The sequence below is a fragment of the Kribbella orskensis genome (assembly GCF_004342085.1).
GTDB lineage: Bacteria > Actinomycetota > Actinomycetes > Propionibacteriales > Kribbellaceae > Kribbella > Kribbella orskensis.
In genome coordinates, this window is sequence record NZ_SLWM01000024.1 from 1 (window position 1) to 57,671 (window position 57,671).

Genomic DNA, 57,671 nt, shown 5'->3' on the forward strand with positions numbered 1-57,671 from the left:
CAACTTCACCAACTACCGGCTACGCATCCTGCTCGCCGCCGACGGCACCCGGCCCTATCGACGAACACCGAACCACGCCTGATTCCGAAGAGCCCCATACACGGCGAAGCAGAATCTCGGCAGGGGCGGAATATTACGCTTCCCGAGCGATTGTTCGCGCCTGGACGTAACGGAGCACCCCGCCATCCCGATGTGCTCGTCGAAGCGAGGGGGAAATAGCCATGGGTCTGATCGATCGGCTGCGTGGCCGGGCAGCCGGCCAGGGGGCAATGCAAGCGGCAACCACTCCACAGGTACAGGTCCTCGGAGGTGACGACGATCTCGAAGTGGTTGGCGAGAGTAACTACCAATCTGCCCTCTGGGCCATTTGTGGCGAGCGCTTGGGAGAAAGGGTGCGGTACACGATCACCGCTGTGCTCGTTCCGGAACCGGAGAACGCCTACGACCCGAATGCAATAGCGGTTCTGATAGCGGGGCAGATTGTCGGGTACCTGGATCGTCAGACCGCTGGTCTGTACATCCGGTCGCTTCATGAGCAGATGGCCTCGCGCGGTGCTTACGTCGGGCTGAAGGGTGTCATCGTCGGGGGCGGTCATCGCAACGACGGACCCGGGCGGCTCGGCGTGTGGCTGGAGCATGACCCGCGCGACTTCGGCGTACAACGCACCCCTCCAGTCCCAGGTAACCGGCCCCAGCCCGGGACCGGAGCGATGCGCACCGGCTTCAGCGAGGCCTGGCTGACTGATGCCGAGGACAATTCCTACGATCTTTCCTGGTTCAACGAGTTGCCGGATGGGGATCGGTCCGCGATCGCCATGCTGCGTGACCTGCTGGCAACCGATCCGGATCCGATCGACCGGCACTTCCAGTACGCCGAACTCGAGGCACGGCTTTACCGCTGCCGAGACGTCTACGACTCGGCGCTCGACGAGTTCGATGATGCCTGCAGACGTCACGATGCCGAGATGGAGACGATCTGTCAGGCGTTCAACGCGAAATGGGGCAAGGTGCCGCGGCTCGAGACCTACCGCCAGATGGCGATTCGCCAGCAGAAGAAGAAGGACTGGGACGCGTGCCTGTGGTGGGCCGAGCGTGGCCTCGCCTTGTACGGGAATGCCGCAGCGCGTGAGGACGCCGTCGAGGATCTCCTCAAGCGCCGCAATCGCGCACGCCAAAAGCTCGAGTCGCAGCGCTGACCCGCATGGCGCAAAATGAATCCATGGACAGCAGTCCGTCTGATGGTGCGCCGGACGGCAGCGTCGGCCGAGTGCAGGGTTTGCAGGACTCGACGCCGCTCCTGTGGCATGTCGCGGTAGAGGATGGCGCTTACCTGCAACTGGACGACGTCGTCGTCACGTCCAGAGCCGTGCCCGGCCGCGGTTTGGTCACCACGTCAGGCATCGTGACCGAGGTTCGCGCCCGCCACGAAGGTGTCAGCTTCGGCAGCGATGTGTTCCTGGTCTCCGACGGGGTAATGCCTGCCGAGGTGCAGGAGGTTGCTGAGGTGGCATCCACTCGAGTTGAGCCCGAGTACTACGTCCCTCCGCGGCCAGGGGAGGTCGTACGTCGAGCCTCAGGAAAGGAACGCGACCAGGCGTTGTACTTCGACCGCATGGACCGAATGGTGGCGGTCGGCACCAGCCGTGACGGGGAGACGGTCTTCGTCAACATGGATTTTGTCGACGGAACCCGTGGAGCTCACATCTCCATCAGCGGAATCTCTGGCGTTGCGACCAAGACATCCTTCGCGCTGTTCCTCTTGCACTCGATGTTCCGTGGCGGAGCAATGCGCGAGTCGCACAACTCTAAAGCATTGATCTTTTCCGTCAAGGGTGAGGACCTGCTGTTTCTCGACCAGCGCAATGTGCGGTTGACTGGCCCGGTCGGAGATGATTTGCGCCTGGCATATGACCGCCTCGGGCTACCGGCCGAGCCGTTCGCATCGACTGCGTTCTACGCCCCGCCGACTCCGGGGGATCGGACCGGGCGACCGCACGTCGCCGGGCGGACCAGCGGGGTGACTTCGTTCTGGTGGACGCTCCAAGAATTCTGTGCCCGACAACTACTGCCCTATGTGTTCGCCGACGCCGAGGACGACCGGCAGCAGTACACGATGGTCGTGCACAACGTGGCCGGTCGCCTTTCGCGAGATGCCCAACCGGCGGGTGAAGACGGCGCCGTGGTGGTCGACGGAGTCACCTGCCGCACCTATGGCGACCTGGTCGACAGGCTCAATGATCTACTCACTGATGATGCGACCATGTCGCAGTGGGCGGGTAATGCCATCGGAATCGGGACGATCAACGCGTTCCTGCGGCGGTTGCGGTCAAGCCAGCGCGCTCTGAGCAACCTGATCCGGGGCGATCTTCCCGACCCGTCCGGGACATCGGGCCTCGCCGGCGCGGTCCGCGGCCGCGAGATCACAACCGATGGGCAGCAGGTCACCGTCATCGACCTGCACAATCTGCCGGAGAGGGCGCAGCGATTCGTTGTCGGCGTCGTCCTGGCGGCCGAAACAGCCCGCAAAGAAGTCGCCGGTCCTGGCAGCCTTCTGTTCACGATGATCGACGAGTTGAACAAGTACGCTCCGCGCGAGGGGGCCAGCCCGATCAAGGACGTGCTCCTCGACATCGCCGAGCGCGGCCGGTCTCTGGGCATCATCCTCATCGGGGCGCAGCAGACAGCCAGCGAAGTGGAACGCCGGATCATCGCGAACTCGTCCATTCGGGTCGTTGGGCGCCTTGATGCGGCGGAAGCGTCCCGACCGGAGTATGGGTTCCTCCCTGCGGCGCAGCGGCAGCGTGCCACGATCGCAAAGCCAGGAACCATGTTCGTCTCCCAGCCGGAGATCCCTGTCCCACTGGCGGTCGACTTTCCGTTTCCGGCTTGGGCCACGCGCAGTGGTGAGGTCGATCCCAGCAGCCCGTCCCAGGCGGCGCCCGGCGAGATGCTGTCTCGCGTGCCGTTCGCCGACGACGACCCACCACCGTTCTGAACCGTCGCGTACGGCAAATACTTGCACCACTCACCCTTGGTCTGGAGCACCATCGTGAAGTTCCTTCACACGTCCGACTGGCACATTGGCAAATCACTGAAGGGACGAAGCCGTCTCGAGGAACAGGAAGCGGTCCTGAAAGAGATCGTTGCCCTTGCAAGCGAGCACGAGGTCGACGCCGTCCTGATCGCCGGCGATCTGTACGACGCTTCCGCGCCGAGCGCCGACGCACAGCGCATCCTCATCAAGACGCTGCTCGGCCTGGCGGACACCGGCGCTCAGGTCATCGCCATGGCCGGAAACCACGACTCGGCCGGGATGATTGATGCCTACCGACCACTGGCCGGGCACGCAGGTATCACCCTGGTCGGACAGCCTCGCCCCGCCGCCCGGGGCGGTGTCGTCACGGTCACGGCCGCAAGCACCGGAGAAACACTCAATGTAGCCGTGCTCCCCTTCCTCTCGCAAAGGTGGGCCGTCCGCGCGTCGGAGATGCTCACCCAGACGCCCGCAGAGGCTGCTGGGAACTACGATCAGCAGATCCGCGAGTTGGTCGCTCACCTCAAGACTGGATTCACCTCGGACGCTGTGAACGTCGTGATGGCGCATCTAACCGTCTCCGGAGGCGTGCTCGGTGGCGGCGAGCGGGCCGCGCAGACGATCTTCGAGTACTGGGTGCCGGCTGCCGCGTTCGGATCGGAGCCGCACTACGTCGCACTCGGTCACCTGCACCGTCGGCAGAGTCTGCGCGCCGGCTGCCCTGTCCACTACAGCGGATCCCCGATCTGCGTTGACTTCGGTGAGGAGGACAACAGTCCGGTGGTGGTTCTCGTCGAGGCGACACCGACCACCCCTGCCCGGACCACCGACCTGCCGCTCGAGTCCGGGCGTCGGCTGCGGACAGTACGCGGCACGGTCGCGGAGCTCGCGGACCAGGCTGCGCAGGTCGGCGACGCGTACCTGCGCGTGTACGTCAATGAGCCGACCCGAGCAGGGCTGCGTGAAGAGGTCCTCGACGCGCTGCCGAACGCCCTGGAAATCCGCATCGTTCCTCAGCACGTATCGACCACCGCTGGCCGATCCACTGTTGCCGCCGATCGCACACCTGGCGAGCTGTTCGCCGCCTATTGCAGTGAGCGGGATGTCGACGACGCTCGGGTCCGGGCTCTCTTCGATGAGCTGCACGACGCGCTCACAAGCTCCGACGCCCCACCGGACGTGAGCGACACGACGACGGGCGTCGGCGCGGGCTCTGCCGGGGTAGGTGCCTGATGCGCCCTGTACGACTGGACCTCGACGGATTCGCGACTTTCCGGACCAACGCCTCCATCGACTTCACCGACGTGGAGTACTTCGCTCTGGTAGGGGCGACCGGCGCAGGCAAATCGACTGTCATCGACGCGATCACGTTCGCCCTCTACGGCACGGTGCCACGCTGGAACGATCAGCGGTTGGTCGCTCCAGCGCTCGCACCAACCGCGACCCGTGCCGTCGTCCGGCTCGTCTTCGACGCGGAAGGACAGCGCTATGCCGTCGCCCGGGAGGCCCGGCGGAGCGGCGGAAAGACTTCTCGGGTCACCATGCACGCATCCCGCCTCGAACGTCTGCACGATCTCTCCGATCTCGATGGCGACAGCGAGGTCCTGGCTGCCGACTCCGAGGTGACTGCCGCGGTCGAACGTTTACTCGGTCTGAACTACCAGCACTTCACGACCTGTGTCGCCTTGCCCCAAGGCCGGTTCGCCGAGTTCTTGCACGCCAAAGCGAGTGATCGGCAAGAGATCCTGTCGAGTTTGCTTGGATACCAGCTGTACGACGACATCCACACCCGTGCCAACAGTCTTGCTCGCGATCACCGAGCGACCGTGAAGGCTCTTGACACTGCCCTTGCCGGATACGCAGACGCAACTGCTGACGCGGTCCGCGACCAGATAGCGCGCGCGGACCGCCTGAACAGCCTGCAGATCTGGGTAAATGAGACCGGTATGCCTGCATTGGATTCCGCAGCTGGCGCGGTCGAGGTAGCTCGGAGTGAGCTACGCGAGTTGACGACCCAGCAGACCGCGCTCGGCTCGGTCCTGGTACCGGCGAACGTGTCCACGCTCGACGCGCAGCTGACCGCTGCCACCGCGGAACTGGAGATGTCGGAAACAGCCCTTGGCGAGGCCGAGGGCGCCGACTCGAGTGCCGCAACCGCGGTGTCAGCGTTCCGGCCGCGATTCGAACTGCTGACATTGCAGCGGCAATGGGCCGACCTGGCGGAAGCCGACGCGGCGCTGCCCGGCCTGATCACAAACCTCAAGGAAGCGGAGGGGACACTCGCGAGCGCACAGGCTGCGATGACGGCCATCGAGGAAGCGACTGAGCTGCTGCGCGGAGACGCTGACAAAGCAGCAGCTGCAGCGACCCGCGCAACCGAGAAGGTCGCGGATTGCGAGCATCACCTCGCGGTACTCGCCGGTGTCACGCCACCTGACACGATCGCCGATCTTGCCAGCACTCTTGCAGACTTCGACCGTCGCCGAAACGCCGTTGACCTCGAGATCGAACAGGCTGATGAGGAATACAACCGCACCCGCTCGGCTGTCGACGCCCAGGCCAGCGATACCGTGCTGGCGGCAGGACTGCAGGCATCGAGCACGGTCGTGAGCATGCTAAGAGCCGATCTCGACAGCGAAGCTGACCGGCGCAGCCTCGCCGATGCCGTGACAGATGCGGCTGCGGCGCTCACGAATGTCCGAATTGCTGAGCAGCAGGCCGTGGAAGCCCTCGATGCGGCGCGTCGTGCCGATGCCGCCGGCGAGTTGCGGTCGCACCTTCAGGTTGGCGAAGCCTGCCCAGTCTGCCGTCAGTCGGTCACTGACGTGCCGGATGTCGCGGTCACTGGAGACGTCGCCGATCACGAGAAGGGCCTGGTTGCAGCCCGAGAGAAGGCCAAAGCAGCAGACCGCAATCATGCTGTTTTGGATGGTCGGCTGCAGACCGCAGTGGCTACCCGAACCGCGCACCTTGCGCACGTCGAGGCCGCACGGAACGAGATGAGCAATGCGTTGGCCAGGCTTCAGATGCTTCCTGCAGAGAGCGACCTGAAGACCCAGGTTACCGCCGAGACGAACAGTCAGACAGTTGCCCAAATAGCAGACGCAGCCGAGGACGCTCACGCTGCACTCACGTCCGCCGCCGAGGTACGCCGTACCCTCGTCAAGGTCGTCGAACAGGCGGACGCACGCCGAGTCGCCGGATCCGATGCTCGCCGAGCGCTGAACCGAGAGGCAGCAGCGATCGATGCCAACAGACGTGCCGCGACTACTGCTCTGCACACTGCCCGGGATCTGGTCAGCGCGCGTGGCGCGCCAGCGGTCGATGCATCCGACCTCGCCAGCGCTTGGACCATGTTGACGACTTGGGCTGAAGACGAACACAAGGAGATGTCTACGAGGCTGCCATCGCTCCGCTCAACGGCCAAGGACGCCTGCGATGCAGCGGCCCAATTGAAGACCAGACACGAAAGCAGTACCACGGAACTCAACCGGCTGCGATCGCTGGCGAGCGACGCATTGCAGAATGTGGCCCGAAGCAAACATAGCTGCGAAGAAACCGCTGCTCGGCAGGAGAAGCTCCGAGAAGCGATTGCCGGCCAGCCGGAAGCGCGCACTGTCGCGGAGCTGCTCACTCAGCTCGACTCGCTGGAGCAAGTTGCGACAGACGCTCGGGCACAGCTTGAGGCGGCGCGCGATCGTCGCAGCTCGGCACAGGTTGCCATCAAGAGGGTCAGCGCCGGCGTCGACGGCAGCCGTGACGAGCTGGCCGCTATACGCGACCCGCTGACCCGCTACGGCGCACCCATGCTGAGCACAGGAAGTTTGGCCACCGCTTGGGGGGAGCTGGCTGACTGGGCAGCCGACACCGCCGAACGCCTCGTCAGCGTTGTCGAAACATCAGAAGAAGCAGTCGACCTGCGCGCGACCGCATACCAGGCTGCCGCTACAGCATTGATGGCCGCGCTGACCAGAAACGAACTGGCTGCTCCCGCGGCTAACACACCGCTCAGCGAGCTGCGAAATGCCACCGTCAGGATCGCGGTCGGCGCGGCAGCTGAAGCGAAGTCTGACGCCGATCACGCTGCGGACCGCCTCGCAGAACGTGAAAAGCTTGAGAGGCGGCGAAGTGCCGCAGTCGAGGAAGCGCAGATCGCCGGTCTGCTCGCACAACTGCTCCGCTCGGATGGATTCCGGGCCTGGCTTTTGGACGGTGCGTTGGCGTCTCTCGTTGCCGACGCCTCTGCCATCCTGTTCGAGATGTCATCCGGACAGTTCGAGTTGCGGATCTACAGTAAAGATCTCGAGGTGATCGACCACAACGACGCAGACTCGGCCCGCCCGGTCAGGACCCTGTCTGGCGGGGAGACGTTCCAGGCCTCGCTCGCCCTTGCTCTTGCCTTGAGCCGGCAGGTTGCGACCCTCTCCGCATCCGGCAGCGCGAAGCTGGAATCGATCTTCCTGGACGAAGGATTCGGCACGCTCGACGACACCAGTTTGGAGGTCGTCGCGGACACGCTGGAAACGCTAGTGTCCTCCGGCGAACGGATGGTCGGCGTCATTACCCACGTACGCGCACTTGCGGAGCGCGTGCCGGTTCAGTTCCAGGTCACCCGGACCGGGTCCACGTCGAGCATCACCCGTGTCGGCCTGTGAGTACTCCAGTGGGTACTCCTTACGGTGACCTGATGCGGTTCTCCGTCGACGCATGGGATGTCGGCTACGGCAGCGCACTGAACCTCGACGATGCTGACCTTCCGGCGTCCGCCGCCCAGGTCAACACAAATGTCGAGGTACCCGAGAGCAGGTGGGCACCCATCGCGCCTGCCGACGGTCTGACCGAACCGTCAGCAGTACTGTTCGTGGACGGCGTACGCCGGATCGACGCTCGCGTGTGGATTGACGACCTGATCGATCCGTTCGATGCGTTCGATGACCCGGCGGCATCGACGGCATCGATGGCTGTCTGCGCGTCATACGCCGCCGGTGTCGTTTGCTGCTGCGGTCGCGCCGGCCGGCGGCAGGCGCACCTCTTGGCGGCCAACGTACGCCGTGGTCTTTTCACTATCGCGCCGCACGCACGGGACATCGCCACTCGGAGTGGTTCCTATCAAGCGAGGCGGAGTGTGCCTTCGGACAGTGTCCCGCTGACGATGGTGCTGTCAAATGCGCTGCAGAAGGCCCTCGCCGGGCTCGAGGTTGACACCGCAGGTCAAGCCCGCACCGCACTCGCCCGTGCTCACGAGACTGCGGGCAGGTCGTTAGTTGTCGAAGAACTGGATGACTACCTGCTTGTCATTGACGGCCCGCTGCGTTACCACGGGCACCTGAAACGAGCGCTGGGATTCATCAAGACCCATCGCGCCGAGTACCTGCCCAGTGCCTTGAACGGCATCGTCGCCGCCCTTGACCCCGGCGAGCGCAGTCCGGTGTTCTTGATGGGCACCAGCTGGGAGCGCTATGCCTGGTACCTCCGCTTGCCCTCTGTGCCGGATGTACAGGGCGCGCCGTGGGCTGGAGTTGTCCGATGTGAGGCAACGACAGAGCTCTCGGAAACAGATGTCATCGCACTTGCGAATCTCAGTCAGACCGTACTGTGCCGCTACGCCTCCGTAACTTATAAGGACTCCCGAGCGCCACAGAACCTGGTTCCGATTGCCGGCTTGGAAGGCGCGCTTCGACATCGACTCGGAGACGCCAGAATCATGTATCGAGCACTCAGACAGGCCGCCACTCATGGCTGAGCAAGCCTGCTGAGGATCGTCCTTGTTCTGCGACGCATCGACGACCCGCCATGGTGAGCGTGCTCGTCGGCCGCGCCGCGGCGCCTCCCGAACGACTCGTGCTGCGGAAGCCGTGGTGCGCGAAGGTCGGGCATTCCGGTGGAACTAGCGGCGCATCGCCATTCGGCCAGCCTGACTGCGCTCCGGCCCGACGGCAGATGCAACGCCGGTGGTCGGTGGTGATGGTCGACGAGTTCCAGGACACTGATCCGGTGCAATGGAAGGTGATCGACGCCGCGTTCAACGGGCACAGCACCCTGGTCCTGATCGGCGACCCCCAACAGGCCATCTATGCGTTCCGCGGCGGGGACATCGCGACGTACCTCGCGGCCGCGGCCACCGCCGGGCAACGCCGCACCCTCGACACCAACTGGCGTAGTGACCAGCCGCTGGTCGACTGTCTCCAGGTGCCGCGGCGGTCTTCGGGCTACGTCCGACCCGGATCCGCTTCCAGGTGCCAGCAGCGGAGAATGCCGCCAGCTACCACCTCGAGGTAGCGGCGCCAGCCGGCGTACAGATCGTCGAGGCGTGTCTCCTGGCGGGTCGACCGAACGATCCGCGTCGGCACGTTTCCGCCGATCACGTCGTCGGCCACTCTCCGACTGTTGGACTGCACGCGGTCGAGATCCCGAACGGATCACTGTGCCGCGCCCAGGTCGAGCTGGGAATCCCCACCCGGGGGTTGGCTCTCGACGATGCTGGTGTCGTGTTGGCTGACCTTCGCCGTCCTTTTGTCGGTCGCGGTCCACCAACTCCCGGCAGCGTTCGGCTGGACGCCGGACCAGGTGACCAACGTCGTCCTGCTAATAGTGAGCATCTCGGCCGGCGTGGCGACGCTGGTCGCCCAAAGGGATTTCGGCGGCGTCGGCGCCAGGCTGGTCGCGAGGTTGCGTGCCATTGGCGTGATCGCGACTGCGCTCCCGATCCTCGGCGCCGCACTGCTGACCTACAGGAACCTCGACGTGACCGCAGACGCGCGGGTAACCGCTGCCCGATCGCCGATCTTTCGTGATTGCAGGCTGCTCTCTGCTTTCCGCCATGCTCATTTCTGCTGCATGGGTGCAGAGCTGGCGAGCCGAGCGGCGCAAGAAACAGCGGTCGCCGTGGGACATGGCCGACGAGGAAGTTCAGCCGGCTATCGACGACTACCTCGAGGCACTGCAACAGTACCGATTCGATACGCCCGCCGTCGGGATTCGGTCGGCCGAGGGGTGGCATGAGCGGTATGACTGGGACGATAACAAGCAACGAGCGGCAGTAGCCGCACTCCAGTCGTCGACCTCACTGACCTGCGCTGACCTCGACACCGTCTGCGCACTCCACACCGGCTGTGCCACGCAGCGCGCGGGCACCAGCCGCTGACGCACCAGAGCAGGCAGCGGGTTAGCCGGTCCGACTCCCCGGCCTCGGCCAGACTCTCACGCTTGTCTGGCCAGATCATGCCCCGATCAATATGCCGCGCCCCCCCCAACCCATCGCAGCTCCTCGACCTTCTGCCACCGTCCATAGATGGCGCAGCGGGTGTACCGCGGACTTGCAGGATCGTGACCGCAGTCAGGTGCTGCCACCGGTCATCTTTCGATGCTGGTTCTGCCGACGAGCAAGAGCCGACGGCGTGGCACACCCCGCGATTCAACATGTCCGCGATCGCCCTCTTGCCTCAGCTCTGTAGATAGACCTCAGAGATCCGCCGGACAACCTCGGCCGCTAACTCATCAATCACCAACACTCGCGGCCGCTGCCCATCGCCACCCCAACCCCGATTGCTGCAGATGCTGACGCTCAGGCGTCGCCAGCACTCGTGGTCGCATCGCCGTTGATCGAGGTAACCGGAGCCCGCGAGAAACCTTCGTATCGAGGATAGTGGGGAAGCCGCGATGCGACCGTACGGCAAACCAGGGTAGGGCTGCTTCGCAGACCCCGTGGTAAGCGCGGCCTGCCCGAGTCTCCATACTGACAAAATCCCTGTCCGGTCGTTGCCACAGAATTCCTATTGCCAATCTGTTCCACGAAGGTTCACACTCGGAGTAACAAGTTGTGAAAGCGCGACTCGCTTTCTCTAAGCACTGGATGAACAAACGGATGATTTTCTGCGATTACCTGGCGCGTGTGGTGGACGGGGGAATCGATGAGTCAACAGTCTGGAATTTGGAGGCCACGGAAACGGATCTGGATCCAGCACGTCGTGGTCGAAGCCGATAAGCTTCAGGTTCGGTTGGATGCGGCGAAGGTTGGTGGCCTGACTCCTTGGCAGGAAGCCATTTCCCAGGGAGTCGCCCATCACATCTCCAAGGCGCGTGCGGCGGCTCTTCGCGAGGATCCGATTCCCGGCGGGTGGGCGAACTGGTGGCGGGGCACGCTGGTCGAGGCGGCCTACCAGAACCTGCGCGCCGCGCGGTCGGGCCTGATTCCCAGGACCAAATCCTGGCCTATGCCCTGGTCTTCGGATTCGCTCAACAGGCACTAACTCGGGTGCTCGACAAGCAAGCACTGAGCCTGCAGGAGGAATTACAAGGCGACATGATCGCCGATGCATCCCGGCAAACCCCTGGACCGCAGCCGGCGCCGAGCGATCTGGACGAACACGCCCGACTGCTCACGGAGAATGCCGGTGGTCGCAAGCCCACTTGAGGAGATCACGCGAAACTGCGGCGCACACAAGCACCCAAGGACGCGTTGACCGATCTGATCCGACGATCTGCCGATCCCCTAGCAGGGATTCACCACGCAGGTGGTGCTCGGCTGCATCCCCGACCTAGTGGAGGCCAGAAAATGCGCGAGGATTCATCCCACGGATCGGGAAAGGCCAGGCTCCTCACCTTCGGGGTGCTGCTGCTGGTAGCAGCAGTCGCGGCTGCCGTCCTGAGCTGGGCGGCAAGCAGCCGACCGGCGGGCAACACACTGCGCTACGAAGCAGCCAAGACCGCGTTGCAGATCCTTGCCGTTGTCGTGATCGGCGGCTTCGCGACCCTGGCAACCTTCACCTACCAGAGCACTCGTACACAGGAGATGCAGCGGCTCGCCAGACAGGAAGAGCGACGCCATCGCCTCGAAGACCTCGCGGCCGACAAACGTGATCGTCAAGACGACGCTCTTCGGACGTTGCTGCAGGACACGCTAGTTTCCTACAACGCCACCAAGAAGCTGCGCAGGAAGCTGAGAGCCGTCATCGAGGAGAGGTTCACAATCGAGGCCTACGACAAGTACATGTTCGAGCTCATAGACAGACAGTTGGAGTTTGAGCAGTTTGCACGATTGTGCCCTCTAATCGACGACAATCGGCTGCAAAATCCACTAATTGGAGAACCGACACACCTTCTCGACCCGCGTCCCGAATGTGAATCTCTGGAATATAGCTACCGCAAGATCGAAAGGTATTTGAATAGAATCATCAGGGAATACGAGAAGAGCCGCGCCAAGGTCGCCTCTACACCTGCTGGAATCCCCATATCGAATCTTTCGAAGCTCTCGGCCTTCCTCGGGTCTCGCTTCCCTCGCGTCGCCTCCCGTCACATGGACAAAATCGTCGTCATACTGCATACGGCAGTGCTGCAGCCGCCGCACCTGACACCAGAGCCTCCGACGGTCCGACGTGAACGACCGCGCCAACCTCGTCCGGACACCCCGGTAGTCTCGTCAGGGTGACGGACGCTCGCCAGTGCCGCATTCAGAATCTGTGTGGGCAACACCGAAGGCGATTCCTCGTTCGTCATTTTTAGCGCAATGACAATTTCCATGTCGAGCGTCTGCAAGATGGCCTCCTCGGCGCTTAGACGTTCACGCCGCGCCTCTGCAGTAGCTCGCTGGAAACTCCAAGCAGTCGTGGCAAGCCCAGCGATCACCCCAAGTGCAGCCCTCCCAGACTGGCGATCACGTTCGCATAATCCACAACTTTCACCTCTGTTCTCGGCCTCGACTTCTAATCTGCCAAACACCTGCTCGATATTCTCGTCCGACCGTATCTGCCCGAGCACGCTCGGCGTCCGCAGCTTGCTCGGTTGACAGATTGGTTCCAGCGGCCGCGGCGCGGCGTCGTTGCTACGGCGACTCGGTCGACAGCTTGATGCCCCGTTCGCGTCAGTCGATCGTGGTAGCTGGGGCGTTCTCGGGCTCGGACGACGGGGCATTGTGCGACTCTCTCGAGTTTCGGCTCGTCCGATGCTCGAGCAACGTCAGGGTCTGCTTAAGCGTCGATCGTGGAGCGCGTCCGATTGTCGCTGCCGTTCAGTTGAGCATCCCGCTGGGAGTCAGGCCGGACCGGTGGACTGACGAGACAGGCCAGTGCGCCATCAGGATCGGCACCTACTTCACGGTGAAGCAGGCGTCGGTATGTCTCGTAACTGCGCCGGGCTTCGATCTGATTGCCCTCTGCCAGGTGACTCTCGATCAGTACGCGTTGGGCGCTTTCCCTCAGCGGATCTGCGCCTACGGCAACCATCGCGGCTTCGACGGCCTCGGCGCAGCGCCCCGCCAAGACGAGTTGCCGGCTCTGTGCCTCAAGTGCATGCAGCAACCGCTGCCGCATGCGTTCACGCTCAAGCAAAGCCCAGTCGTCGTACCAGCCGGGTAGGAGCTCCAGAGCGTCCGCCCCCCATGGCTTCACCGCGAGATCCGCCTGCACCGCACAACCGTCGATGAGACGCGCGGCCCACTCGCCTACCACATCCATGTCGATCACGAGCTGGTTCTCGATTGCGAGAGTGAATTTATCAGCGTCGAGCAGTGCCATCCCGGTGCCGTTCAGCCGCCAAAGGGCGGAACGCAGATTCCCCGAGGCACGCGCATCATCACAATCAGGCCAGAGTTCGCCTGCCGCGTGTCGCCGGTCGACCGGGCAGCGATGCAACGCGACGAAAACGAGCAAGCGTTTACTTCCCTCTGGGACCTCCATCCGGCGGTGCCCGATGGTGACGAATGGCTCCCCGAAAAGGTGCAGCACAGGCGGGGTCCCTCTGACGGCGATTCTCATGAGCGAGCTAACGAAGTCCACTAGCATCGGCATTCTCCCCACCCCCGGACGTCTTTCGACGGTATGCACGCCAGCGTCACCGACGTGTCACGCGAGCATCCGATCCTCATTCTTCGACTGCTCGCGATCATCCTCAGTCAGGCCTACCATGGCCGACCGCGCAGAGTCATCGGGAATCCGCAAATGTGGTCATGAATTCGCGGATTATCCTGATCGCTCCTTCGATATCGGTCGTGTGACTCACGCTCTCGGCCGAAACCTGCTCGATGTCTGAACTCGTCTGGATGGTGATCAGGAGTCCGTCGCTGCGATGTTCGAGGCGGACCAAGCAGAGGCCGGCACCGCGACGGTAGCCGGCAATGTCGACCAGTTTCACCGCCGCTTCCCTCCGCCTGCACCCGATCCCTTGCCGCCAGAGCCGACCGATGACGAGCTGCGGGACCTGCGCACGCTCGGCGGTGACCCAGGCCAGATAGCGATGTAGATGGAGTCTTTCGCGCCGACTGCCGTGCGAACGGAGCTCTCGATGGGTGGCTCTTGCCCCAAGAGGAGCAGACTGGCGCGGACCGCGCCGAGCGAGCGGCGGTCCACCGACCTGACTAACGCGACAACGGTCAGGACAGCACTCGCCGACGAGCCGGTCGAGTCCAGCACGAACTTAACAACGTCCGCTTGGACCGCTGCCGAAGGTGGCGCCCACCCATCCAGGGGGTATCTCGCAGTCCCGAGCTTCGTGACAACGTTCGGGGCCTTGCCGGTCATGAGCTCATCCACCGCAGTCGTGTAAGCCGTCTGGTCGTCGACTACGAACCCGACGATCGGAACGTCGTCATACTTCGGTTCCGCCAGGATGCAGACCTGTTCCCGGCGGCGCCGGAAGGCCACCCACTTTTGATTGGTGCTCAAGGTGCTTGTCATCTGGGTAGGAACGTCCGCAACGGGCACGAGGATATCGACCCGCGGATGCTTGTCCAGCCGGATGCGGTCGAGGTGCTGCGCTTCCTCGACCGCGTGCGCGACGAAGTCTGGTCTGCAGGCACAGAGATGCAATGGGTAATTGTTTGGGAATAGTGCCTTGACCTGCGGCTCGATCGGCGTGCCGGGAACGCACGGCAGATATCCGGCGGGTGGCAACTCGTGGATGCCCATCAGCTCGAAGCTCTTGCTTGCTGCGCTCGCACCGCCGGACGGTTTGAGTGGCCCGACCAACTCTTTGGCCTCGGCGGACGGGATCTCCGTGTCCCGTTGCAGCGCACGCTCAACCTTGTCCAGTGCCTTGAGGTAGTCGGCAGGCGCCAACGCAGCGCCCGATCGCCAGTACCTGAGCAGCATGTTCTCGAACTGCAAGATCTGGGCGATGAAGACGTCCCATGGGCGCATACCCAGCCGCTGCTGCCAGCCACGATGCGACTGTGTGTCGATCCTGTCCCGCCGCGCGATCCACGGATCAACCTCCCACGTCGCTGGTGTCCGCAGCAGCAGGCCGATCGCGACCGGCTCACTTGAGTTCGCGACCGCGCCATCCGACTCCGCTGTCGGACTCGTCCCCCAGTCACTCTCGATAAGCCGTGCGTCTGCAGGTTTGTCGCCCTCAGATGTGGTCAACCACGGAAGCGGGCTCTTCCAGGGATAGCGTCCGGAACGACGTTCTTTCTCGAACCAGGCAGCTGCCACATGGGACCGAAAGGTTCGGTGGGCCGGGATGCCAGTGTCCTCGAGTTGCACGTCCGTGATGCGGACCGTGACACCTTCGGCCACATACGGCCGAGTAGTGCCCACGCCGTCCGCGCACGGGTCGCCGCAAAGCTCGCCGTACACATTCTCGTCCCCAAAGGAAGACGGCGAGAGCAGAACCTCGATCACACGAATGTCCCCCGTCCCCGCATCGCTGCCGGTCAGGTCTTGCTGAACCGTCGACGTGAGGAGGAGCGGCCGACCGTCCGCTGCGATGGCGAGGCCTGGCGACACGGTGACGATCGAGTCCTTGACCGTGATGGCATACCCATGCACCACGCCGGAGCCGCCGGCTTGGCCTACGGCGCAGCTCAGTGATCGTGCGTAGGCCTGGATCGCATCAAGGTGCTCGGCCCGGAGGAACAGCCCGTCGAACGGGTTGAGTCGGGTCATTCCGACAGTGGTCGGCGTCGGAGTCATCCCCTGCGCCGCAGGGACTGCTGGCACGGCTTTTTCCGCATTGCTGGTCATATGAGTGCCCCCTACTGTCCCGTGGCCGCGGATCTGGTGCTCGCGACGTTCTGGGTCCAGACGGCGTCTCGGCCTTCGACGCCGACCGGCCGGCCGTCGTCGAATCCTGCCAATGGCGTCGCCAAGGCGTCAGAGCCGGCGATCGGCGTTGGACCGGTGCCACAGATCAGCACGCGCACGACGTCATAGCGTGGCTCGCGGTTCATCCGCACCGTGACGTACTCAGGGTCCGCCTTGCCGTAATCGATTGTCCCGATGTCCTCGACCACCCAGCCGTGCTTAGACAACGACGACACCCGCACAGGCTGGTAGCGCATGTCCAGAGAGCTGGGTTCCAGCTCTGAGGTCACCCGGAAGGTCAGCTGCATGTTGTTCTCCTGCCACTTCAGCGAATCCCGGACCACCCTCGGTCCACTGGCCCGGTCGTCGTGGGGATCGTCTCCGATCAGGCCGGGCGCCAGGGCACACAGGAGATCTTGGATGGTGCTCGTCGGTATCAGGGTGCAGCGCCTGCTCACAGAGATAGCGGCCTGGATGGTGGCGGTCGAGCCGGTGCCGATGACCTTCAGCTTGATCTGCGCGAGTGGCACCGCGGCGTCTTCCTCGCTGCTCGGGAACTGGTCTGCGCTGTCGACCGCCTTCTGCAGGTCGACGGCGTCCAGTGAGGCGAGCTTTTGGAACGCCAACAGAAGGGCAGCCGGACGCGCGTCGAGTGGATATTGCCCTACGCTCTTGCGTTCCCTCGCGGCCTCCATGCCTGGGGCATCGTCCTTGCCGACGGCATCGAGTCCGAGCAGGACGCGCACCCGGTGATAGGTCGGCAGTTCGCATGGCAATTTGCAGGCACCGTCCCGCAGTTCGAGCCGAACTGTCTCGACTATCAGTGAGTCTTCTGTGCGCTTTCGCGACAGGTCGCACGGGTCTGCGAGCGTCGGAGCGGGATTGGTCGTGCAGGTGTCGAAGACCGCCACCAAGCAGAAGTCCTGCTCGGTCCCGCCGTCGCAACCAGTGGAACTGCTCTGCTGACCTGACGCCGTCGCCGACGTTCCGGCGGCCGCTGCCTGGGTGCCCGAGGGCGGTTTCCACAGCGTGTTTGCGACATCCTCACCTTTTTCAGCCCAGGTGACATACCACTCGTGGAGGTTCAGGCACATTGGACCGTCCATCAGCAACTCCCGGCCGCGTCCGTCGACTGCCATTCCGGGCATCACCCGCAGCTCGTTGCCAACGGTCGTGACGTCGTATCCTCGGACCACTCCCTGGCCGTGCAACCACCCGTTGTGGAGCATCTGTTTGCCTCGGGGGTTGCCCATCAGGGTCCGGAAGTCCTCGACGCCGAGCAACATCCCGTAGGACACCCGGAGCGCGTGTGCGGGATTTACTGGCAAATCCTCGTGACCGCACGAGTGGGTTCCAGCCGACGTTTCGTGGACAACGTTCATGTCATCTCCCGACCGTGCGGTAACTCGAACTGCCTAAGGTGACCGGTTCGCCCGGGAAGGGGCGCGTCGCCTTGGCGTACTCGCGACTCAGCGCCTTCACCAGATGCCGCTGGCGAATGGGTCCGCCGGCTTTCGCGGCCAGGAAGGCACCGCCGATGGCCGCGTTGCGGATCCAGCCGCCGGGGATCGGGTAGATCCGTGCGAGGGCCTCGACGTCCACGTCGTCGGCGCGCGCGGGGGGCAGCGGCAGGTGCAGCCGCCACAGGTCGGCCCGCCCGTCCTCGTCCGGTAGGGCGAACTCGACCACGTAGTCCATCCGGCGCAGGAACGCGGCGTCAATGTTCTGGCGCAGGTTGGTCGCCAGGACGGCAAGTCCGGCGAACCGGTCCAGCCGTTGCAGCAGGTAGGCGGTCTCGAGGTTGGCGTACCTGTCGTGGGCGTCGGAGATCTCGGTGCGTGTACCGAATAGAGCGTCGGCCTCGTCAAGCAGCAGAACGGCCTGGGTCCGCTCCGCCGCGTCGAATACGGCTGAGAGGTTCTTCTCGGTCTCGCCGATCCATTTGGACACCACACGGGACACGTCGACGACGAGCAGGTCCGTCCCGACCGCGGTCGCGACCACCTCGGCCGCCAGCGACTTGCCCGTCCCGGGCGGCCCGGTGAACATCAGCCGTACGCCACGATCGGCCCTAGCGTCCTCGAGGAGTCCCCAGTCGTCCAGCACGACAGGCCCGAGGTCGAGACGAGCGACCGCGTCATGCAGCTGGGCAGCCGGCTCATCGGGGAGGACGAGCCGCTCCCACGGAACGACCGGAGTTGCAAGGTCAACGCCGGACGGCAGCGCGACACCTGCCCGACCGCGGATGGCGTTCGAGACATCGTCGATACCCGCTGAGCCGCCTGGCAGACGTTGTCGGCTCAGCACGTCGGCCGCCACTTCCGCGGTCGCCGCCGGATCGAGCGGGTGGCGCGCGGCGAGGACCGCCGCCTGATCGGCGAGGGCCGGGAGCGACGAGCGCCAGGCGCTGCGATGGTCGTCGGACCGGATCGGTCCCAGTGGCACAGTTAGCACCGGTCGGCGGCCGGTCAGCCAGGCCGACCCGGGCGCCGCGCAGACGAGCAAGGGGCCGGGCACACCGTCGAGGCCAAGCACCGGCACCGGTCGGCCGTCGTCCGGCGGGACGAGGACCAGCACGGGTACGGCGCCCCTCGCGGCCGCATGCGCGACCAGCAATGTCACCGCGGCGCGATCGCCGCCTCCGACCCGCCCGGCGACAACCGGCAGGTGACAGGCCGCGGCGAGTGCCGCGCATCGGCTCATCGCGACACTGTCGTCAGCGGGTAGCACCAGGGTGCGCGCGTCCAGTGAGCGAAGCGCGTCCACCGCACCTACCGAGGCCGGCCGCTCGATCCATTGCTCCAGGCCGGCCGGCGTCTCGTTCACCGCCACTCGTTCGATCGCGGCCGGCCAGGCGTCGTACCCGTGCAACGCGTCCCACAACCGCACGGCTGGAGCGATGCCTCGCTCAAGGAACGTGCCGGCCCCCCTCAGCTCGACCAAGCCAAGGCCGAGCAGTCGGCCGTCGGTGGCGAGCAGGTGCCGCACCACGGTGCGCTCCTTCCCGGGTGCGCCGACCAGCAGCGCGGCGAGACCCACGGTCGGCTGGGGTTCACCGAGCGGATGCATGGATCGGAAGGTGCTCGCCAGGCCTTCGTGCTCCTCGGGCAGTCCGGCGATCATCAGCAGGTCGAGCTCTTCCGGCGTCAGGCCGTAACGATGCACCAGCTGATCGATCGGGGCGGGTTCGCTGAGGTCGGCTGGACGGCCGTCGAGAGCGGTGTTCGCCCAGCCCCTGAGGAACTCCGCGGCCTGCACAGCACCCGATTCCTCGCTGCACATGCCTTCGAGCAGCGCCGCCACCCGCAGCGCTAGAGCCGCGGAACGCGCGGACAGGTCGAGACTGGTCGACTCAGACATAGCTGAACCTCACCGCCGCCCCCAACCACGGTACCCAACCGGGGTCGAGATCGAGGCCGGCTCGCCGGACGTCGATGTCCACCTCGTCGAGCCGAAGCCGCAACTCGATCCAGCCCGGCTCGTACCTGACCTGCGCGTGACGGCGGGCGATCCCGGCGACGACCTCGGGTGCGTCCTGGCCGTCCCGTCCCATTAGGTCCGCGGTCACCGCGGCCCACTGCGCTGCGATGGTGGCCAGCCCCGCGGCCTGCTCGCCGGTCACCGGCTCCTCAATGCACCACGGCGACCGCGCACCCGGATCGACGGCCGCGAACGCCGCGACGGCAGGGTCATCGACCGTGACAGTCAGGAGTTGCTGCGCGATCCCTTGCAACGCCCAGCGCAGCGAGCGGCGGGCGAACAGCGGGTCGTCGATGACGACAGTCGGGATGCCGGTCCGATCGGCCGTCGCCAACAGGAACAGCAGCCCACCCCACCCCGTCGTGTATGCCGTCGGCGGGGCCTCGTCGCGGCTCGACGCCACATCCGCCGCGGGTGAGTTGTCACGTCCCGCGGCCGACTGGCCGGATCGTGCCCCAACACGTTCCGGCACGATAGGACAGGCCGGCGCGCCGTCACGGGTCGTGCTGGAAACACCCGCTGGCGTCTCCTCACCGCGCGGCTCGGCACGGCCGATCGGCGCACCGTCACGGCTTGTCCCGGAAACACCCGCCCGTGTCTCCTCACGGCTCGGCACGACATCTATGGCTGACGCCACCTGCTCCGCACCATCCGCTGCTCCGGAGAGACCGGCCGCTGCATCGGGGGTCAGATCGGCCGAGCGCACCTGGGGACCCTCAGGTGGCACCGTGCCGTCAGGATCCGTCGCCTCCGTTGCCGACCGCCAGTCAGGTCGTTCGTCGGCAGGCGTGCTCGTTCGATCAAGCAGTTGCGCGACGGCGGCCACGACGGCCGCCGAGTCCCGCCTGCAGACGACCGATGCGTCAGCTTCGAGCGCGACCAGGATCGCCCACGCCGCGACGGTCTCGGGCCCCGGTCGCAGCCTGGAGCGCGTCGCCGACTCGGCGATCGATGAGGCGGCTACGAGTGTCCGCGCGAGTTCGGCGTCCGACCCGCGCTGCCGACCCCCAGGCGCAAGGATCGCGGCCGCGGGACCAGTCGATGCGCCTGCTGCACTGAGTGCCATCGAAGCGACAGCTGACCATCCGGACGGTCCGAGGACACGGTGCAGCCCCGGAAGGCCGGTACGCCGTACCGCCGTAATGACGACGCCGAGCGCGTCGGTGGGGTGCCGGCGAAGGGCAGCCACGATCGCCGCACCCGGAAACCGGTCGGCTGCGGGGTCCATCGGCCCGAGCAGGCCGATCCGGGACCACGCCCACGAGCGTTGCGACCTACCAGCGGCCAGGCACTGGATCAGATCGACGAGGCCCGCTCGCTGGTCGTCGTAGTGGACGACGTCATCGGATGCTGACCCCAGCGCCCGGAGCAGCGCCTGCGTGAGGGCGGCGGCCCAGGCTCGTTCGAGGGCGCCGTCGGGTCGCCGCAGATCGAGCTCGACCGGTACGTCGAGGCGCCGGACACACCAGGTCCCGCGCGGTAGCGACACGTCGCGGAGGTGACTGTCGAGACCGTGGTCGGCGACGGCCCGGATGATCCGGTTCATCCGGCTGCCGTCGGCCGCGCCCGGCAGCCGGCTCGTGACAGATAGCCGGCGGATCGTCAGTTCAGGGGCGGTCATCCGACTCGCATCCCATCCGTTTCGGAGTCCACGCCGAGGCGCGAGCCGACGACCGGGACTCCGACGATCCCATCGCCGCCGACGGCCATCTGTCCCACCAGCGCCGGACCCCAGCCGGCGCCCGGGCCGACGACCGACGTTAGGCTGACATGGAGGCGGCGGCCGACCCGCATGCCGAAGCCGAGCTCGCAGAGCTCGTACGTTGTGTGGGCCGGGCGGTGGATGTCCAGGACGTGGGTCACTACCTGGAGCTGTTCGCTGGTCAGGTCGGCCGGGATCAGCACGCTGAACCGGTGCGCGGCGGCGTCGTACCCGTTGTCGCCCGGTATTCTGCCACCGAGAACGAGATCACCGACGACGCCGCCGCCAGTTCGCATCCCGCTCCCCAGTGCTGCAGGCGACACTTCACCGGGCCTGGCGCCGAGGTAGCCGCCGGGGATGCCGCGCAGTTGCCACTGCTCCACGATCACTGGCGGATAACCGAGGTAGATCTCCAGGAGCCGCGTCAGCGAGTGCCGCGTACCGCGTCGCTTGAACAGCGCGTAGGCCTCGGCGATGAGCGTCCTCCGCGCCGGCTCCGGCCAGCGCCGGTCCAGCACCAGGCCGGCGAAGCTCGCGAGCCAGCCGAGCGCCTCCTGCGGAGTCGCGGCGGGGTCGACCAGCAGGTGACGGAGCGCGGACTTCTCGTCGAGCTCGTGCAGCAGCCCCTCGGTCGGCGCGAGGTAGCGCTGTAGGAACGCGGCCGACTGATCGTCCCGGGACCATGCCTTCGGGAGGTGGTCGAGAAGGCGGTGGCCTGGCCTCTCCACCCGCAGCGCGCGGATTGTCGGTGTGGCAACAGCCGTGCCGGTGAGATCCAGCGCAATCCACAGGTAGCGGCCGCGGGCGGCGAACACTGGGACCTCGTACGTCTCGAATCCGTCGTCCGCCGCGATCTGCGTCCACCCGTGCTCGCGGCCGGTGGACCGCCGGTACAGCGGTCGGCCGTCACCGGCCGCTGCCAGTGCGCTCTCCGAAACCATCGGCGGAGTCAGGTCGGGGCGGCGAATGCTGCCGCTCGCGCGTTCGGCCGGGAGCCACTCGACCGGGTCCGGTACGTCGTCCTCGTCGCCGCTGACGAACCGCAGCCGTACGTCGGTGTTCGCAGGCAGGCAAGCGTCGATGAATACGCGGCCCCAGCCAGCACGGTAGGTACCGCTGTCCAGCCTGTAGGTCGTCACTGTGCCCGAGGTCCGGTGGCGGGCTGCGGAACCGCCGACGCAGGCGAACCCGTCCTCGGTGGTGAACGCGACGGCTCCGTCAGGTGCGATCTGTACCGCACCACCGTCATACCCGTCAGCGGCAATGGGCTCGAGCTCGACCCGGTTGCCACCGGACGTCCGGAACCGAAGGAACGGCTGGTCCGGTTGCCGGGCGACGATGAGCAGCCCGCCCGTGGCGGTGCCGATGTCCGTCGCGTCGGGAATGTCCAGCGAGTCCGTCCCGTCGACCGTCGCGACAATCGACTGGCGCCCCTGTGGGTCCTGCCAGAGCACCAGTACGTCGCCCTCATCGGTGACAATCAGCCGGGTCGCCTCGAGATTGGTGTGGCACCGTGGACGGCGCAACTGCGGGCCGGGCAAGGGACCGCGCCGTCCCTGGATGACGACCAGACCGGCTGGATTTGCGAGCAAGACCAGGACCCGGCAGCAGTCTGCGGCGAGGTCGACCGGCCGACGCGAGAGCTGGCCGCGCTGGCGAACTGGGACACGACGCAGGAACCTTCGCGACCACAGGTCGATGACGGCGACGGTACCTGCGTGAGGCTCGGCGACGTACAAGCGTTGGGCGCGGTCGACCGCGAGCGCTCGCGGCTCGCGGAACGGGCCGGGGCACGGCTCGTCGCCACCCGACCCCTGGCCCTCGCGCAGAACGTCGACGCGACCGTCGAGCGGACGAGACCGGTAGGCACGGCACCAGCGGTCGAACGCCAGCCCGCCCGGAGACAGCGGACCGTCCTCACCTGAGGGACTGTCAAACCAGCTCAGCTGTACGCCGCCCCCCGGGACCAGCGCGGTCCTGTCGTGACTGCAGCGGGCCCACTGGTCAGGGTCTGCCAACAGGCTGATGCCCCGGTCGGTGTCCATCAGCACACCACCCGCGGCAGCGGTACTTGCACGGTTCCGGCGGGCGTCGACGGCGGTAGCGGCTGATAGTCCTGGCCAGCGTCCAGCGGCGTCCCTTCGACTACCGTGACCTCGGTGACCTCTGGCACCTGCCAGCGCCGCAACTGCACCAGCGGCACCTTCGTGAGCACGTCGCCGTCGACGGTCGCGAGTTGTAGACCCGCGAGGTAGTCCACACCCTCGACTTGGACTGCGACCGCCTCGAGCTCGGCGGCTCGCACGATCCGGCCGAGCGGCCAGCCGGTGCCGTCGGGGCCGTACGGCGGGACCGGTGCGAGGAACTGCCGCAGGATGAGTTCGACCCATCGCCGGACCGCGTCGACCTGGTACCCGGCGCGGACCACGACGCCCGCGGCGACCGCGATTCGACGGTATTCGGGCGGGAGAACGTACAGCTCCGTCGTCACCAGCCGCCGCTGATCGAGATGCCGGGCGACGCGGCGCAGCAGCGATCGGTCCGGCAGCGGGGCACCCGGATTGCGCAAATCCTGGTCGGGGAACACGACGACGCTCACCACGCCGGCCGCGTTGTCGGTCGGATTGTCCGGGTGCAGGAACGGCAGGGTCTCCGCCCGGTGTACGCCGGTGACCTGCGACGCCAGTTCCCGGAAGTCGTCGGGCGTGACCGCACGGTCCCTGCGGTGCACCTCCGCGGGGATCCGGTCGAGCGTGTCGCCGAGCGCCTCCGTGTCTCTTCCACCCCAGGCCGGAAGAGGGTTGGTGAGCTTGACGCCCGCGATACCGACTAGCTTGTTGACGCTCCCGGCGGGCACGTTGCCGGCGACGCCTCCGCCGTACCGGTACGATCGGACCCGGATCCGCTCCCCGATCTGCGGGACACGAGCCTGCGGACCACCTGGCCCGAAGCGAACCTGCCCCGCCGCCAGGTCGACGGCGTACACACGCTCGGTCGGGTGCTCGCCGGTGAAGCGGTCGACCTCCGTCCACTCCCGCCACCGACCGGCTTCCTCGACGTCCAGTTCGATGGTTCCGGGCAGCACGGGTGGATACTGAAGCTCCACCGCCTGGTCGGCCTCGCCGGTGCCGACACCGAGCAGCTCGGGTTGTGCCGTCCTCGCCTGGATCGCCAGGACGGCGTTGGCCCCGACCCAGCGGACGCGGCCGATCACGTCGTTCTCGTTCTGCGGCCTCGAGAGCTGCAGCCAGGCGATGACGCGCGACGCCTCAGGGCCGTCCAGCGGCGGCGGGCTGCCGAGCAAGCCCGTCGGCGGCACGAGCAGCTTCGGCAACGACTTCGGCAGCGTGATCGCGACAACACCGGACGTGGTCAGTCCTTCGGTGCTGTCGTTGGTGACCTCGAGTGCCGTGAAGGTCCCCGGGGAATCGGCCGGCGTCACCTGCTTCTTGGCCGGTGGGTTCCAGAGCCGCCACAGGGCCGCCGGCGGCGCCGCATCCAGCCCGGTCGATCGGTACCGCGCGGCGGCCTTGTCATCGAGCGATCCGAGGTCGAAACCCTTCTCGATCGAGTCGTCGAGCGCGACACCGATGAAGACGGTGCGACCCGCCAGCTCGTCGACGTCGGTCGTGTCACGGCGCAGCAACGGGACCCAGAGAGCTCGGTCCGCGGTGCTGTCCACGTCCACCACGGTCTGGTTGTCCGGCGTAAGCTCCGCGGGCAGAATGGCGGCCTCGTAGAACTGGACTGCCGCCGCACCGGCGAGACCGAGCCGCCGGGTCGCGTCCTGGCGCCGGGCCGACTCCTGGGCGTCGGCCTCGGGCGGCGCCAGCACCTTCACCTTCCCGATGCCGAGCGCGTCCAGCGGCCACACGTACAGCTCCCCATCGGTCTCGAAGGAGACAGCGCCGCCCTTCAGCTCGCTCTTGGCCAGGACCTGTACGCCGCCCGGCCGCTCGGTCTCGGCGACGGCCAACACCCGGGCCGGACGGGCCGGGATGGGCGCAACGTCGAGGAGGCGGAGGAACGCCACTTTCGTCGCCTCGGGGATCTGGTTGAACCGGTAGAGCAACGACTCGCCGAGGAACGCGAAGAGCTCGAGCAGCGCGATGCCGGGATCGCTGGCGTTGTGGTTGGTCCACTCCGGCGCGTACGCCGGAATCCGCTGCAGTAGCTCGGCACGCAGCTCATCGAATGTGCGGTCGTCGAGAATGGGACCGATCAGTGTCATGTCGGCCTCACCCCACCGTCACCGCAGGTAGAACGGGTACACGAGGTTGTCCGCTCGCCGATCGACCAGGCGCAGGTACGCGATCTCGATCCACACCATCGAAGGGTCCTCGCCCGGCGTCACCGCAACGTTGGTCAGCTGGATCCGCGGCTCCCAGATCCTGATCGCATCCTCGATGTCCTGCTGCATCGATGCACGGGTGGCAGCCGTGTTCGGCTCCATCAGGTAACGCCGCAGACCACAGCCGAACTCCGGCCGCATGACCCGCTCCCCCGGCTCGGTATCCAGGATCGTCTCGATCGACTGCCGAATAACCGTCTCACCGCCGACATACCCCATCGCCCCGTCGCCGCCCGGCCGCACCGGAAACTCCGGCCCCCGCCCAACCCACGCCTCAACCGTCATAGGCCGATGGTCGCCTCAGATCCGTCACGGCCGCGTTCGCTGAAGAAGCGTGCGCTGGCCCATTCGCAGGGAATAGGACCGAGTACGGCCGCCAGTCGGTAGAGGGTTCAGTCCTTGATTCGCCGCAATCGGCCGTCGAACTCGCGGCACCAACGTCTACCCGCTGCGTCCGTAAACTGAATGGACACGCCTCTGACCGCCACGCCCGGTCCGAGACCGGCGATACCGCCGATCTCGAAGAACGGAGTCGAATTTCCCCGCCGCGAGGGAACTAGGCCGACGTCGCGTAACAGCCTGCGCCCTGCCACGGTCTCCACGAACGCAGTGAGGCCGAAGACCGGTTGCTGGCTCTGGTTACTGACCCGCAGGCGCAGTTCGTTTTCCCAGGTCTGCGGATCGCCACCAAGCCATGCGGCCACCAGAGACGCCTGCTCTTTCCGTCTCGTATCCAAGTCGACCGCCAGCAGGCGCAGGGATACGGCAAACGCACCAATCGTGCCAACGGCCGCTAACCAGTCCGCGGCAACACTCATCACCATTCGCAGCCTCGCTCACTGGCCAAGGCCGGAATCGGACCGATCAGTGTCATGTCGGCCTCACCCCACCGTCACCGCAGGTAGAACGGGTACACGAGGTTGTCCGCTCGCCGATCGACCAGGCGCAGGTACGCGATCTCGATCCACACCATCGAAGGGTCCTCGCCCGGCGTCACCGCAACGTTGGTCAGCTGGATCCGCGGCTCCCAGATCCTGATCGCATCCTCGATGTCCTGCTGCATCGATGCACGGGTGGCAGCCGTGTTCGGCTCCATCAGGTAACGCCGCAGACCACAGCCGAACTCCGGCCGCATGACCCGCTCCCCCGGCTCGGTATCCAGGATCGTCTCGATCGACTGCCGAACAGTCTCTCTCAGTACCGAAACGGGCCGCTCTTGCCGCTGGTCAGGGCGCGTGCGGCCCTAGCTGTCGCTCCTGGCGCACATGCAAACGACCGCCGGCCGGCGTGCCGTGGGGTAGCTCGAGACGGGTCGCGGAAATACGACAGGATGCACAGGGGATGGGCTCAAATCGAGGGTGGCAGTCGACTAGGCCGCACCGCCGACGCGGCCTGGTCGCCGTTTACGGTGCGGGTATGCGGACGCGCGTCTCGGGCTGCAGTTACTCCGCACCATGCGGGCACCCCAGCCCCGCGATGGTCGCTCACAGTCACCACCGACCCGCGCGAACCGGGCAGACCCGCCCCACGGGTGGCGGGTCGATGGTGACCCAACGGCTGCGCGCTCGTCCGATCGCGGGTTCGCATGGCGCCGGGAACGCTCGGGCTACGGAGCAGCACTTCTCGAAGAACGTAGATTAGGTGCAATCAGCGGATGGTCCACCCGCGACTCAATTGAATGCGTTCAGTCCATCAGGCCAGTTGGGCACCAAGACCTACGAACCTCACCTCATTTCGGCGGAGCGTCACACGAAGGCACGCAGGTTACGTAGGTCAGGAGACGTTATAGTGCGACGTCGCAGTGACGACAGTCTTGGACCATGTGCCGCATGCCTGATCGAGCAGACAGACGCCCTGCCGCCGCGGGAGCTCACTATCTCTCAGACGCCTCTGACCGGCACGGTGCCGTCGTTCCGTCGGTCCACACGAGCAATCCGGTGGGGAGGGGCGGGCTGCTGGCCTACGAAATCGCTCATGCGATCCCCAAGCACATTCCGGCGAGGCCGGGCGAAGTACCAATGGGGCAAGGACAGGGGACCATGATCCCGCGGGATGCGATGGGCGCCGGTCGGATGGACCTTGCGGATATCGGCGGCGGGCATGGCGTCGCAGCTGTCTCGGGTTCGGCCGGAGGTTCTGGGCCCGCGCCCGTGGCGCCTAGCACGGCAGGGCGTCCGCTCGATCCCGGGATCCGCGGGGCATTCGAGGCTCGGTTTAATCGTGGCCTCGGCCACGTACGCGTTCGCGACGACCCTCAGGCGGCCGCAGAGGTTCGTCGTATCGGAGCCCTGGCTGCCACCCATGGCGTGCACATGGCATTCGCCCCAGGAATGTACGATCCGAACTCCTTCGAGGGGCGTCAGCTGCTCGCCCACGAGCTCGCCCACGTGGTCCAGCAATCTGGGGGCTCGACCGGCGGCACGGCAGCCGATACCGAGACCGAAGCAAATCGTGCCGCAAGCTCGATCCTGCGGTCGGCCGGGCGCGTGGCCGTCTCCGCCACGTCGGCACCCGCCGTGATGGCGGACAAGAAGCCACCAGTGCGCGGGCCACGAGGGGTCTCAGTCATCGTCATCTCGTTGGCTAGCGAAACGATGGAGTTCTATACGGATGCAGGCACATTTGCCTATCCGCTGATTGAACCCAATGTAGAGGTCGGCGAATACACCGCGCAAGTCAATCTGAATGGTCACGGCGAGGCCGTAGTACTGCATCTCACGCTTGAAGGGGCACCGCCGGGCAAACGATTCGAGTTCAACTATTCCATAGCTGAAGGTCAGGCAAACCCGGCGACATTCTTCGGCAAACAGCGGTCCGTGCAGGTCAGCGTCCGGGAGGAGGGCACCATTGAGGGTGGGCGCATCTGGGGGGCGCATGAAGAGAAGGCCACCCCGCCCGCGCCTGAGACAGTCGGGCCGTCCGCGACTGCTTCGGCGTCGGCGCAGGAAGCGGCCACATCATCGGCGATCCCCGTGCCTGAGCCGTCCGGGGTCCCCATAGTCACCATCACTGATCTTGTGCAGCTTCAGAAACTCAAACAACGAGGGCTGCTTGATGCGAAGGCGGCCGCTCGGATTGAAGGAAGAATCGAGTCTGCTGAAGTTCTGACCTTCGAAGACGCCATAGATTTCTTGTCGGCTCTGCAGCACATTACTGACACCGGCAGTCCGCAGGATCAGATGCAAGCCCAGCAAAGCTGGGCGAAATGGGCCAGGTTTGTCAAACAGAATAAGGACAAGCTGACCGGCACGCTGGCCGCGGGCCCCGGCGGACGGACCATTGAAGAAGTCGAAGCCCTCATCGCCAAGCACGGCGGCTACGCCACGGTGTCCGCAGGCGCAACGACCGAAAGTACCGCCTATGATCTGGAGAGGGCTAAGTCTTGGAATGATCTGGCCTCCTGGGAGAAAGATCTCTGGAAGGAACTGGCGCGGCTCCACCCCGAGATGCTAAGTACTGATGCGTCCGCGAGTCAGGACCTGCACCTATACGCCTCCGACCTGATGCGCATGGGCCTGCGCATTTCACCGCGCTACATCAAGGGAGGCAGCCGACAAGCTCTGGAGGACATGTTCAATGATCCCTGGTTCTGGGTGGGGGTCTTCGCCGGGGTCATGCTGTACATCTCCGCTTGGGTAATGCCCGAACCAATCATCTCCAAGGCTGCCGCTGCAAGCTTTACCACCGCCCTCCTAATAGTGTTCTCCCTCACTGAGATCAAGAACCTGGTCGTGGCTTGGATCAACCTCATGGATGAGACAAGATCCGCTCGGACGCTGAAAGCAGTGGAAACCGCTGCTGAGCACTTCGGGAAAGCGATCGGGGGAACCATCGCCCGCGTACTGGTCTATCTGATCCAGCTCGTCGGCGGGAAGTTGCTGCCTACGCCGATACCGCCAAGCGGCGGCGGCGGGCTGCTCCCGGCGCCTGCCGCCGGGCCCGCCGTCGGCAGCATTCCGGTGGTGCCAGCTGCACCGGCGATATCGGCTCCTGTCTCCGTGGGAGGCTTCGGCGGCTTGGGACCCACCCACATGGCAATGACGGCCGGGCCTAAGGGGACAGATGTCAGCGAAGAACCTGCCGTCACCGAACCCAAAGGCGGAGGCAAGAAGATCCCCGAAGGTGAGCCTGCAAAGGCAAGCCCCGAGGAGGCGCCAGTTGACTACAGCAGGCTGAGCAATGAGCAACTCCGTACCCGCGCATTGAATGACCCCCGAGCCGCACAGGAGCTCATTGGCCGAGAGTCGGGCCGCACGGGTGGTCGGCGAAATATCGAGGCACCAGTGGCGCTGGATCGCCTCGACGCCCTTCAGCACTCCGGGCGACTCAGAGGCGATGTCTCTAACCTCAGGAAACGGCTTGAGTCTCCCGACAAGGCGACGCGCATAGGTGCCGAGGCTGAGCTGACCGAGTTCGAACGCGAGCTCGCGCGCGGAAAATCGCCAGCGGTCCGCGGCGCTGAGCCGGGGACCGATCAACCCACCTTCGAAGTGAAAGCGCGCACTGAACCGTTTACGAGCCAAAAGAACGCCCAGAACTTCTTCAATGATCGAGTCAAGGCGGCCAACCAGCAGTTCGTGAACAGTGCGACTAAAGGCGAGGTCCGTATCAATCTTGGTCAACAGAACAGTATTCAGGGCAAACCGATCGATCAGGAGCTACTGAAGCGCATGGTTGCCGATACCCTTTCTAAGGGTGGCCGTGGGAGTAATATCACCAAGGTCGTAGTTGTCCGTGGTGATGGCAGCATTGTCTATGAAGGACTGGGCGAGTAGCGTGATTCTTAAGTGCATCTGTGGACACACTATCGACGACATCGCTGCGCCCAACGAGGTGGAGCACCTGCTTGTGAGCTACCGAGCGATGGAGCGGCTGCAGGACCTGGTCGACGAGGAATGCGGCCCAAGTGGATCAATCGATATGTGGCCCGAGCATTGGGAGGAATCTGGAGCAGTCGACGTGTGGAAGTGTCCCATCTGCGAACGGCTCTACGTAAATCCGAAGGGTAAGCCAGAGGATGTCGTAATCTACAAGATCGAACGCATCGGACTGCCGGATCAGAGCTAATTTGCATGTGTCATGCTTCGTCGCTTAGCCGCCGGTCGGCATCGGCTCCGATTGACCCTTTCCCGTGGGCTACTAGTGTCGCGTAAAGGATTTTCTTTGACCTGGGGTGGTGTGGTCGAGGATGTCGTCAACAACACCGGCAAGCACTGCCCATACAACGGATGGAACGGATGAGTAACGACCAGAGAACCCAAATCAGGACTGGACGATGCGGCCTTATACCGTGACCGTCGGGATGCCCAAGCCTGCGGCGCTTGCTGCTGCCAGGCTTGGGGATCATCTGCTCCCGCACGGGCAAAGGGGCGAACTGCCGGGCCTTGAGATCGGCCCGCAGCCGCGGCAGAAACCCCTCCTCGGCGGAGAACACGGCATCCGGTCGGACACCGTCCACCCCCGCCGACCGCTTCCCTCGGTTGCCCCGGACCCAGGCCCACGCCACAACGAGGACGGCCGGGTCACAGACAAGGTTGAACAGATCGTCGAACCGGCGACCGGGATCATCGGTCGTCCACTGGTGCAGCTTGGTCTGGATCCGCAGTACCTGCGTCTCGGCCCACTCGACCTCGGGCCACAGCACGCCGGTATTCACCGGCGATCTCCTGCCATCCCAGTCCCTGCGCTGCCAACTCGCTGCCGCCCTTCGCCATGTGACCGGCTTTCCCGGCCTCGGACTACTACGACGGCTTCGCCACGCCCCGGCCCGACCGGCCGACGACGAACCTGCCCGCACCCGACCTGGACGGTCGAGACACGGGACCAGCCCGGGACGCTTCCCACGTTCACCACACACCGGTCGACGGGGTCGGTGCCCAACTTTGCCCCTGCAGCATCGCCACGAGTACGCCGCAGACCTTCCTCGTGGCCTCCCTGCCGGCGACTTCACCCGGCTCAGGAGTCGCCCGACCACCCCGAAGGCAGCATCGGGCGTGCACCGCACTCCGGCCCACATCCGCCAGGTTGGAGCCGGTGTATCCCAAAGAGGTTTGACATGCTGGTTTCTCACGTACACCTTCCCGTCTCGCTAGGCAGACCCAGGCCGTCTGGCAGTACCGACCCGTCCTGTCGTTGTCAGGGCTGCTCCCACCCTCCCCGGCGTCTCCCGGATCAGGCTGCCCTCAGCTTCACCGGCCTGCTGCGACAGACCAGCGATGGAGTCCTTCCACCCCATCCGGTAATGCAGCGCCTCGTGGCGCACGAAGGCCCAGATCCAGGCCCTGGACCGCACCCAGCCCGCACTGCCGCTGCGGCCGGGGCTGCCCGCGCGGCAGACCCACGACCAGGTCGACAATGTCCGCCACGGCACCACGACGCTGTTCGCGGCTCTCGAGGTCGCCACCGGCAAGATCAGCGCCGACGCCTGCTGCCCGCGGCACAGCAACGTCGAGTTCCTCGCCTTCCTCAAGCGCGTCGCCAGGGCCTACCCGCGGGTGAAGCTGCATGTGATCTGCGACAACTACGGCACGCACACCCACCCCAACGTCCGGGCCTGGCTGGCCAAGAACCCGCGGATCACATGCACGTCACCCCACCAGCTGCTCGTGGCTGAACATGGTCGAGATCTTCTTCGGCATCATCACCCGCCAAGCCATCCGTGGACGCTGTGGTAGCGAGGCCGGGAACCCGGCCACCGGCAAGACACTGCTTCTGAGCGGGCTCAGACGTTCGCGCATGCCGCTGAGGCAGATACAGGTGCGGAGACCGGTCACCACAGTCATCGGTCTGGTGCGGTCCTGCTCGAGGCCGCGCCGTTCCAAATTGCGGTCGATGCGAGGCGATGGACCGGCTCCGCGGCAGCCGCAGCACTCGTCCATCCATACATGTACTGACGAGGTCCGCAAATGATCAGTCCTTGCCGGCGCCGAACCAAGGCGCCTTACGGCTGATCAATATCAGTATGAGTCCGACGACGTCAGCGATCGATACCGCTACCTTTACAAGCGCGTGACCTCGTTCGGCTGTCACAAAGCCGGTGATTGAGACGAGCAGGCAGATGCAGAGCGCGAGCTCCCACTAGAGAGGGCGAGTCTTGGTCGCATGCCTCGGCCCTTGGTATTGGACATCATCTGCTGCCGCAATTGCGGGAGCCCAGCATGTGCTTTCTCGACCTCGCGGGCAACATCGAATGCGCACTTCAGAAGGTGCTGGTAGACACCCATGTCGATAATCCACAGGGCGCCGATCCCCGACGCAGCGGCAAGCCCGCGTACACCAACGATGATGCCCTGCATCGAACGGTAGGCTCTCGTCGTCCTGGCGTAGGCGAACCCGGAGCCCGTGAACAGGGCAAGCATCCAGGTCGAGGCGAGCCTGCGGTATTGGGACGTAATCGAGTTGAAGTGCTGTTCATAGGCGGCCATCGATTGGACGACCTCCCACGGCGTCGGGTCGCCCATCGAAGTCACGTCGACCACCTCGTCAGAGTCGCGGATCGCATAGCGGGTCGTCCGGCTGCGTCTCGTGGACGGGCACGCGGAGAGTTGGCGGTACAGGCGGTTCGAGTGATGCGACGAGAGTCTTGGCGATGGCGGTCGTCGTACCCAGATCCGTGACATCAGCGAGCCCGTCGGCAGCGCCCTTCGCGCCGAGCAGTTCGTCCATCGCCGCTCGCTCGGGCGGAGGCATTGACTTGATCGTGCCGGCCGGAGGTCCGTTGAGGTGGTCGTTGACGATCTTGAGTGCGGTCTCGTTGGGTGGCCAGCAGAACTTCAGTAGGAGCATCCACCAGAGTTGGAAGAGAAACGTCACGATCGGGAGGAAGAGACTGAAGACGAACATCGCTACGATCATCAGCAGCTCGAGCGCAACGGTACAACTCTTCGTCGCCGTGCCTCGGTTCCCATCGGCCTCCTTCGGGCTGCCGTTGTTCGGGTTGAACGACAACTGTGAGCCGGGTGGCCTGACGAACTCCAGACCGCCTGGGCCTTGCCGCTCGCCTGCCCGAGCGGCGAGCGTGCGGAAGTCCGGCGCGGTGACGGTGATATGGCGGTTCTTCGTGCCGGACGGGTCGAAGAAACTCGCGAGGCGATAGGGCTCGGTCGGCTTGCTCCACCAAACGTGTGGCGGGCAGTGCTCCCGGCCGGGTTCTGGTCGCCGGCGGACGAAGCAGGTCATCCGGTAGACAGACCGGTCGTCGACCTTCGCCCTCCCGGCGCGATCCACATCACCGGAGAACGTAGGCACCAGGCCGAACCAGACGGACCGGAGCTGTGCTCTCGCACAGTCTTCCGCGCGAGGCGGCACCCGCCACATCGGCAACTCCTGTTCGCCGTCGAGCAGCGTCGGCAGGTTACCGGGGACCGCCTGCCAAGCGCCTCGTCCGCTCGCGTCGATGGTCCACGCCTCGACCAGCTGAGTCGCCCCGAGTGTCTTGAGTAAGGCCTGGTACTCGACCTCGTGACCGTTCCGCACCGCTGGCGACGTCCACAGCGCACCATCCACGTCGTCGTCGGTGAGCGGGTCGGCTGGTGGTGGCTTGCCTTCGTCATAGGCCAGGAGGACTTTCGTCGCCAACTTCATGATGTCCGCTTTGTGTTTCTCGGCCGCCTTGGCGGGGACGTCGACGCGCTCACGGCGGATCACGAAACGGACGTCGACGTCATCGATCTCGCCCGGCAGCGGCAGTCCCGGCTCGTCGCAGAACAGCTCGATCGTCAGCGCGTAGTAGCGGTCGTGGCTCGGCTGGTACAGCTTGCGCATCGGAGTGTGGACCATGCGATGCGTCGCGAATCGCTTGCGACCCGCTACGCCGTTGGGGAAGAGGGCGATCGGCACCGGGTAGGACCACACGTCGTCCTTCCGGTCGAACTTGATTGAGTCCCGCGGGTCCTCGAGCAGTCGGGTCACGAAGTCGTCCGTCACGTACTTCTGGATCGCCGGTGCCTTGGCCTTTGGGGCGAACGACGGAGGGTTGTCTCGGGCAAGCACGTACCACGGCGCCCGTAGGGCGTACGGATGCTCAGGCGTCGTCGTCACCAGATGTTCCCCGCACCGGGCGTGTACGCCGGCGAGATCACCGACGTCTCCGCGACTAGTGTCATGCACTTGACCACGCCGCTGAACGTCGACATCGGCGCGTCCACCTTAACCATCGGCGCGGTCACGTTGACGGACGCATTCGCCGTGATGTCGACCGACGTCGCGGTCAGCCGGACGGTGCAGCCCATTGCGTGCCGCACGGTCACCTCCTGGGCCGCGTCGTCCAGGACCACCTCGTGGCCCGAGACCATCCGAAGCCGGACCTTCGCTGCCGGCGCATCGTCGAACTCGAGCCGGGACCCTGATCTCGTTCTCAGCTGCCGGACGTTGTTGGCGCGGTCCGCAGCATGCGGCAACTGTGCCTGACCGTTCCAGGCCGCGCCGACGATGTAGGGGCGACGGACGTTCCCTGCCTCGAACGCCACCACGACCTGGCTGTCCACCTCGGGCAGGATCTCGAGTCCCTGCTGCCCGTCGGCGTACGGAGAGCACAGGGTCGCCCAGGCACGGACATCCCGATCACCATCGCCACCAAGCCATGGAAACCTCACCTCGATGCGGCCCAGCCGATCCGGGTCGACCAGGTCCGTGACGACCGCCGGGTACACGCCGAAGTACGACGGTGCCGATCCGTCCGCGGGGGTGGGTGCCATCACGCGACCTCGTTCAGCGTCGAGCGCTCTGCTTCGAACCTGGTCCGAAAGCCCTGGACGTTGTCGAAAGTGTGCGTTACTCGCGTCACGTAGTAGCCCCCACCCTCGAACGGTGCGCCCACCAGCGCGAGCCGCAGCCGGCTGCCGACCTCCATGTCGGCGGATCCGCGAGTCGTGCCAGTGACGGTGACGAAACGGCGCCCTCGCCGGAGCATCTCCGCCCGCGCCCAGGCGACCGCTTCTGCCGAGGTCAGCGCGGCCTCCCGCACGCGGTACGTCGTACTCTTGCCGAGAGCGCTCTCCACCAGGGCGGCGCCCGTCCGGCCACCAATGCTCTCAGCCGCGACAACGTCGGGTCCGGCTTCCTCGTCGATGACGCCCTGCGCCGCCGCGTCGTACCCCGTCACGATGCAGGCACTGCGCTGCTCGGCGAGGTCGGCACACAAGCGCACGGACAGCAGGTCGTTGCCGTGGACAAGCGTCAGCGACGTCCCGGTCCGCTGAGGTCGGCTACGGAAGTGCAGGGTTCGACCTGCTGCCCAGATCTCGGCCTGCACCAGTCGCGCGCGTTCCCTCAGGAACGCCAGATCGCTCTGGTTCAACTGTTGCACGACGTCGTAGGTCGGGCCGTCGGCGCCGGCCTCGGCCTGCAGTCCGTGCAGACCGGCGATCTCGCGGGCAATGTCGGCGTCGCTCAGATCGGTATAGGTCCGCATCCGTCGCGTCATCCGCAGCCGCATCAAAGCGTCCTCAGCAAGTACGACGACCCGCGGCGGCTCGCCGTCTCCCAGCACCAACTCGATGGCCGACACCGTGCCTTCGAACACGAACCGCTGACCGCGGTCCGGACCAAGGCTGACCCGCATCGACCGGCCGAAGTCGAGCTCCCGGCCGTCGAGATGCAGCAAGGGCTGGGGCGGACCGGTCGCGTCGCCGCCGGTGGCGAGGAAGTGCGCCTGCAGGGTACGCAGGCCCTCGATACCCTCGCTCACCTCGAGCCGGACACAGTCGCGGGCGAGCTCCCGGACAAGCCGGCCGTCGACAGTGAACACCGGGCCGACAGCGCTGATCAGTAGCTCAGTCATCGAAATCCACCGCGCTCACGCGTCGCGCTAGCCAGTCGGACCGACAGCGAGCCTCCTGCCAGCGAATCTCCGGCACCCAGGGTGCCTCTGGTTCATCAGCCGGCGCCTGGAGCGAGCCGGACGCGGCCAGGTCCGTGTGCAACTCGTCGACGTGGACGCTCATCGGCACTCACCTCCGGGCTTCCATCGAAGTGTCGACGCACGGGCGTCACGACCGCGTTGCGCCTGATCCGCGGAGAGGCGTTTGGATGTCTCGGGTGGTAGCTGGTCCCACGGAGCCGTTCGCGGCGAGCCCGCCAGCGGGTTCTCGTGCGGGCGGGCCCGCGCTCCCAGGCTCCGGCGGCCGCCCGACTCAATATCTGCCGCGGTGGTGGTGTCGACCTTAGCTCGCAGCGGGATCGACCCGCCGTACGTGAGCGAACGCGGATCGAGGCCGCTGTCACCGGCCAGATCTCGTGCAGGCACAGCGAAGGCGGCTCTCGCTGCATCGACCGCATGGGCCGTGCTGTCGGACAATACAACCGCCGTCGCGGCGACCACCCCTCCCGCAGCAGACAGCGCGAACCCGGCGGCGTCGGCCGTGAAGCTGCCTGCTCGCACAACACCTGCAGTCGGTGCGACCAATCCGAGGACGTTCGCCAGACCGTCCTCGGTCGAGTCTCCGGCACCGGATGCGAAGCCCATCGCCCGGCCGATGGGCAGCCCGCCAGCGAGCTCAGGGCCGATCGCCACAGGGGTGCCGGCCGGGATTGCGAGCGGACCGGGAAGATCGTTCATCATCGATCTCCAGGCGCGCGGGTCGCCTCCAGCGCGTGCCGCGAGCTGCTGCGCGCTCTCCAGGTCGACGGCCGGTAGGAGCCTGGTCACCTCCTTGGCGCCGCTGCGGCCGGGCGCCGCGCCGGTTCCCGATCTGTTGGCCTCGCCCCCCGGAGCGGTTGCCGTATGGTCGTCGCGGGCTCCCTGCCCCGCCTGGGCCGCCGCGTACTTTAGGTTCTGCTCGGTGATGGTGAGGCTCAGCTTCGCGCGCAGTGGCGTGCCGTCCAGCGCGAAGTAGTCGAGCTCCTCGGTCACCTGCGTGACCAGTCCGTTGAAGGTGAGGCGCCCCCACTTGAACTGCACCGGTGGTGGCGGCGGACCCTTGCCCCCGACCGGGGGTTCGACGAACCGGCGAACCTGCGCGGTCCGGTCCCGGACGTCTACAGGCTCTGTGCCGTTAGTCTCCTCGGCGGTGTCGAACTCCAGGTCGAAGCTCAACGTAGCTGACCGCGCCGAGGGGTGCTGCCGAACCTGGGTGCCCGTTGTCAAGCCACCCTTGTCCTGGTTGTTCTGGTACTGCATCCGCAGCGACGACGGGTTGAACTGCACATCGATCGGTTTCTTGTCACTCACGACGGCTCGGCCGTGCTCCGCGGCGGCCCGGTCGAGGGCCGCCAGCGAGGCCATGATGAGCTCAGACACCGTCCCGCTCCCCCGCCGACTCAAGTCGCAGCCCCTCGTGGGCGATGTGCAACTCCTCGATCGCAATCTCACCGGTCTTGGCATTCAAGGCCGGGCCGACGACCTTGAGCGGCAGGCCGCGGACGAATGTCCAAGTCGCCATCGGCCATGTGTACGTCGAGTCCATCACCTCGATGACGCCGTTGTACCGCGGAACCGGAAGCTGTCCGGACACGACACCTTGGAGCCACTCCCAAAGCTCAGGACGCACTACTGCGCCGGCCACCGGGCTGCCCGGCTCAGACCGAGGTGTGAACATTCCGCGCTTCAGCACGATCGGCTGAAGCTTCACCCGTCCAACCCGCCGTACGACGCCGTCGTTCCGCCCACCCTCCAGGTACTCACGCACGTCGGCCTCCAACTCCAAGCCGCTGCACTCGGCAAAACCACCATCGCCCAGCGCATCAGCTTTCGGGGCATCGGCCGGTCGATCCCTGATCGCCTGCCGTTCGGCCTCCAGAGTCGGTGCACGACTGCCGATGCTTCGCGTCAGCGAGATCTGGAACCGGAAGGTCTGCAGCGCCACGGTCCAGAACGGCTCAGGCTGTGCCACGGTCGGCCTCCTCTACCAGGACTCCTCCATCGGCATCGCGCTCGACCCGAAGCACGATGTACTCGATCGGTTCGGACGGCGCTACCCCCACCTCGACCACCAGCCGACCCAACTCGAGCGATTGTGGCGAGTTCAGGTTGGCACCGCTATCGACGAAGAACGCCTCCTCCTCGGACCGGCCAGCGAAGGCGCCGGCCCGGTACAACTCACGGAGGAACGCAACCAGGTGGTGGTGCAGCCGTCGTCGCAGGTCGGCGGTAGCGGGCTCGAACACGACCCACTGGGCCTCGCGTTCCAGCGCGAGCCTCAGCATCGTCATCAACCGCCGGACTGTGAGCTGGCGGTACTGCGGGTCGCGTGACAAGGTTCGGGCCGCCGATAACCGGAAGCCATCGCGCTCGATCCGAAAGACGTTGACCCCAAGCTGGTGGAGCCTGTCATGCTCAGCGTCGCTGACTGGGTCGAAGGCCCTGACCGCGTCACCAGCCAGTTCGTTTGCGGGGCCCCACGACAAACCGAACCTGCGCTCCCGACCGGCGACCACTCCTGCGGCGATTGCGGACGGGGGCACCGGCTCGAGATTGCGGCGAGCAGCGATCAGACCGCTTACCGGAGCTCGGGCAGTGTCCACGGATAGCCACGGGTGGTAGGCGGCAGCGTAGCTGCTGTTGAACGCGGCCCGCCATTGCTGGATGGCGCGAAGGGACAGGCCGGACGGGACGTCGAGCAGGACGACAAAGCGGCGGTACCGATCGGCAACAGCGACGAGCCGGAGTTGGCGGGCCACGATCTCGCGCAGGTCATCCGGACTTCCAGGATCGAGGGGCACCATCCGCTGCGCTGGGGCCGCGTACGTCGTCGGAGCCAGCGGAACGCAGTGCTCGAACAGCGGACTGCCGACGCCCGCCGCTACCTCTAGCATCGGTCCGTCTGCCAACCACCCCCAGGTCAGGTCCGGCACCACCAAAAGGCCGATCTCGGCCACCCGTGCCATCTTGTCGACCCCACGATGCGGCCGCTCGTCCAGCGGATCGTCGTCCGGTGGATCGTCGGGCTGGCCGTCGAAGAAGCTTGCTGCGCCAATGCCCTGGTAATTGTCCACACCGCGCTCCGCCAACCGCGACCTGATCGGAGCGAGCGACGGATTGGGCAGCACGACGCCATCCGGCTCTGCCATCCACGATCCGGTCGGAGTCACGAGCAGGGAGCGCAAGACTTCACTCCTGCCGAGGAATCGTCGGTGGTTGGGGTGCAGGCCAAGCCCGGTGATCCGTTCGTTGCCTACGGCCATGGTCGGGCCGACCACCAACAGCGTTCCTTCGAGTACGGCGACCGACACCGAACCGCCGATCGCCGACGTCGGCAGCGGGCGGTCCAGGGTCACCCATCGGCTCCGCTGTCGCGGACCAGATTGAAAATAGCTGTCCTCGACGTACCGGAACTCACCGAGTCGGTCCAGGCCAGGCCCCCGCACCCGCAATGCCTCGCCTCCCCTGAGCTCGACCCCGTCCGGAAGCTTGAGCTGCCGGATGGACGCCCGCTCGTCGAGAACGACGGTGAACTGCTGCGCGACGTCGAGCTCAAGGGTCAGCCGGAGCAAGTCACCCCAGGTACCGACGTCGGCCGCGGCGAACTGGACCGGACTACCCGCGGCGCCGGTGACACTGAGAGTGTGGATGGCCGGCGCACCGGTCGTAGCGCCCACCCGCAGCACGTACGCACGTTCACCACCCTGCTTGAAGAATGTCTCCACCGCGTGCGGCAACAGCCCGGGCCCCTCGAGCTCACCGAACCTGAGCTGGTACTCGGTCAGGCTTCGCACGAGTATCGGCTCGTCGACTGGGCCGCGCAGTGCGACTCCTACGAAGCCGGCAACATCCAGCCGCACCGGCCGGAACGACTGGTCGACGCGTGGTGGTGCCCGGTATACGCGTGGTGCACCGAGCTGGAGCCCGGCCGTCATCAGGGTGTGAACTCGATCTGCTCGGCGACAAGCTGAAGCTCCTCCATCGCGACCTCGCCGCCGCCCTTCGCCGCAAGTGTGGGTCCCACCCACTTCTTTGGTTGGGCATTGCGCAGCACCCAGTCGCCGACCGGACGGCGAGCCTCGTCAAGCATCGTGATCGTCACGCTCCGCGGGCCGTAGATGCCCTCCCGCGTCTCCTTGAGCCAAACGAACAGCCGACGGTCGCCGATCACCCCACGCTTGAGTGTGACGTCGTCGGTGGTGTTGGTGTTGGCGACCTTTCGGACGTGATTCTCCTCGTTGCCGTTGCGGTACTCCGAGTACTTGACCTCGTTGCCGAGTCCGCTCACGTCGGAGAAGCCGCCGACGATCTGGTCTTCGCCGCCCTCGTCGCCGAGCTTGACGAGGAAGTTGAACGCCCCGTACGGATTGTCGCGTCGTACCGCCATCTCTCTGCCTCCGTAGGTGTCTCGCGTTGGATCAGGTGGTGCGGTTCGCGTCAGCCGTCCATTGACCGATGCGGAAGATCACGAACTCCGCCGGGTAGGTCGGTGCGACGCCGATGAGGCAGATCAGCCGACCGTTGTCGAGATCGTTCTGGCTCATCGTGGTGCGATCGCACCGGACGAAGTAGGCCTCCTCCGGCCGGGTGCCCATCAGCGCGCCGGTGCGCCAGGTGACGAGCAGGAAATCCTCGATCGTCTGCCGGATCGACGCCCACAGTCGTTCGTTGTTCGGCTCGAACACCGCCCATTGGGTCGCTTTGTCGATCGAGTGCTCGAGGTATATGAACAGGCGCCGGACGTTGACGTACTTCCACTCGGGGTCGGAGCTGAGGGTGCGAGCGCCCCATACGCGGTTGCTGCGGCCCTCGAAGAATCGCAGCGCATTGATCCCTTCCGGATTGAGCACCCCCTGCTGCCCGTAGGTCACGTTCCGCTCGAATTTGGTCAGCCCAAGAATGACCTCGTTGGCCGGCGCTTTGTGCACTCCTCGCTCAATGTCACTGCGCGCATAGATGCCCGCGACGAACCCCGACGGCGGAAGCATCAGCTTGGGCACAGGCGACCCCGGATCAGGCACCGCGTTCGGATCGACGATCTCAAGCCACGGGTAGTACAGCGCGGCGTACTTCGTGTCGAACTGCGACCTGAACTCGCGCACCTCCGATATCGAGCTCTCGATCGGCGGGTCGACAACCGCCATCCGGTACCGCTGCCGTTCGCAGTGGCCAATCAGGCTGTCGACGGCTGTCTTGCGTAGTCCTTCATCGGCAAAGCTGGCGGTGTCGGGCATCGCCACGATCGCGATGTCGTCGATGTCCGCAAGTGCGAACAGCCCGGTCGCCGGCTTCCGTGGATCGTTGGGGCTGACCTCCTCTCCTTCGAGGTCCCTCGGGATCACATCCGTCCCGTCGGCCCCACCCGTGAGGTAGCCCTGGCTGTCCGCTGCAAGCAATGCGGTTAGCAGTTGGGCCGCGGTGGGATCGCCGATCTGTCGCAACCAGACCAGCGCGAACTCGTCGGCCGGATCCTGCTGATTCAGGACCTTCATGATCGAGCGAGGGTGCCGGGGGTCTATCGCGAGCTCGGTATACACATCAACGCGGTCCGCCCAGGTCACCATCACGGTGAGTTGGATATGGAACCCCGCCTGTCCTGGCGGAATCGCCTCGAGCCCGCCACCCGCGCCCTCGAACTTCAGATCGCGATCGACCGGGTCCCGGAGGACGACACGAAGATTCACGGGGTCCGGCAACTGGTCGTCAGGGAATTGAGGTGGCCTGCCATCCACCAGGGCAGCTAGCTCAACCAACGCGAACTCGCGGACAGTCGTGAGCCGTGCCGTCTCGACGCCTTGCGCATCGGCTCCGCGTACTACGATATTCTTGCCGCGAGTGAAGGTGACGTCGACCTTCATTTCGCGGCCCGCAAGACCAGGCCAACGGGCGCGCCACTGAGCAGCCTCGGCGCCGCCAGTGGCGACACCGCGCGTCGCGAACTGGGCGTCGACCTGTGCCTGGTCGATTTCGCCCTGGCCGTCGCGAGGCCACCCGAACGCCCGGGCAATGTATACCCTTCGGCCGCCATTGCCGAAGAACGCACGGACGGACAGCGCCAGATAGTTCGTCCGCTCGGACACATTCCCGAGGCCACCGAACGCGCGCTCGAACTCCGTGTAGCTCGTCACCAGCGGTGGGTCTGTATTGGTCACCACCGGGAGGTTGATCGGCGCGGCGCCGCCGGGATCGGCGATCGTCAGAACATGCGGCAGAGGACCGTAGCGCGTCGCGCCTACCATCCCGAGAGTGCTGGTTGCGACGCCCTCGATCGACTTAGATCGGAAGCTGGTCTCCTCGACGTAAACGCCAGGGGTCAGGTACTCGGGCATGCGCGGACCTCCTCGGTCGCGATCACGGAGTGAACTCGATAGGTGCTGTGGTGAGTTCCATCCGGCCGACCCGGATGGTCATCGGCGCCCGCGTGGTGGATGTCGTATAGCCGCGCGGAGTGACCTCTCCGCGCAACAATGGATTGTCCAAGTCGGGCTGACCTGGAGGCGCCGGCGAGCGGACGACTAGTTCCAACGGCAGATCGGCGATCCGGTCTGCCGGCATCGGTGCTGATGTATCGCGTGGCCGGTTCGACGCACGGACGATCAGTTCCAGATCGATTGTCGGCCCGGGCGGTGCCGGAGCGGTGCCGACGGTGTTCAGCAGCAGCAGGAACTCGCCGCGCTCGTCGCCGTGCGCTCTGCCTAGGACGAGACCGGCGTTGTTCACTGCGACGATGCGCGGCCAACGAATAGCGACGCCGGCGCGCATGACCCGGCCGCGCAGGCCAGTGGAGCCCCCTGGCACGGGGTACGCCGGCCCAGGCGACAACCACGGTCGCAGGAGCCTGTACCACGCACCGATGTGGCCGATGTCCACGTCGGCCACCGTCCACAGCGGCATGCTGAATCGCCGCGGAACGTAGCAGCGGCAAGGGTCGTCCACGCGAATTAGCGCTGTGTCCCCGACCGTGCGTCCGTGGCGAAGCTTGAAGCGCGTGGTGCCGCTCGTCTCCAAGGGCAGATCCGACCGCCGCCTCAGCGGATCGATCGGATCAGCGGGCCGGCGATGCGCGGACCGGCGATCCGCGACCTCGCGGCCGACCTGCACCGCCGCACCGATCGGGTGCCGGGTCACTGCGTCGATGGGTTCGACGCCCAGGGCCAGCCGGTGCCACACGCGAGGCTCGAAGAATTCGTCGGTAGTCATGATCCGGCCGCCCCAGTCAGCACCGTCGTGACGGGCTCAGCGGTTGGCTGAGGCCGGCCATCGATGCGAACCACTCGGACGACGTACGGCAGGCAGAGCCGGTACTTTGTCGTCAACGCTTGGAAGGCCTCGCTCATCGAGTCGACGCCGAGCTCGTCCGGCACAACCTGGATCGTGTCCGCCGGTTCCCAGCCTCCGTCAGGATGGAGCACTGGTCCCGTGAGAATGCTCTCGCTCTCCAGAATGCGGATGGCCAGCCCCATCCAGCGAAGTTCGTCCGCGACAAACTCGTCCCATGCCGACACGAGTAGGTGCATCCGCAGTGGCACGCGCGGAATGCCGTCGACGCTGGCCACCGCAGACCACCCAGGGCGGGTCTCGCGGTCAACAGACAACCGGTAGCAGTACAGCGACACCGCTGGAGACCTGATCACTGGATCCGGCCCCTGGTCGACCTCATCGAGGTCCTTTGAACTGACAAGCACAGCGGTTGGCCGGCGCTGCGGCGCCAGTTCCTCATCGATCCGCCGGTTAAGCAGATCGACGATGCTGCGCCCCGCGGCCGACAGCGCCTGGTATCCCGCCATGGCGTCGATGGTCGACCGGTCGCGTCACTGCAGCGTCTCGGCCGGGGGATCGGTCTTCCCGGCGACGCCACGGTGACACATCGCGCGGAAACCTTGCCTCGGTTGCGACCACAGAGGAGGGATCCGATGACGACCGAGCAGACCACACCCGACGACCAGAAGAAGACCTGTCCCAGTTGCGATCTCACGGAGCTGGACACGTTGCAGTGCGAGGCCGAGGGGATCAAGAAGCAGGCGGAACTGACCGAGAAGGCCGCCGCGGACGTCAAGAAGCGGCGCACCCTGTTTGACCAAGCACGCAAGGAGTACTCCGCCGCTCGCGACAAGGCAAACCCTTTAGTTACCGAGATGGAGTCACAACTCGACAAGCTGATCGAGCAAATCAAGTGCCGAATCAAGGACGACGACGTTGTCGAGTGCCTTGAGAAGGCACAAGAGAAGGTGCGGCGCAGCATCGACAAATGCATGCCGCCTGGCTGCTGTGTCGACGCCCACGACTGCGACTTCGACAAGGACGTCCCGAAGAAGGACAAGGTTGACGAGAAGACGACGGAGTCGGATCAGGGGTCGGACGCACAAAAGGCTGATCGACCGACGATACTCAAGGATCTCTATGCGCGGCAGGCCGACGTCGAGCGTCGTACTGTCAAGGCGGAAGCATGCTTCGACAAGCTGATCAAGGAGCCGACCGCGCTGCCGGCTCGGGTTGACAAACTCAAGGCCGAGCTGGCCGCAATCGTTGGCGAGCTCGGACAGCAGGAGGCAGTCGACCTCAAGCGTCTTTACGCTCGCGCTCTGGTGGCCCGCCATACCGACAGGTGGGGCGGCTTCGACAACGTAAACGAATTCATGGACTGCCTGTGCAAGGGACTCTTGTGTTCGCTCAATGGCCGCAAGGCACTCGCCGAGCTCGCAGGCTGTATCGCCGTCCTCGAGTGCCAGGAGCGTGAGGCAGGGGCCAGATGCCAGCACCTGCTGGAGAACACTGTCGACGAGATCCTCGCCGAGTACCTCCGGACCTGCAAGAAGCCACCAAAGGACGTCCCGACACCGGACCCCGCAAATTGCTGAGGCTGGCAAGGCGACTGCGGGCTCATCATCGTGCGGGCACAGTTCTCACCTGCGCTGCTCTCGGTGGCGCTTGTAGGGCGAAAAAATACGGCACCGTGCTACGTCAAGAAGTACAGCGCGCCGACTGCGATGATCCACAAGTGTCCATGACCTCGACGGAAATGCTGCAGGTACGACGGTGAAAGATATCGGTGTGCCGCTGATCATCGCGTTCTTCGGAGCCGCGATCGCGGCCTTCTGGCCATGGATCCAGAGTCTTCAGCGCGGTAGACGATTTCAACGTATTATCCGACGCGAACTTGAAGAGATCGGGCCGCGTCCTGAGGCTCCGGTCGAAGACAAACCGTGGTGGGATCACGCAACGAGACGATTCATCCATGAAGAGCTCTTCCATCGGCAATCGATCTCGCAAAATCGCGACTTCCTCCTGAGTCTTGACCCAACCCTCATCTATCAAGTCAGTCAGCTCTGGATTGCGTTGGAGAAACGCGACGGCCGGCAGTGGCTTCATTTCCTCAGCGCACTCGCGCGGAACCGCAGGGTGGGCAGCCCTGGGCTTCGCGACGCTCACAAAAAGTGGGAGACCATCATCGGAGCTCAGCGCGCCGAGTGGCTCACCACAATGGGTACTCCAACTGCGTTCCGGCAGGGAGCGGTGCTTGCTCGCGTTCCGCCACTGTTCGACAGGCGCTTCGTTGCGTACGGCCGCCTCCTCGCACTGACCGACGTCGGCTCGGCGGCCCAGCCGCGGGAACTCGATCTACCCGAAAGAAGCGAGCTCGCAGACGGCCTCATGGCCTGGTACTACGAGCAGGGCGCCGGCCTACTGCTGTCCGGTAGGGCATTCGCCCAGTTTCAGCGAGTCCAGGATGCGCTCCTCGCGCAGTACACGGAACCAGCCGCGCTGCAACTGGAATTCAGCAGACTTCGAACGGACCTCAAGATCGACCTGGGCGTCCGTCAGGTGCAAGAGCGTGACGTGGCGATCGGTTGGCCAGAAGAGGAACGCTGGTGACCTGAAGGTATCCAGGCAGGGTCAAAGAAGGCCAGAGGCTGAAGAGATGAACAAGAGCGACGTGTCTGACAGCCGTGACTCAACACACATGCTCGAGCTATTTCGTGACGGGGGCCCGGCGTCTGCCTCACCATTCCACCGGCGGTGTCATTCCAGTTCCGATCAACCAACTGCAGTCCGCTGGCGGCTGTCGCGGTGACGATGCCGCCCTGGCCTGGTGAAGGCGAGGAGATTCATGTCGAGGGACCATGGAAGGCTACCGTCTGAAGTCCGCTCTGACCTCACGCGGTCCGCCAGTGCACAGACGGGTTCCGATCCGACACGCCACTGGTTGATTTATCCGATCCGAAGCGATCGACCCCGCATCACACCCGCGTCGCAGGGAGCACTCGTGGAATCCGGCGCAGACCCACCCGGGCCGCAGGTCGGGAGTGACGCCGTCACGCAGTCGGTCTGCTTGGCATCAATCACGACCGAGGAGACCTCCTCGGCAATCGGCGCTCAGATTCGAGGCGGAGGTACAACACAGGCCCGCATGGGTGCGCCAAGGTTGAATCGTGTGGTTGCCGTGCTGTAGCGCGAGGTGCCCAGATTGGGCAAGTTGACCGTCACGCTCGGTGCATGTGCTAAGCGCGACGCCTGAGACACCTTGATACAAGTCTGCTGACGGAGAGACGGGAGGTGCAGTGTGCAGCCAAATAGCGCGACCGGCGCCAATCCGATCGAGAGCGATGACTCTTGGTGGCGAAGACGAAGGCCCGAGCTGACCAAAGTCAGATATCTGATTGAGATGAAGTTGTTTCAAGCTGAATTGTTTCTGTCAATGGAATCGAGGCCGACGAACGCCACCGCCTGCGAGAAGCTGTTGGACCGGATCCGCCCGGCGAACGATTCCTGGCGCAAGGACCTCAGCCTAGCGCACCAGATCAATCACGAGCTGAATCAGATAATACCTGTCATCGCGACCGACGACTACCTCTACTCCACCTTGGAGTACGAACTCAAGAGGAAGGCCGATCCTGAGCATAAGATTCTGATCACCGAGATATTCGACGAGTCCGATGTGCGCGCCCTTCTGAGCAGGCACGGGATCGGATCGGCCGGCCGCGCAAGAGACCCCGTGCCCACCGATCTAGATCGACGACGAGCCGTGCAACTCTTGAAGAAGCTCTATGAACAACGCGACGAGGGCTGGGTATACGATCGCGCCGTGCTGAAACTAAAGCGCCACTACCTGATGTTTCACGCGTTAGTTGTTGGCATCATCCTCGTGCTGATTGGCAGGGTCATTGACTCGATACGCAGCATCGCGGGGACTGCTCCGGAGCAGCTGATGCTGGCTACGCTAGCAGGAGCACTCGGGGCGATCTTGGCCGCTACGTTCAAGATTCGCGACACGGTTGCTCGATTGAACGATCTTCCAGCTGCCATAGCACTAGCAATCGCTCAGACTCTAATCGGCGCTGCTCTTGGCTTCGTCGCATGGCTTCTTCTCAGGTCCGGTGTGATTCAGGTCGGCGGAGACGCCAGCCTAGAATGGGAGACACTTAGCTTGGCGGCCTTTGCCAGTGGATTCTCCGAGCCCTTGATCCTCGGAATGATTACTCGCCTTGCGGCTCCAGCCAGCAGTCCCCAGGGAACGATCACACCAGGCGATCGCACATGATCTCGGCAGCGAAACTCTCAGCCATGAAAGGCGTTATCGGCATCGCGAGGGCTAGCGTGCGCGGACCCGACGAGACGGCTCAAGCGATCAGGTCCAGGCGTGTGGTTAAGGTGCGTGTCCCTCCTCGGACACGGTACTTATCCACACGGTCGGCCAACGGGTCGACTTCAACCTCGACAATCTGCTTCACGTGGTGGTAGGTCAGTGACGAGTAGAGCTCACTCAGCTCCTCGGGCTCGGCAGTGTCCAGGTCTCTCGAGATATCGTCGAGCTGGTCGACGTACGTCTCCAACTCTTCTCGCCCGGAACTCAGCGGTTACCGCGTTGCGGTGGCCAGTTCCGCGCGGATAGCGTCCTCGTCGACCGGCTGGCCCTTCTCGTTCGAGGACGGCCCGTAGCACCTCACCCGCGGCAAGGTTCAACTCAAGATCACTGGTTGCCGGTTTCCGTCGTACTTTTAGCCGACCCCCAGGAAGAGCCAGTTATTCACAAGGCTTCGCGGGTACACCAGCTCCCGAAGCCTCTTCATTTCCCCCGCACGCTCCTCTGTCGCGTGCGCCTGTCAAGAGGCGGCCCCAGCTCGGTTCACTGGCGAGGTTTTGGTCGCTTGGTCGGGATGGCAGTGAGTGGATCTTCCGGCCACGGATGGCGGGGGTAGCGCGCTCGCAGATCGGCTCGGACCTGGGGATAGCCCTGCTTCCAGAAAGACGCGAGATCGCTCGTGATCGCGACCGGGCGCCGTGCGGGCGACAGTAGATGCAGAACGACTGGGACACGACCGTCCGCGACGGCTGGAGTGGCAGTCCAGCCGAATACCTCCTGCAGCTTCACGGCCAGGACCGGCGGCTCGACACCGTCGTACTCGAGTCGCACCTCGGAGCCCGATGGCACCTGGAGCCGTTCCGGTGCGAGTTCGCCGAACCGGGCTGCCGCGGGCCATGGCAGTAGTCGCCTGAGCGCCGAAGCCACGTTGACGTGGGCGAGATCGCGCGCGCCTCGCACCGCGGCGAGCTCGGTACCCAGCCATTCGTCAAGATCGGCCAGGAGTGCCTCGTCGTCGACCGCGGGCCACGGGGATCCGAGGTGGGCATGGCAGAACGCAAGCCGCTCCCGAAAGGCGAGTGCGGCCTCCGACCAGCGCAGTACGGACAGACCGCTGCGCCGGATACCGTCGCGGACGGCCGCTTGGACCAGCAGCCGGTCGGGCTTTGCCAGCGGGACGTCGTTGAGCACGATCGCGCCGAGTGCCTCAACACGCCGCGTCACGATCCGGCCGTCGTCCCAGCGGATCTGGTCGGTGGTCGAGACGAGGTCGCCCGCGATGTCTCGCGCGGTCTGCTCATCGATCGGCGCCGCGGAACGGATCCTGGCGTCGGCGCGACCGGGTGCCCGGTCAGCAGCCGCGATCGCCAGCCAGGTAGTCGTCCGCAACGGCGACTGCGGATCCAGCGCAGCACCCGTACCACCAGACATCTGGTACGTCGCCAGGTCGGCCCCCCGGACCCGCGCAATCCGATCCGGATACGCCAGCCCCACCACAACCCCCACCGCAAGATCATCCGGTAGTACGCGACTCCCCCCACGAACCGCCGGCCGCACTCCATCGCCACCCAACGGGTCGCCGGTCGTGCCTCGGCCGAGGCGCTTCGTTTCTTCTCGCCAGCGGGCCGTGGCTCCGCGGTCCTCGCCACGGCGGAGGGCTCGCCAGCGGGCCGGTAGATCATCGCCGAAGTCGCGACCGGAGTCATCCGAGAGCATCGCGACGACCTCGCGCGCCCGGTCAGCGCCGACCCGCGGCGTCCCGTCCAGCAACGCACGAGCCAGCCGGGGATGCGCCCCGATCGCCGCCATCCGCCGTCCCCGCTCGGTGATCCGGCCACCGTCGTCAACCGCATCGAGGCGGCGCAGCAATTCGGCCGCCGCGGTCATCGCCACCACCGGCGGCGCCTCCAGCAACGTGAGACCGGCACCAGCAGGCGCACCCCACGCCGCCAGGTCGAGGGCGAAGCCTGCCAGATCGGCGATCGCGATCTCCGGCGACGGATGATCGTCGAGATGCGAGTGGTCGGTGGCAGACCAGCACCGATAGACCCGGCCAGGCGCCTCCCGTCCGGCGCGACCCGCTCGCTGGTCGGCCGACGATCTCGAAACCCGACAGGTGACCAACGCACCGAGGCCACGCGATTGATCGGTCCGCGGCTCCCGGGCAAGACCCGAGTCGACCACAACCCTGACTCCAGGCACCGTCAGCGAACTCTCCGCAACCGACGTCGTGACCACGATCCGACGAGTGGCGGCCGGCGTCAACGCGCGGTCCTGTTCAGCCCTGGACTGGCGACCGAACAACGGCAGAACATTCTGACCGGCCAACCGGCGAGTCACACCGTTGATCTCGGCCTCCCCCGGGACGAACACGAGGATGTCGCCGTCGTTCTCGGTCAGTGCACGCCGGACGACGGCCGCGATGTGATCCAGCAGTCGCGGGTCGACCCGCCCACCGGGAAGCAGCGGCACGGGGACCGGTGGTGAGGCCCACTCGATCGCCACGTCGAACAGCGCCGCGGACGCGGTGATCACTGGGGCCGGAATGCCTGTGCCCAATGCGCGACTCAGCCTGTTCGTGTCCGCCGTGGCCGAGGTCGCAACGATCGCCAGGTCTTCCCGAAGATTCGCCCGGATGTCGACGCAGAACGCGAGCAGCAGATCGGCATCGAGGTGTCGCTCGTGGCACTCGTCGATCACAATCGCGACGACACCCGGCAGCTCCGGGTTCTGCTGCAGACGCCGTACCAGGAGCCCGGTCGTCACCACCTCGACACGGAGTCCTTTGCCGCCGCTGCGTTCGCCGCGCATCGCGTAGCCGATCCGCTGCCCGAGCGGTTCGCCGACCAGCGTCGCCAGCCGGGTCGCAGCCGCGCGGGTCGCCATCCTCCGCGGCTCGGCGACGATGACCGTGCCCCCGAGCGCGTCGCCCAGCGCAAGCGGCAACAGCGAGGTCTTCCCCGATCCGGGCGGCGCAACCAACACCGCAGTACCGCGCGAACGCACCGCATCGACCGTGGCAGGCAAAACCGCCCGGACAGGCAGATCCGCCCCCGGCACCGACGACTCAGGCAGCAACACGCCCCGACGCTAACCGACCAATACGGCAGAATCCCTCACCTACCCGCAAGCGGATTCATCCACGCCGCCGGCTCGGAGTCGAACATTGCCTCGAAGTCGGCACACCAGGCCCCATTGCATGAGCGCGGATCGATGGTCAGGACCGGCGACCGCCACCGTCAGGGGCCCCGGGCAGGGCGTGCGGTCCTCAGCCGGTCTAGCTCCTTGGCGGTGAACATCGGAAAGTGCCCGGCGCCTCCAGGGAGCGCCCCGTCGAGAAGCCGGACCGTGGCCCCATCAACATCAACAGCAGGTAGACCGCGTCCTCGCCAAGCCCGACCTCCTCAAGCGAGGCCACACCTCCGCTTCCGAACTCAGAACCGCGTCGAGCAACCCCTGGGCGCGAGGTTCAACGGTCAGACCAGGGATGAGTTGATTGATCAGTCCGCCGCGAGAGGATGATCGGCGACGGGTGCCCATGCACGCCTCAAAGAAGTCGACTTTCCTATTGGGACCGCTGAGGGCAGACATCAGCACCCTCATCGCGACGTCAGCGGTAGTCCGGCCAGCGCCATCGAACTCAAGCTCAAGGCGTTGGAGGAAGGTGCCCCGATACCAGATCCATAGCGATGCCAGGACGGATCGACGACTACGACGCGCCCCTCGGTAACAGCACGGTCCCGTCGGTGAAGGTGGTCTCGAAAACGATCACGGGTACATCCGCCGCTCCGACAACGGCAACTGGGCCGTACCCGGTGGCGCCGTTGAGTCCGACGATGTGGTGAGGATGATGGGACGATGAGTGCATCGTCGAACGGTTGGCCTGTCGTGCTCCTTCACGGGTGGCCCGTCACAGAGACGCACTGGCAAGGTCTGCTGCCACTCCTGCGTCGGAGCGGTTTCGCGTCGGTTCCGGTCGCCCTGCCAGGGCTCGGCAGGTCGGCGGGGAGCGCACCTAGTTTCAGGAAGAGCGACCTTGCCGACTGCCTCGGCGACGATCTCAGCAAGCGCGGGCTCACCCGTTTCTCGCTGGTAGGCCATGATTGGGGTGGCACGGTCGCGTTTCTCCTGGCCGCTGCAATGCCCCAGGCGGTGAGCGCGATCGTGGTCGAAGAGGAGATCCTCCCCGGAATCGACATCGACATCCCCGCACCAGGCGCTGAGCACTACCCGTCCTGGCATGGACCGTTCAACCGCGCACCCGGCCTCGCCGAGCAGCTCGTCCCGGGACGGGAAGACGCCTACTACGGGACCTTCCTCCGGCAGAGCGCCGGCCCGCCAGGGCTCGCCCCGGAGACAGTCCGCTCCTACATCGACGCCTACACGACGGACGATGCTCTGGAAGCCGGGCTCGGCTACTACCGATCTCGGGCCGACGACATCGCCGACGTTCAGCGACTCCGAGAGAATCCGATCCACACGCCCGTGCTCGCGATCGGAGGACGCTACGCGATGGGCTCCGCCGTCGCGGACGGCCTCCGCACGCTCTCAACAGACGTGACCGGCCTCATCCTGGAACGATCCGGCCACTACCCCGCCGAACAAGAACCCGAACCCGCAGCCCAAGCCATCATCGAGTTCCTCCGGCGACACCGCGATCAGCCACCCCATTAGAGCCCACCCTCAGCGGACGCCGCCGCGGCAAGCCGCCAGATCGTGGATCGACGCGACATTCATCCGTCCGTGATCGCACGGCAGGAATCTGAACGTCTGCGGCCGGCGCACGGAGGGTTCAGGTGCCGGCCCGTTGCCGGTGTGCAAGGCCCCGCGCAGCGCGGACGGGGGCTTCCAGCATGTAGATCGCGGAGCGGATCGCCGAGGAGTGCCACACGTTGCGCCACCGCGACCATTGGCGCTTCTTGTCCACGCACACGACCTTGGTGTCGACAGCTGCCTCCGGATGGCCGAAGTGGGCGGCGACGTTGCCGAGTGTCTGGCTCCAGAACCGGTCCTCCTGGCGATGGCCACCCATCATCAGGGCCAGTTCGAAGATCGGGTCCGAGGCGCGCATCAGGACCTGGGTCTGTACGACGGTCGCGTCGTCCTGCCGCGATGCGCTGAACGTGATCCAGCCGGCGAACATGTGACCCTGCGGCGTCATCAACGTGAACGACTCGTCGTCGGCGTAGAGCATCATCACGCCGGTCGACAGCTTCAGGCCGGGCATCTTCATGTTGAGCAGCGCGACATCACCGGGTTCGATGCCGGTGAGCGGTGCGTAGAAGTGGTTGCCGGGCGGCCAGAACTCACCGAAGTCCTTGCGCCAGGCGGCGATGAGATCGACCGGCGCGACGCGCTCGGACGGCAGCCGCATCACGTAGGTCTTCTGCCACATCTTCCCGAAGCCCTGGATCGGGCTGGTGAGCTGCCGGCCGTCCACATTGAGGTTCGTGGCACCGTCGGGCACCTGCGAGACCTTCAGCCGCGAGACCATCTTCGCCCAGTGGGCCGCGTCGCGGTTGGCCGCGACGGGCTCTTCGTCGTTGCTGCCGGTCATGGTGTGCGCCCCTCTACGCCGCGCCGGCCGCGGCCAGCGCATCCTGCTCGGTGTCGTGAATGCCGATCGCCTCGTCGAGACGGGTCAGCTCGAAGATCTGCCGGTAGTGCTCGGACAGGCCGTACGCCAGCAGCCGCTGCGAACGCCGCTTGGCGCGGACCAGCAGCGTCACCAGCAGGCCGATTCCGCCACTGTTCATGTACGACAGTCCCGCGAAGTTGAGGATCACCACGGTCACGTCGCCGGCGCCCTCGTAGGCCTGCATGAGCACCTCCTCTGAGCCTGCTGTCACATCTCCCTGGATGTCGACGACGCCGGCCGTCCCCTTCCGGCGTACGTCGAACGTCGCTGTTGCCTCAGCCATGTCCGTCCCCTCCCACGCCCTGTACGGCGCTGTCCTCGTCGTTCTCGATCGCCATGAAGTCGGCCAACCGGGTGATCTCGAAGATCTCGCGGTAGTGGTCGGTGAGTCCGTACGCCCGGATCGGGATGCCGTGCGCCCGCGCGCGGGCGAGCAGGCCGACCACGAGGGCGATACCGGTCGAATTGATGTAGCCGCTGTTCTCGAAGCTGAGCACCACGGCATCCGGCCGTACGCCCGTAGCGGCGGTCCACGCCTGGTCCAGCGCGGACTCGGCCGCGGCGTTCAGGTCACCGACCAGTTCGATCACCGCGACGCCGTCCCGCCGGCGTACGTGTGCGAGCGCTTCACGTGTCGTCATCGCCGTCTCCTTCCTCCAGCACCGGTTCGAGGTGCATGACGAGTTCGACGATGTGGCGTTCTCCGACGCTGGTCTCCCGCGCCTCGTCGACCATGTTCTTGATCAGGAACAGTCCCCAGCCGCGCGGACGCTGGAGACCCGCGAGCTTCGCCTCCAGGTCGGGCACCTCGGTCTCGCCGGGGGCCGGGCGGGCGCCGCCGAGGTCGGCGACCTCGACGCGGACCTGGTCCGGCTCGGCGTGCACGCGGACCGTGACGGGGCGGTCGGCGCGGTAGGAGTTGCCGTGCTCCATCGCGTTCATCGTGGCCTCGGCGACCGCGGTCTCGAGGCGGCGGAGCCGGGCGGGTGCGAGGCCGAGTGAGGCGACCGTGGCGGCGACTCGTTCGAGCGCCAGCCGCTCGTTGCCCTGCACACTCGGCACCTCGAACTCGACGAGCAGCTTCCCGATGACCTTGCCGTTCGGACTGTCGCCCTGAGCCGGCTCCCGTTGCAGGACGACCATGGTGATGTCGTCCTCCTGCTCGGCATCAGGTCCGGTGTGGCCGTGCAGATCCGCGAGCACCAGATCGATCAGCTCGCCGCCGCCCGGGTACTGTGCGACCGCTTCCTTGAGGCGCGGGAACCCGAACATCTGCCCTTGTGGGTCGTGTGCCTCGACGATGCCGTCGGAGTGCAGGAGCAACGAGTCGCCCGGCGCGAGGAGTGTCTCGCGCTCCTCGTACTTCATCCCGGTCATCAGACCCAGCGGCATACCGCGGGCGCGCAGCTCGACCGAGCCCAGGGCTGTCTTGACGTACGGCAGGTCGTGCCCGGCGTTGGCGAACCGGAAGTGGCCGGTCGTCGGGTCGAGAACGCCGTACAGGCAAGTGACGAACATCTTCGCGGGCATGTCCGGGCAGAGGTGCTCGTTGACCCGCTCGAGCACCGCGCCGGGTTCGATCAGTCGTTGGGCGGAGGCACGCAGCACGCTGCGAGTGGCAGCCATGACCAGCGCTGCCGGTACGCCCTTGTCGGTGACATCGCCGATGACGAAGCCGACCTGCCCGCCGGCCAGCGGGATCACGTCGTAGAAGTCGCCGCCCACCTCGCGGGCCGGTTGGTAGCAGGCCGCGACCTGCCAGCCGGACAGCTCGGGAAGCTGTTTGGGCAAGAAGTTCTGCTGGATCAGCCGGGCGACCTCGAGCTCCTGCTCGAAGCGCTGGCGGGTGCGGGCCTCGGCCTCCTGCTGGCGGACCAGCTGGCCGACCCGCAGGGCCGGCGCAGCCTGTGCGGCCAGGTTGTCGAGCAGTTTGCGATCGTCGCTGGAGTACTCCTGCTCCGACCGGCGCGGGCCGAGGTTCAGTACGCCGATCAGCTCGCCCTGGCTCACCAGCGGCACGGCGAGCTTGACGCCCGCGGCTTTGAGCTCTGCCAGCGCAGGCGAGTCAAGCTTCAGCGCCTCCACGTCCACCGCGCCGCTCGCGCTCTGCAGGTAGGCCAGGAGTGGGTCGTTGGGTGCGATGTCGACCGGCGTCGCCTCGTCGCCCAGGACCGGTTGCGCGTGGTGCTCGGGCATCGGCTGACCTGCCCCGGCGGCGGTTCGCCTGCGGAGTCGGCGGAAGGTGCTGCTCAATGCGACCATCACAAGCCCTTTCTACTGATCCGTCGTCCGGAAATCGTTACGATCATCGGTTCGCAGCCACAGCGAGACCTGGGTCGGCTGCATGGTGTCGTACACAACGCCGCGCAGGTCGGTGGCCAGCGCTTCCAAGTCGAGTTCGTGGCGCAGTCGTACGCCGAACGCGGCCAGCGTCCGGGCTGCGTCGTACCTGCTCCTGAAGAACCGGCGGTCGACCGTGGCCTGGATCCGCGTGCGCACCGGGCGGAACAGGGCTGCGACCGCCAGCGTCGACACCGCCACGGCCGGTCCCGAGCCCTGTGTCACCGGGCGCAACAGCAGCTGGAGCAGCAGCACGCTGCCCAGATATCCGGCGGCCAGCGTGACGGTCAGAGCGCCGTACACGATGGTGCGGTTGATCACCACGTCGACGTCGTACAGGCGGTGGCGCAGGATGCCGATGCCCGTCGCGACCGGCAGGCCGAGGACGCTGAGCATGATCGCGGCGTTGGCCACCGCGGGAGTGAGTAGCTCGTAGCCGACTGTGCCGATCGCGATCGTCGCGGCGGCCAAGGCGCCGGCCCAGACCAGCCATTTGATCTGCTGGCGCTGCTCGTAGCCGGCTCTGCGGAACCGCAGGATCAGTGAGAGCGGCGACGCGACGAGGACAGCCAGTACCATCAGCGCGCTCACGCCCTGGCCGATCGCTCGTACCACGCTGTCGATCGCGTACGGGTTCGCCAAGGTAGGGAAGTCCTCGAGCGCACCCGGCTTCGTCAGGCTGGTAAGGAAGAACCCGGCGACACCGAGCACACCGCACCACGCCACCGGTCGCCATCGTCCGGTCAGCAGCCGGCCGTCCGGGAACAGCAAAGGCAGGTACGCCGCCGGCACCAGGATGGCCGGAATCCACGAAACAGTCGCGTACGCGGCCGCCGCCTCCGCCAGGGAGCCCGCCGAACCTGCCCCGGCCTCCCGGTAGTCGGCGTAGCCCCTGGCCAAGGATCCGAGGCCGTAGGCCACCGCGGACGCGCAGAAGATCCAGCCGATCGGATTACGCGGATGCCGTCGTGCGATCAGGATCCCGACGGTGCAGAACACCAGCACCATCACAACGGTCAGGTCTCCCCAGCCCAACCCGATCGTCCCGGCTGCGGCAGTCAGACCGATGGCGACCGCAGTGAGCACCACGGCCGCGCCGCCGAGAACCCAGGCAAGGAGCCGCGCGGTACGGGCGTTCATCGGCCGGCCCCCCGCAGCCAGAGGGACACGTGGTCCGGCTGCATGGTGTCGCGCACCACGGTCTGCAGGTCATTGCCGAGGGCATCGATATCCAGTTCGTCGCGCAGCCGTACGCCGAACGCCGCCAACGTCCGGGTCGCGTCGTACTTGCGCCGGAAGAACCGCCGGTCCACCACGGCCTGGATTCGCGACCGCACCGGCCGGAACAACGCCGCGACTGCGAGCGTCGACACCGCCACCGCCAGGCCCGACGTCTCGGTCAGCGGGCTCAGCACCAACTGCAGCAGGAGGACGCTGCCGACGTACGCCGCGCCCAGTGAGACCGTCAGGCCGCCGTAGACGAGTGTCCGGTTGACTACGACGTCGATGTCGAACAGCCGGTGCCGCAGGATGGCGATCCCGGTCGCGACCGGCACGGTGGCAAGTGCGAAGGAGGGGATCAGTTCTCCGTAGGGGGCGGTCGCCGGCCCGCCCACCGTCTCCAATACGGCCACCGCGCAGAGGGCGGCGGCGACGAGCATCCCGGCGTAC

Annotated in this window: 47 protein-coding genes and 1 pseudogene (1 of these 48 running past the window's edge); 16 read left to right on the top strand and 32 right to left on the bottom strand. The window is 65.8% G+C overall.

Annotated features, from left to right (window positions below):
• The first annotated feature begins 221 nt into the window (after positions 1-221).
• From EV644_RS36835 to EV644_RS46830, 6 genes are read left to right on the top strand one after another with little or no spacing between them, the layout of a single operon-like run.
• Entirely contained in the window at positions 222-1,196 is a 975-nt protein-coding gene (locus EV644_RS36835; protein ID WP_132195215.1) for a hypothetical protein, read from the top strand.
• 23 nt (positions 1,197-1,219) lie between these two features.
• Complete coding sequence (locus EV644_RS36840; protein WP_199240212.1) at positions 1,220-2,995, top strand: ATP-binding protein; 1,776 nt, start codon at positions 1,220-1,222, stop codon at positions 2,993-2,995.
• A gap of 54 nt (positions 2,996-3,049) precedes the next feature.
• Positions 3,050-4,267 carry an exonuclease SbcCD subunit D gene (locus EV644_RS36845; protein ID WP_132195211.1) on the top strand — a complete coding sequence of 406 codons (1,218 nt, stop codon included), beginning with the start codon at positions 3,050-3,052 and terminating at the stop codon, positions 4,265-4,267.
• Positions 4,267-7,689 (top strand): AAA family ATPase, encoded by a 3,423-nt coding sequence (locus EV644_RS36850; protein WP_132195209.1) that lies wholly within the window; start codon positions 4,267-4,269, stop codon positions 7,687-7,689. The genes EV644_RS36845 and EV644_RS36850 overlap by 1 nt, the downstream gene beginning before the upstream one ends.
• Positions 7,690-7,721: 32 nt before the next feature.
• The gene (locus EV644_RS36855; protein ID WP_132195207.1) at positions 7,722-8,777 is read left to right on the top strand and encodes a hypothetical protein; all 1,056 of its coding nucleotides are present in this window, start codon (positions 7,722-7,724) and stop codon (positions 8,775-8,777) included.
• 50 nt (positions 8,778-8,827) lie between these two features.
• Entirely contained in the window at positions 8,828-9,313 is a 486-nt protein-coding gene (locus EV644_RS46830; protein ID WP_241999300.1) for a UvrD-helicase domain-containing protein, read from the top strand.
• 140 nt (positions 9,314-9,453) lie between these two features.
• On the opposite strand, the gene EV644_RS36865 is transcribed toward EV644_RS46830, so the two are convergent.
• Positions 9,454-9,714 (bottom strand): hypothetical protein, encoded by a 261-nt coding sequence (locus EV644_RS36865; protein WP_132195205.1) that lies wholly within the window; start codon positions 9,712-9,714, stop codon positions 9,454-9,456.
• A gap of 140 nt (positions 9,715-9,854) precedes the next feature.
• Between EV644_RS36865 and EV644_RS36870 the strand changes: the two genes are divergently transcribed.
• From EV644_RS36870 to EV644_RS36880, 3 genes are all read left to right on the top strand, one after another.
• Positions 9,855-10,178 carry a hypothetical protein gene (locus tag EV644_RS36870; protein ID WP_132333438.1) on the top strand — a complete coding sequence of 108 codons (324 nt, stop codon included), beginning with the start codon at positions 9,855-9,857 and terminating at the stop codon, positions 10,176-10,178.
• Between the two features lie 972 nt (positions 10,179-11,150).
• Complete coding sequence (locus EV644_RS36875; protein ID WP_132195201.1) at positions 11,151-11,447, top strand: hypothetical protein; 297 nt, start codon at positions 11,151-11,153, stop codon at positions 11,445-11,447.
• Positions 11,448-11,588: 141 nt separating this feature from the next.
• The gene (locus EV644_RS36880) at positions 11,589-12,461 is read left to right on the top strand and encodes a hypothetical protein (RefSeq protein ID WP_132195199.1); all 873 of its coding nucleotides are present in this window, start codon (positions 11,589-11,591) and stop codon (positions 12,459-12,461) included.
• Positions 12,462-12,999: 538 nt separating this feature from the next.
• Here EV644_RS36880 and EV644_RS36885 read toward each other — a convergent pair.
• The 11 genes from EV644_RS36885 to EV644_RS36935 all read right to left on the bottom strand — a co-directional run bounded on the left by EV644_RS36885 (position 13,000) and on the right by EV644_RS36935 (position 26,781).
• A complete protein-coding gene (locus EV644_RS36885; protein WP_158293034.1) occupies positions 13,000-13,755 on the bottom strand; it encodes an AfsR/SARP family transcriptional regulator in 756 nt (251 codons plus the stop codon).
• A 196-nt stretch (positions 13,756-13,951) separates the two neighbouring features.
• On the bottom strand, positions 13,952-14,161 hold the full coding sequence (locus tag EV644_RS36890; protein WP_132195195.1) for a hypothetical protein: 210 nt from the start codon (positions 14,159-14,161) through the stop codon (positions 13,952-13,954).
• Entirely contained in the window at positions 14,158-15,990 is a 1,833-nt protein-coding gene (locus EV644_RS36895) for a hypothetical protein (protein ID WP_132195193.1), read from the bottom strand. Before EV644_RS36895 ends, EV644_RS36890 begins: the two co-directional genes overlap by 4 nt.
• A gap of 11 nt (positions 15,991-16,001) precedes the next feature.
• Entirely contained in the window at positions 16,002-17,162 is a 1,161-nt protein-coding gene (locus tag EV644_RS36900) for a hypothetical protein (RefSeq protein ID WP_132195191.1), read from the bottom strand.
• Between the two features lie 271 nt (positions 17,163-17,433).
• On the bottom strand, positions 17,434-19,410 hold the full coding sequence (locus tag EV644_RS36905; protein WP_132195189.1) for an ATP-binding protein: 1,977 nt from the start codon (positions 19,408-19,410) through the stop codon (positions 17,434-17,436).
• A complete protein-coding gene (locus EV644_RS36910) occupies positions 19,403-21,151 on the bottom strand; it encodes a hypothetical protein (RefSeq protein ID WP_132195187.1) in 1,749 nt (582 codons plus the stop codon). The genes EV644_RS36905 and EV644_RS36910 overlap by 8 nt, the downstream gene beginning before the upstream one ends.
• Complete coding sequence (locus tag EV644_RS36915; RefSeq protein WP_132195185.1) at positions 21,148-23,277, bottom strand: phage tail protein; 2,130 nt, start codon at positions 23,275-23,277, stop codon at positions 21,148-21,150. Before EV644_RS36915 ends, EV644_RS36910 begins: the two co-directional genes overlap by 4 nt.
• Positions 23,277-25,463, bottom strand: coding sequence for a putative baseplate assembly protein (locus EV644_RS36920; protein ID WP_132195183.1), 2,187 nt, complete (start codon positions 25,461-25,463; stop codon positions 23,277-23,279). Before EV644_RS36920 ends, EV644_RS36915 begins: the two co-directional genes overlap by 1 nt.
• Before the next feature lie 18 nt (positions 25,464-25,481).
• Complete coding sequence (locus EV644_RS36925) at positions 25,482-25,868, bottom strand: GPW/gp25 family protein (protein WP_132195181.1); 387 nt, start codon at positions 25,866-25,868, stop codon at positions 25,482-25,484.
• 107 nt (positions 25,869-25,975) lie between these two features.
• Positions 25,976-26,407, bottom strand: a complete 432-nt coding sequence (locus tag EV644_RS36930; protein WP_132195179.1) for a hypothetical protein — start codon at positions 26,405-26,407, stop codon at positions 25,976-25,978.
• A gap of 68 nt (positions 26,408-26,475) precedes the next feature.
• Positions 26,476-26,781: a GPW/gp25 family protein gene (locus tag EV644_RS36935; protein WP_132195177.1), complete on the bottom strand. Its 306-nt coding sequence runs from the start codon at positions 26,779-26,781 to the stop codon at positions 26,476-26,478.
• A gap of 841 nt (positions 26,782-27,622) precedes the next feature.
• Between EV644_RS36935 and EV644_RS36940 the strand changes: the two genes are divergently transcribed.
• The 3 genes and pseudogenes from EV644_RS36940 to EV644_RS36955 form a co-directional block, all read left to right on the top strand.
• A complete protein-coding gene (locus EV644_RS36940) occupies positions 27,623-30,358 on the top strand; it encodes an eCIS core domain-containing protein (protein WP_158293035.1) in 2,736 nt (911 codons plus the stop codon).
• Positions 30,339-30,650: a DUF8617 domain-containing protein gene (locus EV644_RS36945; RefSeq protein WP_132195173.1), complete on the top strand. Its 312-nt coding sequence runs from the start codon at positions 30,339-30,341 to the stop codon at positions 30,648-30,650. The genes EV644_RS36940 and EV644_RS36945 overlap by 20 nt, the downstream gene beginning before the upstream one ends.
• A gap of 1,196 nt (positions 30,651-31,846) precedes the next feature.
• Positions 31,847-32,243, top strand: a pseudogene (locus tag EV644_RS36955) (IS630 family transposase); the annotation flags it as partial.
• Between the two features lie 365 nt (positions 32,244-32,608).
• On the opposite strand, the gene EV644_RS36965 reads toward EV644_RS36955, so the two are convergent.
• From EV644_RS36965 to EV644_RS37015, 12 genes are read right to left on the bottom strand one after another with little or no spacing between them, the layout of a single operon-like run.
• A complete protein-coding gene (locus EV644_RS36965; RefSeq protein WP_132195171.1) occupies positions 32,609-33,061 on the bottom strand; it encodes a hypothetical protein in 453 nt (150 codons plus the stop codon).
• 4 nt (positions 33,062-33,065) lie between these two features.
• Positions 33,066-34,622, bottom strand: coding sequence for a hypothetical protein (locus tag EV644_RS36970; RefSeq protein WP_132195169.1), 1,557 nt, complete (start codon positions 34,620-34,622; stop codon positions 33,066-33,068).
• A complete protein-coding gene (locus tag EV644_RS36975) occupies positions 34,619-35,278 on the bottom strand; it encodes a phage baseplate assembly protein V (protein ID WP_132195167.1) in 660 nt (219 codons plus the stop codon). Before EV644_RS36975 ends, EV644_RS36970 begins: the two co-directional genes overlap by 4 nt.
• Positions 35,278-36,363 carry a phage late control D family protein gene (locus EV644_RS36980; protein WP_132195165.1) on the bottom strand — a complete coding sequence of 362 codons (1,086 nt, stop codon included), beginning with the start codon at positions 36,361-36,363 and terminating at the stop codon, positions 35,278-35,280. The genes EV644_RS36975 and EV644_RS36980 overlap by 1 nt, the downstream gene beginning before the upstream one ends.
• Entirely contained in the window at positions 36,356-36,526 is a 171-nt protein-coding gene (locus EV644_RS44880; protein WP_158293036.1) for a hypothetical protein, read from the bottom strand. The genes EV644_RS36980 and EV644_RS44880 overlap by 8 nt, the downstream gene beginning before the upstream one ends.
• Positions 36,523-37,821 (bottom strand): CIS tube protein, encoded by a 1,299-nt coding sequence (locus EV644_RS36985; protein WP_132195164.1) that lies wholly within the window; start codon positions 37,819-37,821, stop codon positions 36,523-36,525. Before EV644_RS36985 ends, EV644_RS44880 begins: the two co-directional genes overlap by 4 nt.
• Positions 37,814-38,413, bottom strand: coding sequence for a phage tail protein (locus EV644_RS36990; RefSeq protein ID WP_199240213.1), 600 nt, complete (start codon positions 38,411-38,413; stop codon positions 37,814-37,816). The genes EV644_RS36985 and EV644_RS36990 overlap by 8 nt, the downstream gene beginning before the upstream one ends.
• Positions 38,400-40,376 carry a phage tail sheath family protein gene (locus EV644_RS36995; protein WP_132195162.1) on the bottom strand — a complete coding sequence of 659 codons (1,977 nt, stop codon included), beginning with the start codon at positions 40,374-40,376 and terminating at the stop codon, positions 38,400-38,402. Before EV644_RS36995 ends, EV644_RS36990 begins: the two co-directional genes overlap by 14 nt.
• Positions 40,376-40,828 (bottom strand): phage tail protein, encoded by a 453-nt coding sequence (locus EV644_RS37000; protein WP_132195160.1) that lies wholly within the window; start codon positions 40,826-40,828, stop codon positions 40,376-40,378. Before EV644_RS37000 ends, EV644_RS36995 begins: the two co-directional genes overlap by 1 nt.
• A 31-nt stretch (positions 40,829-40,859) precedes the next feature.
• Entirely contained in the window at positions 40,860-42,770 is a 1,911-nt protein-coding gene (locus EV644_RS37005) for a phage tail sheath family protein (RefSeq protein ID WP_132195158.1), read from the bottom strand.
• Between the two features lie 22 nt (positions 42,771-42,792).
• Positions 42,793-43,641, bottom strand: a complete 849-nt coding sequence (locus EV644_RS37010) for a hypothetical protein (RefSeq protein WP_132195156.1) — start codon at positions 43,639-43,641, stop codon at positions 42,793-42,795.
• The gene (locus EV644_RS37015) at positions 43,638-44,228 is read right to left on the bottom strand and encodes a Pvc16 family protein (protein ID WP_132195154.1); all 591 of its coding nucleotides are present in this window, start codon (positions 44,226-44,228) and stop codon (positions 43,638-43,640) included. Before EV644_RS37015 ends, EV644_RS37010 begins: the two co-directional genes overlap by 4 nt.
• A gap of 126 nt (positions 44,229-44,354) precedes the next feature.
• On the opposite strand from EV644_RS37015, the gene EV644_RS37020 reads away from it, so the two are divergent.
• From EV644_RS37020 to EV644_RS37030, 3 genes are all read left to right on the top strand, one after another.
• Positions 44,355-45,299 carry a hypothetical protein gene (locus EV644_RS37020; protein ID WP_132195152.1) on the top strand — a complete coding sequence of 315 codons (945 nt, stop codon included), beginning with the start codon at positions 44,355-44,357 and terminating at the stop codon, positions 45,297-45,299.
• 193 nt (positions 45,300-45,492) lie between these two features.
• Positions 45,493-46,314 carry a hypothetical protein gene (locus EV644_RS37025; RefSeq protein ID WP_132195150.1) on the top strand — a complete coding sequence of 274 codons (822 nt, stop codon included), beginning with the start codon at positions 45,493-45,495 and terminating at the stop codon, positions 46,312-46,314.
• Between the two features lie 790 nt (positions 46,315-47,104).
• Positions 47,105-47,980: a hypothetical protein gene (locus tag EV644_RS37030; protein WP_132195148.1), complete on the top strand. Its 876-nt coding sequence runs from the start codon at positions 47,105-47,107 to the stop codon at positions 47,978-47,980.
• 79 nt (positions 47,981-48,059) lie between these two features.
• Here EV644_RS37030 and EV644_RS37035 read toward each other — a convergent pair whose 3' ends face one another.
• Together EV644_RS37035 and hrpB are read right to left on the bottom strand one after the other, a co-directional pair.
• Positions 48,060-48,272, bottom strand: a complete 213-nt coding sequence (locus EV644_RS37035; protein ID WP_132195146.1) for a hypothetical protein — start codon at positions 48,270-48,272, stop codon at positions 48,060-48,062.
• 293 nt (positions 48,273-48,565) lie between these two features.
• Positions 48,566-51,103 (bottom strand): ATP-dependent helicase HrpB, encoded by a 2,538-nt coding sequence (gene hrpB, locus EV644_RS37045; RefSeq protein ID WP_132195144.1) that lies wholly within the window; start codon positions 51,101-51,103, stop codon positions 48,566-48,568.
• Between the two features lie 777 nt (positions 51,104-51,880).
• On the opposite strand from hrpB, the gene EV644_RS37050 reads away from it, so the two are divergent.
• Entirely contained in the window at positions 51,881-52,696 is an 816-nt protein-coding gene (locus tag EV644_RS37050) for an alpha/beta fold hydrolase (RefSeq protein ID WP_132195142.1), read from the top strand.
• A gap of 118 nt (positions 52,697-52,814) precedes the next feature.
• On the opposite strand, the gene EV644_RS37055 is transcribed toward EV644_RS37050, so the two are convergent.
• The 6 genes in view from EV644_RS37055 to EV644_RS37080 are tightly spaced (at most 13 nt apart) and all read right to left on the bottom strand, a layout consistent with a single transcriptional unit that may run on beyond the window.
• Positions 52,815-53,579: a hypothetical protein gene (locus EV644_RS37055; protein ID WP_132195140.1), complete on the bottom strand. Its 765-nt coding sequence runs from the start codon at positions 53,577-53,579 to the stop codon at positions 52,815-52,817.
• Between the two features lie 13 nt (positions 53,580-53,592).
• Positions 53,593-53,943 carry an STAS domain-containing protein gene (locus tag EV644_RS37060; RefSeq protein WP_132195138.1) on the bottom strand — a complete coding sequence of 117 codons (351 nt, stop codon included), beginning with the start codon at positions 53,941-53,943 and terminating at the stop codon, positions 53,593-53,595.
• A complete protein-coding gene (locus EV644_RS37065) occupies positions 53,936-54,301 on the bottom strand; it encodes an STAS domain-containing protein (RefSeq protein ID WP_132195136.1) in 366 nt (121 codons plus the stop codon). Before EV644_RS37065 ends, EV644_RS37060 begins: the two co-directional genes overlap by 8 nt.
• Positions 54,288-55,922 (bottom strand): ATP-binding SpoIIE family protein phosphatase, encoded by a 1,635-nt coding sequence (locus EV644_RS37070; RefSeq protein WP_132195134.1) that lies wholly within the window; start codon positions 55,920-55,922, stop codon positions 54,288-54,290. The genes EV644_RS37065 and EV644_RS37070 overlap by 14 nt, the downstream gene beginning before the upstream one ends.
• Before the next feature lie 12 nt (positions 55,923-55,934).
• The gene (locus EV644_RS37075; RefSeq protein WP_132195132.1) at positions 55,935-57,140 is read right to left on the bottom strand and encodes a hypothetical protein; all 1,206 of its coding nucleotides are present in this window, start codon (positions 57,138-57,140) and stop codon (positions 55,935-55,937) included.
• Positions 57,137-57,671 carry the end of a PHD finger domain-containing protein gene (locus EV644_RS37080; protein ID WP_132195130.1) on the bottom strand. 656 nt of this gene lie beyond the right edge of the window, so the window shows 535 of its 1,191 coding nt (coding positions 657-1,191); its start codon lies beyond the right edge, outside the window; its stop codon occupies positions 57,137-57,139. The genes EV644_RS37075 and EV644_RS37080 overlap by 4 nt, the downstream gene beginning before the upstream one ends.

What these genes read in the sequence shown, in the direction of transcription:
- EV644_RS36980 (WP_132195165.1), bottom strand. Translation starts at nt 36,363, where the DNA reads ATGACTGAGCTACTGATCAGCGCTGTCGGCCCGGTGTTCACTGTCGAC.
- EV644_RS36995 (WP_132195162.1), bottom strand. Translation starts at nt 40,376, where the DNA reads ATGACGGCCGGGCTCCAGCTCGGTGCACCACGCGTATACCGGGCACCA.
- EV644_RS36930 (WP_132195179.1), bottom strand. Translation starts at nt 26,407, where the DNA reads ATGGTGATGAGTGTTGCCGCGGACTGGTTAGCGGCCGTTGGCACGATT.
- EV644_RS36940 (WP_158293035.1), top strand. Translation starts at nt 27,623, where the DNA reads ATGATCCCGCGGGATGCGATGGGCGCCGGTCGGATGGACCTTGCGGAT.
- EV644_RS36945 (WP_132195173.1), top strand. Translation starts at nt 30,339, where the DNA reads ATGAAGGACTGGGCGAGTAGCGTGATTCTTAAGTGCATCTGTGGACAC.
- EV644_RS37005 (WP_132195158.1), bottom strand. Translation starts at nt 42,770, where the DNA reads ATGCCCGAGTACCTGACCCCTGGCGTTTACGTCGAGGAGACCAGCTTC.
- EV644_RS36870 (WP_132333438.1), top strand. Translation starts at nt 9,855, where the DNA reads ATGCTCATTTCTGCTGCATGGGTGCAGAGCTGGCGAGCCGAGCGGCGC.
- EV644_RS36915 (WP_132195185.1), bottom strand. Translation starts at nt 23,277, where the DNA reads ATGGACACCGACCGGGGCATCAGCCTGTTGGCAGACCCTGACCAGTGG.
- EV644_RS37010 (WP_132195156.1), bottom strand. Translation starts at nt 43,641, where the DNA reads ATGACTACCGACGAATTCTTCGAGCCTCGCGTGTGGCACCGGCTGGCC.
- EV644_RS36835 (WP_132195215.1), top strand. Translation starts at nt 222, where the DNA reads ATGGGTCTGATCGATCGGCTGCGTGGCCGGGCAGCCGGCCAGGGGGCA.
- EV644_RS36925 (WP_132195181.1), bottom strand. Translation starts at nt 25,868, where the DNA reads ATGACGGTTGAGGCGTGGGTTGGGCGGGGGCCGGAGTTTCCGGTGCGG.
- EV644_RS36920 (WP_132195183.1), bottom strand. Translation starts at nt 25,463, where the DNA reads ATGACACTGATCGGTCCCATTCTCGACGACCGCACATTCGATGAGCTG.
- EV644_RS36895 (WP_132195193.1), bottom strand. Translation starts at nt 15,990, where the DNA reads ATGACCAGCAATGCGGAAAAAGCCGTGCCAGCAGTCCCTGCGGCGCAG.
- EV644_RS36850 (WP_132195209.1), top strand. Translation starts at nt 4,267, where the DNA reads ATGCGCCCTGTACGACTGGACCTCGACGGATTCGCGACTTTCCGGACC.
- EV644_RS37065 (WP_132195136.1), bottom strand. Translation starts at nt 54,301, where the DNA reads ATGACGACACGTGAAGCGCTCGCACACGTACGCCGGCGGGACGGCGTC.
- EV644_RS36855 (WP_132195207.1), top strand. Translation starts at nt 7,722, where the DNA reads ATGCGGTTCTCCGTCGACGCATGGGATGTCGGCTACGGCAGCGCACTG.
- EV644_RS37070 (WP_132195134.1), bottom strand. Translation starts at nt 55,922, where the DNA reads ATGGTCGCATTGAGCAGCACCTTCCGCCGACTCCGCAGGCGAACCGCC.
- EV644_RS37050 (WP_132195142.1), top strand. Translation starts at nt 51,881, where the DNA reads ATGAGTGCATCGTCGAACGGTTGGCCTGTCGTGCTCCTTCACGGGTGG.
- EV644_RS37055 (WP_132195140.1), bottom strand. Translation starts at nt 53,579, where the DNA reads ATGACCGGCAGCAACGACGAAGAGCCCGTCGCGGCCAACCGCGACGCG.
- EV644_RS36880 (WP_132195199.1), top strand. Translation starts at nt 11,589, where the DNA reads ATGCGCGAGGATTCATCCCACGGATCGGGAAAGGCCAGGCTCCTCACC.
- EV644_RS36905 (WP_132195189.1), bottom strand. Translation starts at nt 19,410, where the DNA reads ATGTCTGAGTCGACCAGTCTCGACCTGTCCGCGCGTTCCGCGGCTCTA.
- EV644_RS37000 (WP_132195160.1), bottom strand. Translation starts at nt 40,828, where the DNA reads ATGGCGGTACGACGCGACAATCCGTACGGGGCGTTCAACTTCCTCGTC.
- EV644_RS37060 (WP_132195138.1), bottom strand. Translation starts at nt 53,943, where the DNA reads ATGGCTGAGGCAACAGCGACGTTCGACGTACGCCGGAAGGGGACGGCC.
- EV644_RS37075 (WP_132195132.1), bottom strand. Translation starts at nt 57,140, where the DNA reads ATGAACGCCCGTACCGCGCGGCTCCTTGCCTGGGTTCTCGGCGGCGCG.
- EV644_RS46830 (WP_241999300.1), top strand. Translation starts at nt 8,828, where the DNA reads ATGGTGAGCGTGCTCGTCGGCCGCGCCGCGGCGCCTCCCGAACGACTC.
- EV644_RS37015 (WP_132195154.1), bottom strand. Translation starts at nt 44,228, where the DNA reads ATGGCGGGATACCAGGCGCTGTCGGCCGCGGGGCGCAGCATCGTCGAT.
- EV644_RS36975 (WP_132195167.1), bottom strand. Translation starts at nt 35,278, where the DNA reads ATGGCACCCACCCCCGCGGACGGATCGGCACCGTCGTACTTCGGCGTG.
- EV644_RS44880 (WP_158293036.1), bottom strand. Translation starts at nt 36,526, where the DNA reads ATGAGCGTCCACGTCGACGAGTTGCACACGGACCTGGCCGCGTCCGGC.
- EV644_RS37030 (WP_132195148.1), top strand. Translation starts at nt 47,105, where the DNA reads ATGAAGTTGTTTCAAGCTGAATTGTTTCTGTCAATGGAATCGAGGCCG.
- EV644_RS36840 (WP_199240212.1), top strand. Translation starts at nt 1,220, where the DNA reads ATGGACAGCAGTCCGTCTGATGGTGCGCCGGACGGCAGCGTCGGCCGA.
- EV644_RS36910 (WP_132195187.1), bottom strand. Translation starts at nt 21,151, where the DNA reads ATGACCGCCCCTGAACTGACGATCCGCCGGCTATCTGTCACGAGCCGG.
- EV644_RS37020 (WP_132195152.1), top strand. Translation starts at nt 44,355, where the DNA reads ATGACGACCGAGCAGACCACACCCGACGACCAGAAGAAGACCTGTCCC.
- EV644_RS36865 (WP_132195205.1), bottom strand. Translation starts at nt 9,714, where the DNA reads ATGGCACGCAACCTCGCGACCAGCCTGGCGCCGACGCCGCCGAAATCC.